This window comes from Alteromonas lipotrueae, assembly GCF_019249215.1.
In the GTDB taxonomy this organism is placed as follows: Bacteria; Pseudomonadota; Gammaproteobacteria; order Enterobacterales; family Alteromonadaceae; genus Alteromonas; species Alteromonas lipotrueae.
Genome location: NZ_JAESDI010000013.1, coordinates 1 through 57,671, shown reverse-complemented (window position 1 = coordinate 57,671; position 57,671 = coordinate 1). Strand labels below are relative to the sequence as shown.

48 protein-coding genes (1 of these 48 running past the window's edge) are annotated in these 57,671 nt (G+C 43.2%); 25 read left to right on the top strand and 23 right to left on the bottom strand.

Going from position 1 to position 57,671, the window contains the following annotated elements:
• Positions 1 to 1,449 carry the 3' portion of an ATP-binding protein gene (locus tag JKP82_RS15725; protein ID WP_258544411.1) on the top strand. The gene continues 1,095 nt to the left of window position 1, outside the view, so only the last 1,449 of its 2,544 coding nucleotides appear in the window; its start codon lies off the left edge, out of view; its stop codon occupies positions 1,447 to 1,449.
• A 58-nt stretch (positions 1,450 to 1,507) separates the two neighbouring features.
• Here the strand turns inward: JKP82_RS15725 and JKP82_RS15720 are convergent, their stop codons facing one another.
• The 15 genes from JKP82_RS15720 to JKP82_RS15650 all read right to left on the bottom strand — a co-directional run bounded on the left by JKP82_RS15720 (position 1,508) and on the right by JKP82_RS15650 (position 17,993).
• A complete protein-coding gene (locus tag JKP82_RS15720) occupies positions 1,508 to 2,167 on the bottom strand; it encodes a response regulator (protein ID WP_159533113.1) in 660 nt (219 codons plus the stop codon).
• 152 nt (positions 2,168 to 2,319) lie between these two features.
• Positions 2,320 to 3,150, bottom strand: coding sequence for an SHOCT domain-containing protein (locus JKP82_RS15715; RefSeq protein ID WP_218397759.1), 831 nt, complete (start codon positions 3,148 to 3,150; stop codon positions 2,320 to 2,322).
• 114 nt (positions 3,151 to 3,264) lie between these two features.
• On the bottom strand, positions 3,265 to 4,494 hold the full coding sequence (locus tag JKP82_RS15710) for a porin family protein (RefSeq protein ID WP_159533107.1): 1,230 nt from the start codon (positions 4,492 to 4,494) through the stop codon (positions 3,265 to 3,267).
• Between the two features lie 213 nt (positions 4,495 to 4,707).
• On the bottom strand, positions 4,708 to 7,149 hold the full coding sequence (locus JKP82_RS15705) for a TonB-dependent receptor (protein WP_218397756.1): 2,442 nt from the start codon (positions 7,147 to 7,149) through the stop codon (positions 4,708 to 4,710).
• Positions 7,150 to 7,278: 129 nt separating this feature from the next.
• Positions 7,279 to 9,039: an insulinase family protein gene (locus JKP82_RS15700; protein WP_258544414.1), complete on the bottom strand. Its 1,761-nt coding sequence runs from the start codon at positions 9,037 to 9,039 to the stop codon at positions 7,279 to 7,281.
• Between the two features lie 10 nt (positions 9,040 to 9,049).
• On the bottom strand, positions 9,050 to 10,213 hold the full coding sequence (gene pqqE / locus JKP82_RS15695; RefSeq protein ID WP_159533101.1) for a pyrroloquinoline quinone biosynthesis protein PqqE: 1,164 nt from the start codon (positions 10,211 to 10,213) through the stop codon (positions 9,050 to 9,052).
• Complete coding sequence (pqqD, locus tag JKP82_RS15690; RefSeq protein WP_159533099.1) at positions 10,206 to 10,481, bottom strand: pyrroloquinoline quinone biosynthesis peptide chaperone PqqD; 276 nt, start codon at positions 10,479 to 10,481, stop codon at positions 10,206 to 10,208. The genes pqqE and pqqD overlap by 8 nt, the downstream gene beginning before the upstream one ends.
• The gene (pqqC, locus tag JKP82_RS15685; RefSeq protein ID WP_218397752.1) at positions 10,481 to 11,236 is read right to left on the bottom strand and encodes a pyrroloquinoline-quinone synthase PqqC; all 756 of its coding nucleotides are present in this window, start codon (positions 11,234 to 11,236) and stop codon (positions 10,481 to 10,483) included. Before pqqC ends, pqqD begins: the two co-directional genes overlap by 1 nt.
• 1 nt (position 11,237) lies before the next feature.
• The gene (pqqB, locus tag JKP82_RS15680) at positions 11,238 to 12,158 is read right to left on the bottom strand and encodes a pyrroloquinoline quinone biosynthesis protein PqqB (protein ID WP_218397750.1); all 921 of its coding nucleotides are present in this window, start codon (positions 12,156 to 12,158) and stop codon (positions 11,238 to 11,240) included.
• 70 nt (positions 12,159 to 12,228) lie between these two features.
• A complete protein-coding gene (gene pqqA, locus JKP82_RS15675) occupies positions 12,229 to 12,300 on the bottom strand; it encodes a pyrroloquinoline quinone precursor peptide PqqA (RefSeq protein WP_073324441.1) in 72 nt (23 codons plus the stop codon).
• A gap of 95 nt (positions 12,301 to 12,395) precedes the next feature.
• A complete protein-coding gene (locus tag JKP82_RS15670; protein ID WP_159533093.1) occupies positions 12,396 to 14,084 on the bottom strand; it encodes a leucyl aminopeptidase in 1,689 nt (562 codons plus the stop codon).
• Entirely contained in the window at positions 14,081 to 14,974 is an 894-nt protein-coding gene (gene pedC / locus JKP82_RS15665; protein WP_218397807.1) for a lanthanide ABC transporter permease protein PedC, read from the bottom strand. Before pedC ends, JKP82_RS15670 begins: the two co-directional genes overlap by 4 nt.
• Before the next feature lie 54 nt (positions 14,975 to 15,028).
• The gene (locus JKP82_RS15660; protein WP_218397748.1) at positions 15,029 to 15,748 is read right to left on the bottom strand and encodes an ATP-binding cassette domain-containing protein; all 720 of its coding nucleotides are present in this window, start codon (positions 15,746 to 15,748) and stop codon (positions 15,029 to 15,031) included.
• Positions 15,739 to 16,719, bottom strand: coding sequence for a PQQ-dependent catabolism-associated beta-propeller protein (locus tag JKP82_RS15655; RefSeq protein WP_218397746.1), 981 nt, complete (start codon positions 16,717 to 16,719; stop codon positions 15,739 to 15,741). The genes JKP82_RS15660 and JKP82_RS15655 overlap by 10 nt, the downstream gene beginning before the upstream one ends.
• Positions 16,716 to 17,993 carry a type 1 periplasmic-binding domain-containing protein gene (locus JKP82_RS15650; protein WP_309475342.1) on the bottom strand — a complete coding sequence of 426 codons (1,278 nt, stop codon included), beginning with the start codon at positions 17,991 to 17,993 and terminating at the stop codon, positions 16,716 to 16,718. Before JKP82_RS15650 ends, JKP82_RS15655 begins: the two co-directional genes overlap by 4 nt.
• A 173-nt stretch (positions 17,994 to 18,166) precedes the next feature.
• Here JKP82_RS15650 and JKP82_RS15645 point away from each other — a divergent pair, with 173 nt between their 5' ends.
• The 3 genes from JKP82_RS15645 to pedF all read left to right on the top strand — a co-directional run bounded on the left by JKP82_RS15645 (position 18,167) and on the right by pedF (position 21,688).
• Entirely contained in the window at positions 18,167 to 19,060 is an 894-nt protein-coding gene (locus JKP82_RS15645; protein ID WP_159533087.1) for a substrate-binding periplasmic protein, read from the top strand.
• Positions 19,061 to 19,235: 175 nt separating this feature from the next.
• Positions 19,236 to 21,023 (top strand): PQQ-dependent methanol/ethanol family dehydrogenase, encoded by a 1,788-nt coding sequence (locus JKP82_RS15640; RefSeq protein WP_218397744.1) that lies wholly within the window; start codon positions 19,236 to 19,238, stop codon positions 21,021 to 21,023.
• A 164-nt stretch (positions 21,024 to 21,187) separates the two neighbouring features.
• Entirely contained in the window at positions 21,188 to 21,688 is a 501-nt protein-coding gene (pedF, locus tag JKP82_RS15635) for a cytochrome c-550 PedF (protein WP_232370683.1), read from the top strand.
• A 168-nt stretch (positions 21,689 to 21,856) separates the two neighbouring features.
• On the opposite strand, the gene JKP82_RS15630 is transcribed toward pedF, so the two are convergent.
• Entirely contained in the window at positions 21,857 to 22,081 is a 225-nt protein-coding gene (locus tag JKP82_RS15630; protein WP_218397742.1) for a type 1 periplasmic-binding domain-containing protein, read from the bottom strand.
• 518 nt (positions 22,082 to 22,599) lie between these two features.
• Between JKP82_RS15630 and JKP82_RS15625 the strand changes: the two genes are divergently transcribed.
• The 7 genes from JKP82_RS15625 to JKP82_RS15595 all read left to right on the top strand — a co-directional run bounded on the left by JKP82_RS15625 (position 22,600) and on the right by JKP82_RS15595 (position 31,422).
• Entirely contained in the window at positions 22,600 to 24,345 is a 1,746-nt protein-coding gene (locus JKP82_RS15625) for a diguanylate cyclase (RefSeq protein ID WP_159533081.1), read from the top strand.
• Between the two features lie 676 nt (positions 24,346 to 25,021).
• Positions 25,022 to 26,353: a hypothetical protein gene (locus JKP82_RS15620; protein ID WP_218397804.1), complete on the top strand. Its 1,332-nt coding sequence runs from the start codon at positions 25,022 to 25,024 to the stop codon at positions 26,351 to 26,353.
• Between the two features lie 160 nt (positions 26,354 to 26,513).
• On the top strand, positions 26,514 to 27,821 hold the full coding sequence (locus JKP82_RS15615; RefSeq protein ID WP_218397740.1) for an ABC transporter substrate-binding protein: 1,308 nt from the start codon (positions 26,514 to 26,516) through the stop codon (positions 27,819 to 27,821).
• Positions 27,822 to 27,889: 68 nt separating this feature from the next.
• Positions 27,890 to 28,762, top strand: coding sequence for a carbohydrate ABC transporter permease (locus JKP82_RS15610; protein WP_218397738.1), 873 nt, complete (start codon positions 27,890 to 27,892; stop codon positions 28,760 to 28,762).
• Between the two features lie 3 nt (positions 28,763 to 28,765).
• Entirely contained in the window at positions 28,766 to 29,590 is an 825-nt protein-coding gene (locus JKP82_RS15605) for a carbohydrate ABC transporter permease (protein ID WP_159533075.1), read from the top strand.
• A gap of 10 nt (positions 29,591 to 29,600) precedes the next feature.
• A complete protein-coding gene (locus tag JKP82_RS15600) occupies positions 29,601 to 30,632 on the top strand; it encodes an ABC transporter ATP-binding protein (protein ID WP_159533073.1) in 1,032 nt (343 codons plus the stop codon).
• Between the two features lie 82 nt (positions 30,633 to 30,714).
• A complete protein-coding gene (locus tag JKP82_RS15595) occupies positions 30,715 to 31,422 on the top strand; it encodes an HAD family hydrolase (RefSeq protein WP_159533071.1) in 708 nt (235 codons plus the stop codon).
• 104 nt (positions 31,423 to 31,526) lie between these two features.
• Here JKP82_RS15595 and JKP82_RS15590 read toward each other — a convergent pair whose 3' ends face one another.
• Complete coding sequence (locus tag JKP82_RS15590) at positions 31,527 to 31,946, bottom strand: BLUF domain-containing protein (RefSeq protein WP_159533069.1); 420 nt, start codon at positions 31,944 to 31,946, stop codon at positions 31,527 to 31,529.
• Between the two features lie 84 nt (positions 31,947 to 32,030).
• On the opposite strand from JKP82_RS15590, the gene JKP82_RS15585 reads away from it, so the two are divergent.
• The 9 genes from JKP82_RS15585 (at position 32,031) to JKP82_RS15545 (ending at position 44,928) form a co-directional block, all read left to right on the top strand.
• Entirely contained in the window at positions 32,031 to 33,830 is a 1,800-nt protein-coding gene (locus tag JKP82_RS15585) for a sensor histidine kinase (protein WP_218397736.1), read from the top strand.
• A 134-nt stretch (positions 33,831 to 33,964) separates the two neighbouring features.
• The gene (locus tag JKP82_RS15580; RefSeq protein WP_218397734.1) at positions 33,965 to 35,173 is read left to right on the top strand and encodes a M24 family metallopeptidase; all 1,209 of its coding nucleotides are present in this window, start codon (positions 33,965 to 33,967) and stop codon (positions 35,171 to 35,173) included.
• Positions 35,174 to 35,412: 239 nt separating this feature from the next.
• The gene (locus JKP82_RS15575) at positions 35,413 to 38,673 is read left to right on the top strand and encodes a CHAT domain-containing protein (protein ID WP_218397732.1); all 3,261 of its coding nucleotides are present in this window, start codon (positions 35,413 to 35,415) and stop codon (positions 38,671 to 38,673) included.
• Positions 38,670 to 39,254, top strand: a complete 585-nt coding sequence (locus JKP82_RS15570) for an RNA polymerase sigma factor (RefSeq protein ID WP_159533061.1) — start codon at positions 38,670 to 38,672, stop codon at positions 39,252 to 39,254. The genes JKP82_RS15575 and JKP82_RS15570 overlap by 4 nt, the downstream gene beginning before the upstream one ends.
• A gap of 113 nt (positions 39,255 to 39,367) precedes the next feature.
• Entirely contained in the window at positions 39,368 to 39,994 is a 627-nt protein-coding gene (locus JKP82_RS15565) for a hypothetical protein (RefSeq protein WP_218397731.1), read from the top strand.
• A gap of 23 nt (positions 39,995 to 40,017) precedes the next feature.
• Positions 40,018 to 40,692: a hypothetical protein gene (locus tag JKP82_RS15560; RefSeq protein ID WP_218397729.1), complete on the top strand. Its 675-nt coding sequence runs from the start codon at positions 40,018 to 40,020 to the stop codon at positions 40,690 to 40,692.
• 209 nt (positions 40,693 to 40,901) lie between these two features.
• Complete coding sequence (locus JKP82_RS15555) at positions 40,902 to 43,094, top strand: hypothetical protein (RefSeq protein ID WP_218397727.1); 2,193 nt, start codon at positions 40,902 to 40,904, stop codon at positions 43,092 to 43,094.
• Positions 43,091 to 43,807 (top strand): hypothetical protein, encoded by a 717-nt coding sequence (locus JKP82_RS15550; protein WP_159533055.1) that lies wholly within the window; start codon positions 43,091 to 43,093, stop codon positions 43,805 to 43,807. Before JKP82_RS15555 ends, JKP82_RS15550 begins: the two co-directional genes overlap by 4 nt.
• An 8-nt stretch (positions 43,808 to 43,815) precedes the next feature.
• Positions 43,816 to 44,928, top strand: a complete 1,113-nt coding sequence (locus tag JKP82_RS15545) for a hypothetical protein (RefSeq protein ID WP_218397725.1) — start codon at positions 43,816 to 43,818, stop codon at positions 44,926 to 44,928.
• 76 nt (positions 44,929 to 45,004) lie between these two features.
• On the opposite strand, the gene JKP82_RS15540 is transcribed toward JKP82_RS15545, so the two are convergent.
• Entirely contained in the window at positions 45,005 to 45,361 is a 357-nt protein-coding gene (locus JKP82_RS15540) for a RidA family protein (RefSeq protein WP_159533051.1), read from the bottom strand.
• 66 nt (positions 45,362 to 45,427) lie between these two features.
• Entirely contained in the window at positions 45,428 to 46,516 is a 1,089-nt protein-coding gene (locus JKP82_RS15535; protein ID WP_218397723.1) for an ADP-ribosylglycohydrolase family protein, read from the bottom strand.
• Between the two features lie 205 nt (positions 46,517 to 46,721).
• Here JKP82_RS15535 and JKP82_RS15530 point away from each other — a divergent pair, with 205 nt between their 5' ends.
• From JKP82_RS15530 to JKP82_RS15515, 4 genes are all read left to right on the top strand, one after another.
• Complete coding sequence (locus JKP82_RS15530; RefSeq protein WP_218397721.1) at positions 46,722 to 47,765, top strand: UDP-N-acetylglucosamine 2-epimerase; 1,044 nt, start codon at positions 46,722 to 46,724, stop codon at positions 47,763 to 47,765.
• Positions 47,766 to 47,961: 196 nt separating this feature from the next.
• Entirely contained in the window at positions 47,962 to 49,080 is a 1,119-nt protein-coding gene (locus JKP82_RS15525; RefSeq protein ID WP_159533046.1) for an adenosylhomocysteinase, read from the top strand.
• Positions 49,081 to 49,353: 273 nt separating this feature from the next.
• Positions 49,354 to 50,619, top strand: a complete 1,266-nt coding sequence (locus JKP82_RS15520; protein ID WP_218397720.1) for a GGDEF domain-containing protein — start codon at positions 49,354 to 49,356, stop codon at positions 50,617 to 50,619.
• Positions 50,620 to 50,780: 161 nt separating this feature from the next.
• On the top strand, positions 50,781 to 53,921 hold the full coding sequence (locus tag JKP82_RS15515) for a WD40/YVTN/BNR-like repeat-containing protein (RefSeq protein WP_218397719.1): 3,141 nt from the start codon (positions 50,781 to 50,783) through the stop codon (positions 53,919 to 53,921).
• A gap of 151 nt (positions 53,922 to 54,072) precedes the next feature.
• Here JKP82_RS15515 and JKP82_RS15510 read toward each other — a convergent pair whose 3' ends face one another.
• From JKP82_RS15510 to JKP82_RS15495, 4 genes are all read right to left on the bottom strand, one after another.
• A complete protein-coding gene (locus JKP82_RS15510; protein ID WP_159533040.1) occupies positions 54,073 to 54,861 on the bottom strand; it encodes a lipase family protein in 789 nt (262 codons plus the stop codon).
• A 246-nt stretch (positions 54,862 to 55,107) separates the two neighbouring features.
• The gene (locus JKP82_RS15505) at positions 55,108 to 55,470 is read right to left on the bottom strand and encodes a DoxX family protein (RefSeq protein WP_218397718.1); all 363 of its coding nucleotides are present in this window, start codon (positions 55,468 to 55,470) and stop codon (positions 55,108 to 55,110) included.
• 147 nt (positions 55,471 to 55,617) lie between these two features.
• Positions 55,618 to 56,406 (bottom strand): SDR family NAD(P)-dependent oxidoreductase, encoded by a 789-nt coding sequence (locus tag JKP82_RS15500; protein WP_218397717.1) that lies wholly within the window; start codon positions 56,404 to 56,406, stop codon positions 55,618 to 55,620.
• Between the two features lie 22 nt (positions 56,407 to 56,428).
• The gene (locus tag JKP82_RS15495; protein WP_218397716.1) at positions 56,429 to 56,896 is read right to left on the bottom strand and encodes a DUF2798 domain-containing protein; all 468 of its coding nucleotides are present in this window, start codon (positions 56,894 to 56,896) and stop codon (positions 56,429 to 56,431) included.
• A gap of 140 nt (positions 56,897 to 57,036) precedes the next feature.
• Between JKP82_RS15495 and JKP82_RS15490 the strand changes: the two genes are divergently transcribed.
• Positions 57,037 to 57,486, top strand: coding sequence for a MarR family winged helix-turn-helix transcriptional regulator (locus JKP82_RS15490; protein WP_159533032.1), 450 nt, complete (start codon positions 57,037 to 57,039; stop codon positions 57,484 to 57,486).
• Positions 57,487 to 57,671 lie beyond the last annotated feature (185 nt).

Here is a 57,671-nt window from a genome sequence, read left to right as displayed (position 1 = left end):
GATTGGTATGGGCTAGGAGAAGAACCCTTGTACGGCGTAGCGATGGAACAAAGCCACCTCAAACACGTCTATCCTCGACTTATCCATTATGTAGAACGGGTTAATCGAGGCGAGATTGTCAGTTTCCAAAGTGAGGAGACTAATGCTCACGGCGAAACGGGTTTCTTGCAAAAAGTCTATCTGCCTCATTTTAACAACAAGCAAGAAATAGAAGGGCATTTTGTATTAGCTACTGATGTGTCGGAACAAGTAAGAAGTAAACAACAACTGCAAGCAGCGAAAGATCAGCTTGAGTCAAATGTCGAAAAGCGTACCCGAGAACTCAATCGCGCCAATATCGCGCTACAAGAAGCGATGAATTCTAAGAGTAAGTTTTTAGCGGCCATCAGTCATGATTTAATGCAGCCCTTAAGTGCGGCTATTTTGTTCAATGAGTCTTTACGAGATCAAGTACAAGCTTCGGCGGGCCCAATCGTTAGTGCCTTAGATAATTCACTGTCTGATTTGAACAGCCTAATACGCACACTCATTGAGACCTCGAAGTTAGATGCGGGTTTAGTGCAGCCTGATAAACAGCGTGAGAATGCACTCCCTTTGCTAACACAGTTAGCCGAGGAGTTCAGTCACATCAGCCAAGACTATCAGGTGAATTTTCGCTACAAATTTCAAGACGCTATTGTCCATACAGATGTAAGTTTACTATCTCGAATTTTGCGTAACTTACTGAGTAATGCAATGAAATACGGTGCAAAAGGAAAAGTACTTTTTACTGCAAGGACGATGAGCAACCATCTTCGCATCAGTATATACGACCAAGGCGTGGGAATAAGCCAAGCAGATCAAACTGTAATCTTCAAAGAATTTAGTCGATTGGAAAATGACTTTAACTATTCTTATAGTTTGGGGCTTGGTCTTTATATCGTAGATAAGATGAGTCGGCTACTAGAGCATGATATCAGTGTTTTATCTACGCAAGGGGTAGGATCTTGTTTTACTTTATCGGTGCCCCTTGCATCTGTTCAAGAAGTTGAGCACGAGGCTACGGTTGATGCCATGCCTCACGATAGCTTGCCTGATAATCTTTTAGATAAGCAAATTTGGCATATCGACAACGACACCAATATGCGAATAGCCATGCAAACACTATTCGAAAATTGGGGAATGGAGGTGGTTACATTTGCTGGTTTTACGCAATGCATGGCGGTGATGCACAACTGCTTTGACGACTGTGATTTGCTTATCGTCGATTATCATTTAGATGACGGAGAGAACGGACTGGAAATTGCGAAGCATATTAAGCAAATACTGCCCGCTATGCCAATCTTGCTGTGTACCGCCAATCACTCAAAAGCGCTAGTAAATGAGTTAGAAGGGACGAATATACAGTTGTTGCACAAGCCGATTAATTCAATACGTTTAAAACAAGCACTTAAATCGGCGGTTTCTTAAGTGCAGCTCACTAAGGTCAATGGATGACAGGCATTAGTTAGTACGTGTTGAGTACGTACTAGTTAAATACGTACTGATTAAAATCGATATTGGCAGCACTGGCGACCACTTTTACTCGATTGCTTGCCCCTAATTTTTTCAAAATAGATGAAACGTGTGATTTCACGGTTGTTTCTGAAATATTGAGCTCATAAGCAATAACTTTATTCGCTAGCCCTTGTGTTAAATATTTTAAAACAGCTAATTCCTTTCTGGTTAATGAACGAATTTGGTCAAGAGAGATAGCATCTTCTTTTTTCACGCGGTTTCTTACCGACGATGTGCGCAAAATTTCAGAAGGTAGGCATACGTTGCCCTCGAAGATAGATTCGACCGACGTGGCAATCTCTTCTATTTTACTGCTCTTTGATATGAACCCTACTGCACCATAAGAAATGGTTTGCAGAATGTTGTGCTTTTCCGTTTCCGCCGAGATGATAACAACAGGAAGATTAGGGTGTTGGTTCCTAATTTCAAGTAAACCATTGAGCCCACAGGTTTCAGGCATGTTCAAATCTAGCATCACAAGATCGAAAGCAGGATCGGCTTCGAGTAACTCAAGCGCTTCAGACAGTGAATTAGCTTCAAGGGTTTGAGAGTCGGGAAATTTTTTTCCTAATATCGTCACCATGGCGTGACGAAAAATAGGGTGATCGTCAATGATAAGAATTCTTTGCATACTATTACTACCTTCGGCTTAGTAAGTACCCAAATGCACTCACACAATACGTAATCTACCACTATGTTTGTTAAATTCATTTTAACAAAATAGTTACAACGTGGGCAAGCAAATACGACCGAAGTCTTATAACAAAAAAGCCTTAAAATTCATCATAAATTTCTTAAAAGTACTTTACGCTTTTGTTGATATTCTTCTTCTGTAATTAGCTCCTCTTTTCTAAGCTTTTCAAGGATTTTGAATCTTTGTATTAGCGTATCTTTATTCGATTTTGATCCTTTCTTAACGATATCATTCGACAGTGTCGTTTTGTGTAACTCTTCTACATTTACGGTTACCCAATCAGTTCTCCCCGACTTCATGGTTACACTTGATAAAGTGAACACTATTTTTTCATTAAAAGGGAATTTTGGTGCGACTCTCTCACCGTAATTAAAGTTGTATTCGACAAGACCTTGGTTAGTGGGATCATAGGCCATTTCGTAAGCGCTGTTAGCTAACCTATTGTATTCACCAATGATGAGATTAAGTAAGCCATCGTTGAAAAACGCTCTACCTGCAATAAAGTAAGTTTGTTTCTTTAGTCCCCCTAGGGCTATTTTTTCTTTCGCCAAGGAAAATAAAATATCTTGATGAGGCTTTGCTTTTTTTAGACCTATGCTTAAATGCTTCGCGAGGTTGTTTTGTTGTTTCTCTGTAAATAGTGACTCAGTTGTACTTTTATTTTTTATTATTTTTATACTGGATAAAAATGTAAATATGTCTTGTTCATTTATCTCGACTGGTTGAGACTTCTTTTGTTCGATTAATTCACTCTCTGTGATATTTCCTTTTTTTAAATATATCCCTTCAAAATTATTGTTTTGTATTTTGATAACTGAATTTTCATCCTCGCTCCATAAAATAGTATCTGATGAAAATGATGATGTGGCGAAAAATATAGAGATAATAGCCACTTGAATTTTTAACGTTAATTTCATCATAATATAGTACCAATTAAATCTGAGCATCATTTAAATACACTTGCCCTTAAAGCTGCTTGCTCTTAAAAAACTATCTAAATAGGGAGCAATATTGCTCCCTATTTAGGCTGAAAATTAAAAGAAAATGGTTCCGCCTAGCTGAATAAGCGTAAGATCCTTTGCAGCGTTATATATTGACTGAGCGCTTTCAGAGCCAGTGACATCCAAACTCAAATTTTCATACTTAGCGTAAATGAGAAAACGAGAGCCAAAGTACTGTTCCGCAGCTATGCCCCATTGAGTAAGCTCAGATCCAACTACGCCGTCCAAGTGCGCCATACCATATTGGTCGTTATAGCTTGCGTATTCTGCGTAAAAAGCGGAATCACCAAACCCGTTGTATTGTTTTCGAATACCCGCTTTAAAGTAGTAAGCATCTGTGTCATCACCAGAACCGACAATCGCATCATCAGTTTCTTCCATTTGATAAGTAGCCACACCGAAAATACCAGACTCAAGGTGCATTACGCCGGTTTGAAATTGCAAAGTTGAAGAGCCGTCGCCGCCCACATTAGTGCCGCCGTCTTTATTTACTGAATAGCCACCATGTAGGTTTGTTTTAAACCCGCCATGTTCGGCTGAGTACTTAACTGCGATGTCGTATATTTCATCGTTGGCATAGCCTACCGCCACACTGAAATTACCCATTTTAGGCAAGTCATAACGTACGCCGTTGCGGTAAATGCCATTACAGTCAAGGCCTATTCCCAGTCCTGGTGTGGCTAAGCACTGTGCAAACTGTCCCCATGCCACATTGGTTGAACCTTCATCTATACCTCGTATGAAGAATCCATTGGCGCGGAATAGTGGCGAAATGCCAGACCAAATAGTGCCAGACGGATCGGCAAGTACAGCAATATTATCTGTGGGTAAGCTTTGTAATCCGATAGTGACTTTCCCCCAATTTCCACCGATATGCAGGCTACTACCTAGAAGCCCAATATCGCCGCCATTGAAGGTATCTAAGTTATCTTGATTGGCAAATAACAATGGTGTTTGGTGGCCGCCACCACCATAGTTTGGTGTACCTGAAAGTGGTTCAATAATAACTTCAAAACCTACGTCTAAGCCATGTTCTTCAAGTTTGTAATCTCCCGCTAGGGTAATACGACTGCCAAGTGTGGTGCCATTATCTGAAAGCTGGGCAACATCACTGCCCATGCCATCATCGTAAAAAGTTAATCCTTCATTGATCCAACCTGAAATATTCCAAGAGTATTTTTCTTCTTCTGCGTAGCTGTTCAAACTTAACGTACTTAAAATAGCGATAGATAAATATGATTTAACAAGTAATTTATTTTTCATTTTACTGTCCCAGTGTGAGTGGTGTTTTTTAATAATGAGAATTTATTTTTCCCATATGCCCTAATGTAAATTTCGGGTGTCAGTAAAATTGATAATAGATTTATATAGCTTTTGAACCATTGGACGTAAGGCTTGTTAGCCTCGTTCTTTAGGACTAAGAAAAATTAGGCACAAAGTGCCTAATTTTTCTTTTTATTTTATATTTCTTCTTAATTAAAATTTAGCCTTCACATTTAAACTCACCATGCGAGGTTGAGCTGGACCTACAAATAAGGGGCTTTCTACATCGGGGTAAATGTCTTCTAATACTTCATTAGCTTCGCCATAAGTGCCGAAAGTTTCATAGTCTTTATCAAATACATTGTTCACCCGCAATTGGGCACTGAAGGTCTGATTGAACTGATGATTCAAATAAAGGTTAGCGATTATATAGCTATCTAAGGTGTCATTTTCATTGGCTTCATCACCACGAAAGTATTGGTTCGAGGCTGAAATGACTTCTGCGCCCACTGTGGTTTGTTGGCTAAACCCGTAGTCTAGGTAAAATTTGATATTGTGTTTAGGTTGTCCAGGAATGGTATCACCTGCCTCAACTTGTCTATTTGCTCCTAACGGATTGAAGGGGCTGAAAGACGTAAAGGAAGACTCAAACGTCGCGTCTAAATAATTATAATTAAATCGATAATTCAGCTTTTTCCAAAATGAGTTAATGCTGAACTCAACGCCCTGTCTACGGGTGGCATCAATGTTAATAAAGTAGCCTCTGGATGCCACCGAGCCTGCTTGCTGAAAAATGATGTCATCTTCACTTTCGCTACGATATACGTTTAGCATCATGTCGATGTTGTTAAAGGTCGCGGCATAGTTTGCTTCAATGGTTTGTGTGACTACTTGATCTAACGGTGGATCTGCAACAAAGCCATTGGGCAAGCGGCATGGGTCATCTTCATCTGCACAGCTTAACTCTGCAGGGCTTGGTGTTCTAGACGACTGGCTAAACGCAAGATTTAACTTCGAGGTTTCGCTCAGCGCAATATCTAGCCCTATGGCAGGGTTGAACTGCGTAAATCTATGGTCGCCGTCAAGGGAATCATCACCATCTTCGCTTAAATCTTCCATCAGTACATGGTCGCGATTGAACCGGCCACCTATGTTGAGCGAAACCTTGTCTGTAAGCTGGGTCGTATTAACAAAGAGTAAGGACCACGCAGTCGTGTTTACATCAAGTCTTACTCTCGCTTCAGCCGATTGAAGTCCCTGTAAAGGAATGACCGTGCGGGAATCACTTGCGGTGTCATTTTCTAATATCCCAAAGGTGGTATCGGCAGAGTAGTTGATATCACCTCTGTTGTAGGTAGCGCCTATGACTAACACAGATGGTTTGCTTAATAATTCATAGTTGCTGGCAAGCTGGGTAGAAACTCCGAAGGCTTCTGAACTTGATAACCCAGTATTGTATGTGCCGTCTATCTCGTCGGGAGATACATCTGAAATGTCAGATAGCGCAGTATCTTCATCGTATCCAATGAAAGCAACGGCTTCTACATCATCGCCAACCGTGGCTAGCTCGTCATCATCATCGTCATCATCGTCATCATCGTCATCATCGTCATCATCGTCATCATCTTCCAGTTCACACAAGGTGATGCGGCCATCTGTAAATTGACAGGCGCCAAAGTCGCTGTCATCTCCGTTTATGGTGGTGGTTTCATTGTCGCGATAAAAAGCATTGAACGAGAGTAGGTGATTGTCACTTAGCTGCAAATCGCCTGAAAGGCTAAAGTGATGTAGCTCATTATTGGTTTGATCCGGGTGGGTATAAACCGCTTCACGACCTTCAATTTCTAACAGCTCAATCGGTGAAGCCCCATTGCCCAATAGCTCACTATCGGCATACAAGTAGTTAAAATCTATTAGTCGTTTACTGTCTTGATAAGACACTGCACTGAATACTTGGTTTACCTCTGAAGGCGAGTAATCACGCCATCCATCTTCTTCATAATGATTGGCATTAATGTAATAGCCCCAGTTACCATTGTTCCCACCTGATTCTATCGACAGCGCAGACTGGCCATATTGCCCTACGGTGGCATCTACCTCGTTGGCATCGAAGGAAAAGCCTGTTTTCGTATTTAATGCCAGTGCGCCCCCAAGTGTATTTTGACCGAATAGCGGGTTCGAGCCGGAATAAAGTGACACTGTATCGATAGCATCAAGGGGCATTAGATCCCAATTTACGGTATCGCCAAACGCCTCGTTAATTCTGCCGCCATTTAGGTATACCGAAATGCCCTGAGGCAAGCCTAGCAATGGAGACGCGGTGAAACCTCGGTATTGTAAATCGGGTTGAAACGGGTTGTTTTGTGCATCATTCAAATTCACGCTGGCAAGTTGTGATTTCAAGAGTTCTGGCAAAGAGCGACTTACACTTGCTTCTATTTCCTCTTGAGACAACGATTGAACGGTACCAAAAATTGGCGCTGCATCACTCCCGGTTTGTAGTGCGGTTGCTCCATGGACTTCTATTACTTCTACATCGTTGTCTGCTAGTTGACTGTCTGTTTTAGTATTGGCGTATGCGTTACTGCAAAGCGCTAGAGAAACGCTTGAAGCGATGAATGCGTAAGTTAAAGGCGTTGTGTTTTTTATTAGCATGTTCCTAATTCTTCTATGAACGAGTATGCAATCAGTATCGTGTAGGTGGGTCCCGAAAAATATCCTCCTAAAGAGGGAGGAAAGCTCGTAAATTGGTACTACATGAAAATCCCGAGTAACGGATTTTTATTAAGCAGGGCTTTTACTTACACCAGTATTAAGGTCATTTTGAGTGAGCGTGTTTTTACACCAGAAATTACGGAGCGATGCCTGCCTATCTTGCGCCCCATAAATAAAGATATGCTCATGAAAACGCGCTACACCCAGCGCATAACATTCTCCACTAGTACGAGGCTGCCAAAACGAGGCACCCGTCATAATATCTATAAGTAGGTGATGGAATTGGGTATCTACCCTATATACCCAGTGATTGTCAGCAGACTGAAACCTTTCCGCAGGATTTTGAGCCGACTGTGCAGTCAGCGCGGCAAGCTTATGCAGTAATTTAGGTAATGCTGGTAAGTGATCTAATGATAGTAAAGCGGTAAAGTTGGCCGCGAGTTGCACGCTTTTATTGCCTTTTAACTCTACAGCACCCTCCGTTGTACGAACCCAATTATTGTTTATCGGCGAGTCTGCGTTCTTACTTTTGACATTCGCATCATGCTTACCTGTTCGGCAAACATGCACATTATTAAGGTAGTCGCCAAATGGTGATATTTTTAAAGGCGAGTGTGGTTCGCTATACCGAGAATTCGCTTGCTGTTGATAATCTCGAATAAGTTGCTGTACTGCTAGGGGTAATTTAGCGTCTGTAAATAAACGAGGTTTGGCTTCTACGTTGAACTCAGTTAATACCGACACCACTTTTTTATGAGTATCTGTAAGAGCTTGAGTACTGGTCTTGGTATTATGCACAAATCGAAGAGCAATCATGCCTGCATGGTTTACTTCATCATCGATAAAGAAGTGGCCTAAAGCGATAAACCTGCTTTTAATCTGGCGTTCGACATCAAGTAAGTCGTAAGTAAATTCCTGTGGCACCCACCAGGTAGACACATCGTTTTCGATAGGCTTCACTTGGTGATTATTCGTAAGGTAACGGCTCATTAGGCAAACAGGAACTGAGGTATTTCGTTTTAAAGTAAATGCGGGCGCTTCAGCGGCTTTATTAAAAGGCATAGCATCACATGACTTTGTATTACAGCCTCTGGCACTAATTTCTGCTATAGCCTGTCTACTTAATGAGATGATTTCATCGCCGTCAGTATCTGCACCACTGACTAAAAGGGTGATGTGTTCACCGTCATACCATCTCTTCTTATAATCAATGAGGTCGTCAAAACCAATTTTTAATACCGAATCAGAAAACCCTCCGGCATGTTTGTAAGCCATAGTACTGGTATCACTTCGGCGTATGGCCATGTTATTCAAATAATCGATATTGCGTTCAAGCAGCGTGAGTTCATTAACGAGAACGCCACTTCGCTCTGCTTCAAATTTACTCTTTTCGTAATGGGTATTCACTAGGCCGCTATACAGGTATTGAATCGCACTGATAAAAAGCGCTTTATTATAAGATTGCACATAAAAATACGTACAGCCTGAGTAGGTCGTCGCGTTTATCGACAAGGGTAGCAGGGCATTTGCGACAAAAAGCTCATGGTCGGCAGGGTAGTACAGCGACCCACGAAAACACATGTGTTCAGCAAGGTGAGATACGCCAGAATGATCATGTGCTGGCGTATTAACAACAAATACACCCGTAAAAAGTGATTTTCTGCGTTCTAGGTTGCCTGTCTTGTTTGTATTCGTCGCAATATCTGTATCAGTGCCATTGCCAGAACTGTTATGAAAGCGAGTACTGCCAGCACTGCTTATGTGACTTGAACAGCTTGAGCCATCTTCAGGCCTTTGAGCATTGTGCGTTACATACCGGATGTTAATCATCACAAAGCGCTTAAGCGGTCACGTCTTGTATCATCTTTACAGGGATAGCATTTTTCACTGTGCGAAATTTTAAAGTAGAGCTTGCCGGTTGCCCGGCATTATCGGTAATAGTTTTCATCAAATGGTGATCGGGTGACTTATCGCAAACCGGATCGGTTTTGTGCATATCCCCGGTCAGCAAAAAGGCTTGGCAACGACAACCGCCAAAATCCTTGTCTTTTTCATCACAGGTCTTGCATGGCGAAGGCATCCAGTCATCGCCTCTAAAGTGATTAAAACTAAAATCATGTTCCCAGATATGCTGTACCGATGAGCCTTTCACGTTAGGAAAGGTGAGAGGAAGGATTTTGGCACTGTGACAAGGAAGCGCACTGCCATCTGGGGTTACCGTTAAAAAAGTAGTTCCCCATCCATTCATACACGCCTTTGGCCTATTCTCGTAGTAATCGGGTGTGACAAACATAAATTTAGGGCCGCCACATTGCTGGTCTCTATACCGGTTAATGGCCTGCTCAGCTTCTTCTAGCTGGCTTTGTGTAGGTAGTAAGTGCTCACGGTTTTCATACGCCCAACCATAATATTGAACCGTCGCGAGTTCTACAAAATCGGCCTTAAGTTCAGTGCTAAGAGCCATGACTTCTTCAATTTCATGAATGTTTTGGGCGGTAATACAGAAATTCAGCACCATAGGGTAGTTGTAGGCTTTAACTAACTTGGCAATATTCAGTTTTTGTTTGAACGAGTGGCGCTTATTGCCAATAAGGTCGTTAACTTCAGCATTGGCTGATTGAAAGCTAAGCTGAATATGATCAAGCCCCGCATCTTTTAATCTGGCAATGCGCTTTTCCGTCATGCCAATGCCGGAGGTGATCAAGTTGGTGTAAAAGCCAAGCTCGCGGGCATAGGCGACTAACTCTTCTAAATCTTTGCGCAACAAGGGTTCTCCACCGGAAAAACCTAACTGAACTGCACCCATTTCTCTGGCTTCCTTAAACACCCTCTTCCACTGAGACGTAGTGAGCTCGTTAAAGGTTTCTTCCATATTCACGGGGTTAGAACAATAGGGGCAGTGAAGTGGACATTGATAGGTTAGCTCAGCGAGTAGCCATAAAGGTGGAGTAGTGGCTTTGGTAGGTTGTGAAGCCTTGGTAGCGTGCGATGCGTGGTTAGTCATACACCACCCACTTTTTTTCTTCAGCGTGTTGCAAAAATACGGTTACGTCTTCTTCTAAATCCTCAGGTGCATCGGGGAAGGCCTTTCTAAGCGCTACTGCAATGTCTTCTGTAGAGCGCACACCATCAACAAGGGTTAAAATTTCAGACGCCGAAGGGTTTAGTTTAATCATACCTTCAGGAAATAGAAGCACATATCCATCTTGTACTTTTTCATATTGTAAGCGAAACAAAGGGTTCATAGACGGCGTGTTAGATTTGTTTGTCATTAGAATCTCCCCGTATGGCAAATCTGTTGATCTGCAATGCCATCAAAAGGCTTTCTACCATATTCATAAGCGAAACAAATAGCATCGGCAATGCTCCACAGAATATCTATTTTAAATTGAAGAATGTTCAAAGCACGCTCTTGTTGATTGCGGGTAACAAAGTGGTCGAGCGTTATTTGAAGGCCGTGTTCTACATCGCGCCTTGCTTGCCCTAAACGCATTTGAAAATAGGTAAACCCTTCTTGGTTTATCCACGTGTAGTGAGTGGGCCAGGTATCAAGACGGCTTTGGTGTATTTCAGGCGCAAACATTTCGGTAAGTGATGAACAAGCGGCTTCTTGCCACGATGCGCGGCGTGCAAAATTCACATAGGCATTTACCGCGAATTTTACGCCGGGCAATATGTGAGATTCATTAAGTAATTCATCGCGGTTAAGCCCTACCGCTTCCCCTAGACGAAGCCATGCTTCAATACCGCCTAAACTGGTATCACCTTCCCGGCCATCATGGTCGATAAGCCTCTGAATCCAGGTGCGTCTTATTTCTTGGTCTTCACAGTTTGCTAATATGGCGGCATCTTTAACTGGAATAGCCATTTGATAATACAGCCTGTTTGCCACCCAGCCTTGTATTTCTTCTTTACTGCAATGGCCTGCATTCATACGTTTATGGAAGGGATGATGGATATGGTAATACGCACCTTTTGCGCGTAATTGCTGTTCGAATTCTTCTTTTGTCCATGCAGGTTTCAACATGTTACACCTCTATTTGCATGCCATCGTAAGCCAGCTCAATGTTCTGCTCTTGTAATGCATGGAAAGCTGATGAATCTTCATTAAGCACGGGGTTAGTGTTGTTAATATGGATCAGCACCTTGCGCTTAACGTCAAAGCGATTGAGCAGTGCGATAGCACCATTTTCACCGTTCACTGGCATATGCCCCATTTGGGTACCTAACTTTTGACTAAAGCCATGATCAATCATTTCTTCGTTCACCCATAAGGTGCCATCGAAAAGCACGCACTCTGCGTCGGCCATAACCTGCTTCACGGTGTCGTTGGCTTGCATACACCCTGGCGCATAAAAAAGAACGTGCCCTGTTTGAGTATCGGTAATTTTAAGGCCAATATTATTGCCCGGAACAATGTTGTCGCGATAAGTAGAATAGGGGGGCGCGTTTGACTCTAGCACTACAGGTTGGAATATAAGCCCCTCTGCGCCTTCAGGCACAAAGGTATCGGTAAAGTCGGTGCTAATTGAGCGTTGCTGAAGGCCGCCGTGCCAGTGTTTCAGTACAGTAAACAAAGGAAAGCTGGTGGTTAAATCTTCGTTTACCACATCGGTACAGTACACAGGAAGCGGTAACCCTTCTCTTAGCGTAAGCAAGCCGGTGGTATGGTCTATTTGGCTGTCGGTAAGCACTATAGATGAAATACGTGTGCCTCGGGCAACGTGCTCTTCAGGCCAAAGCTGAGGATGGCTATTTATTTGTTCCCGTAAATCGGGAGAGGCATTGATTAATACCCATTTACTCCCGTCGACACTTACCGCAATGCTCGATTGGGTGCGGGGGGTTGTTTTAATGGTGTGCTGACGTGCGCCTTTGCAATTTTCGCAATGACAATTCCATTGAGGGAACCCGCCGCCTGCGCCTGCGCCAAGAATCAATACCTGCATAACTACTCCTTGGGTATTTGAAAAAGGCTGCAATAGCAGCCTTTTGATTACTTATCACGATGGCTTAGGTCTAACGGTTGCTGATATATAGCGTTACTTCAAAACCTAGGCGCATTTCAGTGTATTGAGGTTTAGTCCACATCGTCATTTCCTCTGTCTTTTTGGGTGAGTTCAATATGAGTATATGTTGATTATCTGTTAACAGATATCCTTCTAAAGGAGGAGAATTACCATGAATCATGATGATGTTTGGGCAGTGGCTAGCCGTTGCAAATAGGCCAGCAGCAAAGGAATAGGGCGGCCGGTAGCCGAATTAGCAGTACCATATTTAAATGCGGTACCAGCCACGTCCATATGAGCCCAAGGAAAACGCTTAGCGAAGCGAGACAAAAAGCAGCCTGCGGTAATCATACCTGGCGAGTTTTTCCCTGCGTTTGTCATATCGGCATGAGAAGAGGCTATAGCGTCTTGATATTCAGGCCATAATGGGAATGGCCAAATTGGATCTTGGGCGTGTTCACCAGCCTTAATCAGCGCTTGTTCTAGCGAGCGGGAATTACTCATTACGCCGCTGCACTTGTGGCCTAACGCCGTTATAGCAGCACCGGTTAGGGTTGCTATATCTATGACAGAGTGGGGGGCGAAACGCTCACTGTAACTTAACGCATCACACATTAGCATTCGCCCCTCTGCATCAGTGCTTATAACTTCAACGGTTTGTTTGGAATGAGTAGTGATGATATCGCCGGGCCGGTATGCATTACCGCCAATACTGTTTTCAGCGGTAGCCAATATTCCAATAATATTAATATTCAAGTCTAGTTCGGCTGCGGTTTTAATCACACCGAGTACGCAAGCTGCCCCCGCCATGTCGTAAATCATGTGGTGCATATCATTACCTCGTTTTAGGGTAATGCCACCGGAATCAAATGTAACTCCTTTACCTATTAAGACTATAGGCTTGGCGTTTTTCCCATTGTCGTTGCCACCATCGCCACCTTCATTTGTGAGAACATTACCTGAATAATGAATTACCGGCATAGAAGCAGGGAATGCTGATGCGCGATTAACCGCTAAATACGCATTCATGCCTAGTGCTTCCAATGTATCTTGGTCGATAATCTCGGTAGTAATTGTAGGATACGTATCCGCGAGTATTGTCGCTTGGTCGGCCAAATAAGCGGGGGTACATAAATTCGCTGGCATGTGAGATAAATCTCGCGCTAACCTCATACCTTTTGCCAGCGCTGTCTCATAATTAATGCAGGCTAGTAGTGCGTTTGAGGGAGCACCGGAAGCTAGCTCAGAACCGACATATGATGCCTCATCTAGAGCCACTTTAGATGCCACGTCTGTTGATGGTACTTGTATGCTTAAGCTAGGCATCTCGTTAGATGACAAGTGAGGGGAGGATTTATATCCTGTAAACTGGTAGCAACAAAAATGAAATGCCCGCAATAATTGGCTAACAAGTGTTATATCTAGCTTTCTCTGCCTACTTGCGCTTTGCATAGTGTGGGAAGTAGTGTGGTTGATAGTACTGTAAGTCGTTTTACAAGGCAGTACCAAAGTGATCGTTGCCGCCTTTAACGAAAGGGCGTACTTAAACATATCAACAAATAGCTTACGTGTGCCGTGACAAGCCGAAGGATGATCAAAGCTGAGGTTGATATTCTCTTCTAAATTACCCACTCCCCATATAAGCCATTGTTTTGCCGCCGTCTCTATAGGCCGGTGAAGTAACACCTTTTGGCCTTGCGAGCCTACAAATTCTTCATCGTTGAATATCTGCTGAATGAATGCTTGAGTACTATGTGGCATTTTTTGAATTGTGGGGTGTATATCAGTGGGTGAGCAAAGCCATATTACGCAATCGGCGACTACTTCGTGTAAGTTGCTGTGAGGTGCTAATGTTACGTTTGTCATGGGCGCCCTTGTTGGTTTGCTTTTAGGCGCTGTTTTTTCCCATAGCTCTTATTTCCAATCCCTTTAATTCCAGTCTCCTTATTTCCAGCTCCCTTGTTTCCAGCGCTGTTAATTGAAAAGCTAGCAGCAGGTTTTGGCCTAAAGCTTCTTACGGCGAAGGTAAAGGTAATAAGAGTGAGCACAAGTACAATCATTAGCTCATTTGCTGCAAGCTTTTCATACAACCCAAAGCGCAGTAGCTCAACGCCACTGGTAAACGGATTAAAGGCGCACACTTGATACAGCCATTCGCTTGCTTCTTGCATTTTCCACAATGGATAAAGCGCACTTGAAAGGAAAAACATTGGAAAGATAACGAAGTTCATCACACCAGCAAAGTTCTCTAATTGCTTAATGGAATTCGCCAGCAATAAGCCCAGCGAGCCAAGAAAAATAGACAGTAATGCAATGATTGGAAGCGCGTAGACATAACCTATTAAGGGTAATTTCACGTCAACAAGTAACGCAAAGCAAAAGAATAAATAAACCTGTATTGCTGATACCAGCGTGTTAGCCACCAATTTACTACATAGCAAAAATGAACGGGGTACTGGGCTCATTAGTAGTACCTTCATGCTACCCATTTCTCGGTCGTAAACCATAGACAGCGAACTTTGCATACTGTTAAACAATACAATCATGGCGGCTAACCCCGGCACAATGTATTCCTCATACAGAATGTAAGTCTCGTATGGCGGGATCATAGAAAGCCCTAGCGCCGAACGAAACCCCGCTGCAAATACGAACAGCCACAATAGCGGGCGAACTAAAGCACTCAACAATCGCGAGCGCTGTTGCCAAAATTTCAACATTTCTCGGGTTAATACACCCATAAAACAGCGCCAGTACATCATGCCTGAACCTTAGTCTGTGTAATTTGCTTGCACTTATAGAGGGTATGGGTATTAGTTTGCATGAGTAAGTGCCTCCCATAGCTGATGAATATCTAAGACCTGATGTTTATCAAGCAATGCCGAACAAATATCTCTTTCTACTAGTCGTCCATTTAGTAATATGGCGAGGGGATCAGTGGGCGATACCTCTTCAAATAGGTGAGTAGCCCACAGCACAGTCACTCCCTGTTTTAGCGCTAAGTCATGAACCACCGAATGAATTAACTGCCGAGAGGCAATATCTAACCCTACAGTGGGTTCATCAAGTAATAAGGCGCTAGGTTGGTGAATAAGGCATCTTGCTAACTCAACACGGCGTCTATGGCCACCATTTAAATGGCGTATCTTGGTATCTAGGCGGTCACTCAGGTCAAGTTCAGTTAATAAGTTATTAATGCGTGAAATTGACTTGTCTGGGGCGAGGCCGTGAAGCGAGGCAAAATAGGCTAAGTTTTGCTTTACGGTAAGGTCGATATCTAGCGTGCTTTGCTGAAACACCACGCCGAGATTTTTCATAATCGAAGCGCGGTTTTTTGTTATCGGCTTGCCATTAAATAAAATATTTCCTTGGCCAATTCGTTGTAACCCTGTGAGCAACCCAAATAGGCTACTTTTACCTGCACCATTAGGACCAAGTAAAATATTAAAGCCCGGTTTAAGGGTCAGTGAAATTTCATCAAGGGCTGTTACTTTGCCGTAAGCGTGAGTAATCCCTTGGATATCTATTTCCATTTAACGGCAATTCCCCATGGGTAACGACCGACCTTAATCGTTTTTTCAACATCGAGAGTTTCAGTATTAATAACCGACACGTCGCCGCTTACCCCGTTTGTTGTGAGTAGTAATGACTGGTCTTGGTTAAACGCTAATTGCCACACGCGCCTACCTACGACTATGTATTTCTCTACTTCAAACGTATTAGTGTTTACCACAGCAACACGATTTGCGGGGCCTAGGGCGACAAACGCGTAAGGGGAGTTTTTCATCAGCAATATACCAACGGGTTGTATTTTGTCGCGGTACACGCCTTTAACTGCAAAAGACAAGGTATGTACTTTTTGTTTAGTTTGAGTATCAAATAGAGTGACTGTGCCGCCAATTTCAGAACTTACCCAAAGGTACTTATCGTCAGCAGTAAAGTGTGCGTCTCGCGGGCGGGCGTCTACTAAGCTATTGGCAATGTTCTCGTGGGTGTTGGTGTCTATCCAGTGCACCATGTTTGTTGTTTCTGAAGTAACAACCATCATGCGGCCGTCATGGCTTACCGCTAACCCTTCAGGTTCAACCCCAACATCTATTTGTGCAATTACTTGGCTGGTGGGAATATCAATAACGGTGAGCAGGGCATCATCTTCATTGGCGGTGTAAATGGTAGTGCCATTGGGGTGAAGGGCTATGGTTTCAGGATCCTCACCTGACGGCAAGTCGCCAACAATAGTATGGGTGTCTAAATCGATAATTTGAATGCGATCAGAGTCTGATGCGCAAATGTAAGCATGGGCTTGGTCAGCGCTTAATATAAAGCCCCTTGGACGCTCACCAATGTCTAGCGTATCGGTGACTTCAAATGTATTCATATCAATAATTGAAAGCGTATTGTCTTTTTCATTCGTCACATATGCCTGTGGCATAGCACTTACACTCAGACTAGTGGCCCATAAACCGAGTAACCAAATACTAGTAACTACAAATTGCGTTCTCATAGGGCGTCCTTACAAGTAGTGGTGGCATCACCTAGGGTGTCTAGTTCATCGCGTTGGTGTAAAAAGCCAGGCAGGGGGGCGTGGATCACTAGCGCTTCTTCGTGTGCTAACGCGATGGGCTGGCGAAGTTGGCGGGTGCCTATTCTAAAGGTGAGTTGCCTACCCTTGTACGCTGCAATACTGAGTTGGTCATCTACTAATGCGTTAAATAATTTTGTACCTGTAACAGGCTCAAGGGTATCAGAATCATTGTTTTCACTTCGCTGCAATGCGGTCGATATGGCGATAATGGCTGCATAAGCAGCAAAGTCTACGTCATTCATATTGCGCGAAAACTTTTCCTTAAAACGATTTTGCAGCTGCCTTGCGCCCCATTGCTCATGAGTAAAATGCCACCCTAATGGTTTCAAACCTGCCGACCCCATAATGGGCACAATAAGGTGGGTATTAAAGGGTAAGCTGTAGGCATACTGACCTTGGGTGTCGGCAGAAAAAATAGCGTCGTAAGGTTTCTTAGTTCGAGTAAAAAGGGGAATTTCAGAAAATGCAGAGCGTCGTAAGTCAAAACTTGCCTGCCATATTTTCTCTTCAACAATATTTAACTTAAACTTCTTCGCGGTACGTAAAAACGCGTTTAAGTAAGCCTGATCACTTTCATGGGTGCCGCGCAAGGTTAATACCGAGCTCAAACGCTTAGTTCTAAGCCATTGACCCAGCGCATCGGTTTTCATTTGGTAGCTAGGGTAGGTGTGTAGTACGTTAAGTTCGCAGTGCTGTTGGCGAAATGCATCCTTGCCACTGGCTACATTCACCACTAATGCGCTGGGGTTAATAGACACCACCGAACGAACGGCTTGTTCATATTGAGCGTCTGGGCTATCGATAAGCACCACAGAGGTATTGGCAATCACATCGGTAGCCGCTGAGTCAAAAGCGCCTTGGTGGGCAAGCGATAGCGAATAGCCCAAAAATTTTCCCGTAATATTGGCATCTTCAATGCCAATTTCGGCACCCGCAATTCCTTCGTCATTAGGGCGGATTAAATACGAAGGCGTCCCTGCGGGGGTAGGGCGTTCCACCTTAATATAAACAATGTTCGTAGCGCTAGGTTGGGTTTCAGCTTGCCCTCCATATTTACTTTCAGACTGACTCCCAGATTGGGCATGAACATTGGCATGCAAGGCCGATACGCTTATCAATAGGATTGATACTCCTATCCATACTTTTACTTTTTCCATGAACCAGCGAAGGGCTTTTCTCACACTTCTATTCACACTTCTTTTTTGAAAGTGTGCCTTTTGTCAGTCGCGATACAAAAAGGGTATATGGCATTATTCCCGAATAACATCCTCCTAAAGGAGGAATGCTATGGCGCTAAAGTAGCATTAGTGAATGCCTGTCTGCGCATTAGTATTGAAAGTACTTAGCGTCAAGAGAGTTTCTCGTAGTGACTTGTTTGCGGACCTTTTATTTTATTCCCTTCATACTTTTAAGCTTGAGTGTATTAAGTGCCAGTGTTTTTGCTCGGTCTTTTGATGACATTATCGAAAGTAAGAAGATTAATATCGCGGTTTATATTGATTATCCACCTTACTCGTACATGGAAGCGGGTTCAGCGAAAGGAATAGATGTTGATATAGCTAAAGAAATTGCTGCTAAATTCAATGTTGAACTAGTGTTAACTTGGATGACCCCGGGAGAAACGACGGAAGATGATTTTCGTAATTTTTTATGGAAAGGGCACATTATTCACAAAGTAAAAGCTGACTTAATGATGCGTGCTCCCTACGACCGTTCTTTTTCCCAAAAACGGGACGATATTGGCCTGCTAGCGAATGAGTTAGTTCACATGTTCGCACCGTATCAACAAGAAAGTTGGCAGATAATTCACAACACAGAACAATTGCCAGAGGTAGAGACCATGGCGGTGTTTCAATACCATAAGATTGGCGCTGAAATTGACAGTATTCCTCATTTTTACCTCACCTCGGCCTTTGGCGGAAGGTTACGAGATAACACAACGCAATATGTCAGTAATGAGCTCGCCATTGATGCCATGAAAAAAGGTGATGTTGATGCGGTAATGGGGCTTCGAACACAAATCAGTTATTTGTCTCAATTTGTTGATAACGCGAAATTTAAGCTTGCTAGTAATGCGTTCCCCTTGATAGGGAAGCAGAAGTGGGATTTAGGTATTGCGGTACATAACGACTACCGAACCCTCGCGTATGAAGTTGGTGATGTAATTACCGAGATGGTACAGACCGAAAAAATGGCGCAGATTTTCAGTCAGTATCATGCCACCTATGAAATGCCTGCTTACTATGCAATCGAGCTCTAGTTCCTCAAATTGCTCAAGTGCTTTGGGCATGCTTCCTATTAATTCCTCCTCCTAAAGGAGGGGACAATTCACTCAGCCGTTCCATAGGCACGCCCATCGGGCACCGCTATTCTAATTCTATCGAATAGTCTGCAAGTCAGATCCATTCATGGCCAATACGCAATTAGGAAACGTTATGAATAAACCACTACCATTAAAAAGAATTGCCTTAGCTTTATTGGTTTGTGCGGGGGCAATCTCCCCCGTTCAAGCTAACGTGACCGACAAAGATATACAAAACGACCAAGCCACTACTGACGATATCGTATCGTATGGCATGGGGTTGCGCGCCCAGCGATACAGCCCACTATCTGCAATTAACAAAGACACTATCGAAGAAATTCGCCCAGTTTGGGCATTTTCACTTGGCGGCGAAAAGCAGCGGGGCCAAGAGTCTCAGCCTATGGTGAAAGATGGCGTTATGTATGTCACGGGCTCTTACTCTCGAGTTTGGGCCATTAATGCTATGACTGGTGAAGAGTTGTGGCAGTACGAAGCCCGTTTGCCCGATGGCATTATGCCTTGTTGTGATGTAATTAATCGTGGCGTTGCCCTTTACGACAACCTGGTTATATTCGGTACTTTGGATGCCAAATTAGTCGCACTTGATAAAGACACGGGCAAAACCGTGTGGAAGAAAAAGGTAGAAGATTACAAGGCCGGATATTCTATTACTGCCGCGCCTATTATTATTGATGGCATGGTGATCACAGGGAATTCGGGCGGCGAGTTTGGTGTTGTGGGCAAGGTATATGCCTTTGACGCCAAAACTGGCAAGCAAGTGTGGGTTAGACCTACCGTTGAAGGCCACATGGGGTATATGTGGAAAGACGGCAAAAAAACCGAGAATGGTATTTCTGGCGGCGAGGCGGGTAAAACTTGGCCTGCAGATTTATGGAAAACTGGCGGCGCTGCAACTTGGCTAGGCGGCACTTATGATGCTGATACAGGACTGTTATTTTTTGGTACAGGTAACCCATCACCGTGGAACTCACACCTTCGCCCCGGCGATAACTACTTCTCTTCATCTCGTTTAGCAATTGACCCTAAAACCGGCAAAATTGTATGGCACTTTCAAACCACGCCTCACGATGGATGGGACTTTGATGGTGTAAACGAGCTTATATCCTTTGACTATGAAGAGTCTGGCAAAACAGTGAAAGCCGCTGCAACAGCCGATAGAAATGGTTTCTTTTATGTATTGAACCGTGAGGATGGAGATTTCATCCGAGGCTTTCCATTTGTAGATAAATTAACGTGGGCCAATGGCTTAGATGAAAATGGACGACCGCTATATATTGAAGATGTTCGCCCAGGTAACCCATCATTGTCGGACGACGGTAAGAAAGGTGCACAGGTTGTAGCTCGTCCTGCTTTCTTAGGTGGAAAAAACTGGATGCCAATGGCGTATTCACCTGATACAGGTTTGTTTTACGTACCTTCCAATGAATGGGAAATGGATATTTGGAACGAAACCACCTCGTATAAAAAGGGCGCAGCTTACCTAGGTGCTGGGTTTACCATCAAATCCGTCAATGAAGACTATATTGGTGTACTTCGCGCCATAGACCCTAAAACTGGTGAAGAAGTGTGGCGTTATAATAACTTTGCGCCGCTGTGGGGTGGGGTGATGACCACTGGCGGCGGGTTGGTCTGGACAGGGAATCCAGAGGGCTACTTAATGGCCTTTGACGATAAAACCGGAGAGATGGTTTATAAGTTCCAAACAGGCTCAGGCATTGTAGGTTCACCTGTAACTTGGGAGATGGAAGGCGAGCAATATGTGTCTGTGCTATCTGGCTGGGGCGGCGCAGTACCTTTATGGGGCGGTGAAGTAGCTAAGCGGGTTAAACACCTTAACCAAGGTGGCACGGTATGGACATTTAAGTTACCTAAACGCTACGAGCAAGTAGCTAAAAACTAACCACCTATAAGTACAATTGAAGCCGATACTGTTAAAGGTATCGGCTTTTTTATGTTTGATTTCCTCTTTATCCTCCCAAAGGAGGAGCCTTTCAAAACCAAAGTAGAGTTACCGCAATTATCACATTAAGTATAATTTTTTCATCAGCTTCCGAGGATGTATGAATGATGAAAGTTAAAGTATCCCTTTTAATTACAACGCTTTTTCTGGCCCTAACGGCCCACAAGTTAGCTGCACATGGCAACGTGACGCCACAAGGCGCTGACAGCTCTGAAATGCAAAAAATTACCGATGGTGATGAGTCTGAAGATGGCTGGGTGTTTGAAAACCCTTATCGTAATTTAGACCAAGAGACACACAAAAAAGTGTATGAATTTGGTGAGTCAGCCTATTCTAATAACTGCGCCGTATGTCATGGCTTGCATGCGCAGTCAGGTGGCATAAACCCCGATTTGCGTTTGCTCGATCCAGAAAGTATGGAAGACGATGAATGGTACGTTGAGCGACTTCGTTTTGGTTCATCAAAAGGCATGCCTGCATTAGGGGGTATACCCGAGGGACAATCAGAGCCTATTTTAGATCAAGAGACATTATGGGCTATTAAAACCTATGTAGAAGCACGAAGAATAGTAGCAATTGAAGAAGGCGAGATTGAAGTAGATTAAATACATTCCCGTTTTGTCGGCCGGGTCGAGAAATCGCCCGGCTTTTTTGTGCGGTTAAATTACAGCAATGGACCACATGAACTTCGGATAATAAGCTCACAATCTAAAGTGTATTGTTGTGGTTCATGGCGTTTAAGTACTTGCTCTTCAATAAGTTTTTTTGCGGCTCTAAAACCCAGTTCGCGAATGGGTTGCCTCACAATAGCCCTGATAACGCCATTCACCAGCAGCATGGCCAACTAAGTCGTTCACAATACCTATCTTGGTATGCCCCAGAGAAACGAGGTGGTTCACTGCAGTGCGACTAGCTGATACTTCATCACAGTTAAGCGAAGTATCTACGTGGACATTTATAGGGGCAATTTGAACAACCGGCTTATTATGTTTACACACAGCTAGGTTATTCCTATTACAATTTGTCCGACTACCCATTGGCCTTAAATGACTACCTTCGTGGAGAGCGTATTTTCTATGCTTTAAATGATAAGAAAAGCTTGAGTATTGTAACGAGCTATATTGGGCTAGCATTGGGTGCTCAGGTGACTACGAAGGTGCAATAACGGCATATCAAGCGGCTTTAAAAAATGCGACTTCTTTAGGAAGTGAGGCCGAAACATCTCAGGTGTTATATAGCCTAGGTGGTTTGAAAGCAAAGCTGGGAGATCACCGAAGCGCATAAAAGTATTTCTACAGTTCACTAGAAGTAGACACCAAACTAGGTGTAAAACATTGTGGCCACGCATTTTGATATGTGAAATCAGCGTTTGAAAGCAAACCTTTAGTGATATACTTTTAATGTTGCAGAAATAGGTTTATTTCATGACGGACGTGATGATTATTGATGTACCTGAGGTATTAAACACACCTATATTATTATTTTAAAGTGTGTGTTGTTTGTATAAGGATCTTACATGGTTAGGCTTATGCCTATGCTTTTCGCACTGTTTTTTATCATGCAAAGTACAGCTTGCTATAGCACTGCTTTATTTGAAGATAAGGCGTTAGAGTACGATTTAGCTGGGCAGATAGAATTTGCAGTTGCTGATGGTGATACCCTAGTAGGAAACGAATTATGGGTAGATGACGAGAGTAAAATAAGCCGCGAACCCCATCAATATTTGCACTTTCGGGTGACCATTGAAAATGCACTTAATCAGCCCGTTCCCCTTTGGTTTTCTATCACTTTTCCTTCGATTGAGCATCTGTACGTGTCAGATGGCACCAACACATGGATAACCGGCGACGCGTTGCGATTTTCAAGCCGAGAAGTGCTGGTACCTAACTACCATTTCCCGTTCATTCTTCCCGCCCAAGATAAAATGCAAATCTATGGTTATATGGAAGGTAAAATACTGCGCTATAACTTTTTTGTTGCCACCCCCGAAAAGGTGAACAAAATGTATGTCGACACGCTGCAGCGTGATATGACATTTTTCGGGGCTATGTCGATACTAACCATTCTTAGTTTGGTTGTTTTTACTATTACTAGAAAGGTGGCATTTTTGAGTTTCGCCGCTTTTATCTTTGCCACATCATTTTGGTTTTTTAGGGTATTTGGTTACGCGTTTGAAATTTTATGGCCAAACACGCCCCAGTTAAATGATATCACTTATGCAGGGAGTATTTACGCCGTGGTATTAACGGCAGGATGGACCGTTTTTTCTAGTTTGAAGCGCCCGAATAGGACTGTGTATGGCTTGAGGTTTGCTAACGTTTGCGGGTTAATCTTGCCTATTCTCGGCTTGCTGGTATGGCACTACATAGGGTTAGATGAAGCGTTACGTTTACCCGTTATTTTACTGTTTCCCTTTGTTATTTTCGCAAGCTTTGTTATTTACAAAGAACACAAAAATGGTTCCGACAGGGCCAAGTGGCTGGCGGTGACAGTTTTTCCTGTAGTATTAAGTGCCTTTTCACTCGTGCTTATAGCCCTTTTCGGTATTGACCTTCAATTAGAACCCATCACCACGTTCATGGTTGGTGTATTGATCACGTGCATGTTCATGGTGATATTAGCGTCTCGGCTGTTCGTGAAGATTGTTCAAAAAGAGCGAGATACCGAGAAGGCCAACGCATTATTAAAAAGCGAGCAGGCGTCGAAACTTGAAGCATTAATTCAAGAGCGGACAAAAGCATTACGCGCATCAAATGAGATGCTAAAAAAGCTGGCTGCTAACGATGGGTTAACGAACTTACCAAACCGAAGAAGCATCGACTTATTCGTAGACGCCAGCTTTTCATCCGAGGCGGATAATCATCATATTGCTGTGGCACTGATAGACCTAGATCATTTTAAAAATATAAACGACACCTTTGGGCATGATGCAGGTGATACGGTATTGATTGAAATAGCGAATATACTGCGACCTTTGAATAGTGAGCAATGTATCGCTGGTAGATTTGGTGGTGAAGAGTTTGCCATCATTCAACAAAACGTAAGTGAACAGCGTTTTAGCGATACGCTAGCCGATATTCACACGCAAATTAATGCATTGAGCCTTCAGCAGCTTAGCGGTTTAAAAATTGGCGCTTGTATAGGTTGGACAATATGTAAAAACGCTACCGATATCGTTCACGCATTCAGACGTGCAGATAACGCCTTATACAAAGCAAAAGATGCGGGGCGCAATAGAGTTATTGCGGCTGTTCTACGTTGATTCGAGTAGTTGTCACCTAGGCAGAAGCCAAACAGAACGCCTGCCGGAAAGCCCGTTACAAAACCTAGTTCAATTTCAAAATAGCATGGTGTCGTTCATGGTCTAAATCATGATGTCGTTCTTCACCCTCGTCCTACCATAATATTATGCACCTAAAAAAAACCTTTCGAAAATATCCTCTATTACGGTCAAAAGTTTAAGAACTAATTTGGTTTATTGCTATCATTGTTATCTTTTGCTCTTTGTTTTCCTTTCTAAATATGCACTTTCAATAACAAAATTCAGTCGTTTTTCATTTTAGCTTAATTGGTAGTGTTTACATTAAGTGTAAATGTAATCTGGATTTTATTTTGTTATCTAGTTGAATTTAAATGGTTTGTTTTTATTTGAAATATAAATGAAAACTATTTGTTAAAAAAGTTGTTGACGTTAAATTTTAAAAATGGTCATATGCCCCAATGTTGAGCGTATGACCTATTTGATTTGTCCCAACGGTTTTTGCTCATAGCGAACAGAGAATATGCGCAGACACGAGTCTGATGAAAATTCCAATCACTTTATAAAACCGAACATAGAAACTTGAGGGTTCACCATGTTAGAAAATAACCAGCTTCAACAAGCGACTTCTCGATCTAATTTTAAAATTGCAGGGTTAAGCGTACTGGCATCAGCGATTATGGCTGCCATGGCGCCGTCACTTGTAGTGGCTCAGGAATTAAGCGAAGCAAAACCTATGTATGTGCCGCCGAGTGAACCTAATGAGTTTCTAGATGGTCGTGTTCAAGTTAATTTTCTCGCTATGCAGAACTATCAGGCTATTCAAGCAAAAGACGGCGCGTTTCGCCCAGAGGATGAGACTCAGTCAGATGGTTTTGGCCGTTTGCGCGTTAACTTGATGTTCAAGTTTAAAATTACCGACAACATCACTGCTGATATTGATATTGCTGAAGAACCTAATGACTTTGGTAATAATGGCGACAGAGACTTCTCGTTCCACCAAGATTTCGCTGGCATCGAGTTTGATATGTTTGGCCTTACGGGTTATCAAAAAGAGAATTCAAGCCTTATTTTGCGTGTAGGTAACATTGGCGCATCTCCTTTTCAGTTCAAAGGATTCCAAGATGGCGCTGACAACCAAGGTAACGCGTTAATTGGAAATGGAATTAACGACTACGCCACAGCTGAAAACGGTATTCAGTTGAGCTACACCGAAACCTTTGACAGCGGCATTCTTCGTTCATACAACGTGGCGGGTCACATGACTACGTCTAGCTTCGGCGAAGCGTTCCAAGAAGACCGAGGCTACAACTATCGGTTGCAAGGTACCCTTGAGTTTAAAGGGGGGTTCAAAGCCGGCTTAAACGTTTTTCAAGCTAATCAGGGCGACCAGCTTGTATTCGCTGATGGTGTAGCAAGCCTTGATGGCGTTACGACCACTAACTATCGTTTCGGCGATGGCGAAAACTATAACTTTTCAGCCTCTGCATCTAGTGAGCGTGACACCCATGTCGGTGCACTGCCAGGCTTGAACCAGTCAATTATGCAATTGAACTTAGCTTACCAACCGTCTGATCAAACGAGTGTTATTGTGATGTTGGGTAAAGCGTCTGACGACTACACCTTTGCCGATTCCGATGGTAACGCGGTGGCGGGTATTACTTACTTTGGTACCGGTGGCGTGTTAGACCCAACCGGTACAACCTTTGATTCAAACCAAGTGATTGAAGGCGATTCATCGGTGCAGTACTGGGCGCTAGAAGCCCAGCAATATATTCTTCCTGAGAAGCTTTACGTAGCTGCACGTTACGCAGAGTCAGAAAATACCTCTGACCTTATTGAACAAACTGATAACGATGTAACCCGCTTACAGGTATCAGCAGGTTACTGGATTAACGACAGAACGTTGTGGAAAGTAGAATACGTTAATCAAGATGAAGGCGTTAACTCAGGCGGTCAAATTGGCACTGGCTTCGACGGCATCACGTCTGAAATTTCAGTGAAGTTCTAATTTAATAAACGTTCAACAGCGTCAGCGGTTTTATCTAAAACGTTGACGCTTTCAAACCAACCAAAACATTAAGTAATGAAACGAGTATGACTTTTATCCCCATCGAAAATGAAGGGGAGGAGGAAGTCATACCCTTCAAAACCTAAAGGGGAACTACCCGATGTTGAAAAAATTATCTTTAGTGATTGCCAGTGCATTGGTGATAACCACGGCGGCGCAAGCTGAAACTATTACCATCGCAACGGTAAATAATGGCGACATGATTGCCATGAAAGAACTGAGTAGCGACTTTGAAAAGAAAAACCCAGGTATTGATTTAAAGTGGGTAACGCTGGAAGAAAACATTCTACGCCAACGTGTCACTACCGACGTAGCCACTGGCGGCGGCCAATACGATGTCATGACAATAGGTACTTATGAAGTACCTATCTGGGGTAACCAAGGTTGGCTGGAAGAGCTTGATGGCCTTGGTGCTGATTATGACGTAGAAGATTTACTGCCTGCTATTCGTAGTGGTCTGTCAGTAGATAACAAACTCTATGCAGCACCGTTTTACGGCGAAAGCTCAATGGTGATGTACCGCACTGACTTAATGGCCCAAGCCGGTCTTGAAATGCCAAAAGCACCTACATGGAAATTTATCCGTGAAGCAGCCGAAGCAATGACCGACAAAGACGCAGGTGTTTATGGCATTTGTCTTCGTGGTAAAGCGGGCTGGGGCGAAAATATTGCATTGCTAACGTCTATGTCTAACTCGTTTGGCGCCCGCTGGTTCGATGAAAACTGGAAGCCTCAGTTTGACTCCAAAGCATGGAAAGACACCTTAGAATACTATGTTGATGTAATGGAGAAATACGGCCCTCCAGGTTCATCAGCGAACGGCTTTAATGAAAACCTAGCGCTGTTCCAAACCGGTAAATGCGGTATTTGGATTGATGCAACGGTTGCAGGCGGTTTTGTGACAAACGAGAAAGATTCTGAAGTTGCCGATAAAGTTGGCTTCGCACTAGCACCGGATAACGGCCTAGGTAAACGCGGAAATTGGTTGTGGGCATGGACATTAGCTATTCCTTCTAGCAGTAAGAAGAGCGATGCAGCGATGAAGTTCATCAGCTGGGCTACCTCAAAAGAATACTCTGCATTAGTGGGTGAAAAGAAAGGCTGGGCGAATGTACCTCCAGGTACGCGAGCGTCGCTTTACGAAAACCCTGAGTACATGAATTCGGCACCTTTTGCGCAAATTACCCTTGATTCTATCAACTCTGCAGATCCAAAAAATCCAACGGTGGAGCCAGTGCCCTATGTGGGTGTCCAGTTTGTTGCTATTCCTGAGTTTCAAGGCATAGGAACAGCAGTTGGTCAGCAGTTTAGTGCAGCACTAACGGGCCGCATGACGGTAGACCAAGCACTTCAAAGCTCTCAGCGACTAGTTGAAAGAGCCATGCGCAAAGCGCGTTACCCAAAATAATAAAACGTTAACTACGGGTAGGTGCAAGGTGCACTTACCCACTTTTCTCACTTGTAAGGGGCTTAGCAATGGCGACTACCCAATCTCGTACCCTAGCCAAAATGATGCTGTTTCCTTCGGTCACCTTGCTGTTAGCTTGGATGATTGTTCCGCTTTGCATGACGTTATATTTCTCGTTTTTAGATTATAACTTGCTCATGCCTGGCGATAATGAATACATAGGCTTTTTGAACTACGAGTTTTTTCTTACCGATCCTGCTTTTATAGAGTCATTTTTCAATACCTTATTGCTAGTCGGCGGTGTGCTGTTTATTACCATCTGCGGCGGTATTGGTTTAGCCATATTGCTCGACCAAGCCATATGGGGCAGAAACTATGTCCGCATAATGGTATTGGCACCGTTTTTTGTTATGCCAACGGTTTCCGCATTGGTGTGGAAAAACATGTTTATGAACCCGGTAAACGGGCTGTTTGCTCACCTTGCCGAGTTTTTTGGTGCAACCCCTATCGATTTCTTTGCACAAATCCCGTTGCTTTCAATCATCATTATTGTGTCGTGGCAGTGGCTGCCGTTTGCAGCGCTAATTTTACTTACCGCTATTCAATCGTTAGATAGAGAGCAATTGGAAGCGGCGGATTTAGATGGTGCCGGCCCGTTCAGTAAATTTATTTACATTGTGCTGCCGCATTTATCACGGGCAGTTACCGCAGTCATTCTTATTGAAACCATTTTCTTGCTGTCTATTTTTGCAGAAATTCTGGTTACTACGAGTGGTGGCCCAGGTTATTCCTCTACCAATATTACGTACTTAATTTACACCCAATCGCTACTTCAGTTTGATGTGGGCGGCGGTTCAGCAGGTGGAATTGTGGCAGTCATTATTGCCAATATTGTTGCCATCTTCTTAATGCGCCTTATCGGCAAGAATTTGGAGGGCTAGGTAATGAACAGCACGAATAAATCAAAAGTTATTTACACCATTTTAGCGTGGACCATCAGTGGGATGATTTTCTTTCCTATTCTTTGGACCATGATCACCAGCTTTAAAACGGAATCTGAAGCGATTTCAGCCACGCCAAGCTTATTTATGTTTGAGTGGACGCTAGAGAACTACAAAGATGTGTTAGCTCGCTCACCTTATTTCGATCACTTTATGAACTCTGTGATCATCTCATTAGGGTCAAGTTTGCTGGGACTGCTGATTGCTATTCCGGCTGCATGGTCGATGGCCTTTGTGCAAACTAAGCGAACTAAAAACCTATTGATGTGGATGTTATCAACCAAAATGCTTCCACCGGTTGGGGTGCTAATTCCTATCTATCTGTTGTTCCGTGATTTCGGTCTGCTAGATACACGCTTAGGTTTGGTAATTGTAATGACCCTCATTAACTTACCTATCATGGTGTGGATGCTTTACACCTATTTCAGAGAAATTCCTCATGAAATTCTTGAAGCGGCACGAATGGACGGCGCGGGCATTAAAGAAGAGATTTTTCACGTGTTACTACCAATCGCCTTACCCGGCATTGCGTCAACCTTGCTGCTCAACGTTATTTTGGCGTGGAATGAAGCATTTTGGACACTCATTCTTACCGCCGCGAATGCAGCCCCGCTAACTGCCTTTATTGCCAGTTACTCAAGCCCAGAAGGCTTATTTTACGCGAAATTATCAGCAGCCTCTGTGATGGCTGTGGTGCCAATCCTCATTCTTGGTTGGTTCAGTCAAAAACAATTAGTGCGCGGATTAAGTTTCGGCGCGGTTAAGTAGGAGTATTCCAATGGGAAGCATTACTTTAAAACAAGTGACAAAAAGCTTTGGCGACGTAAATGTTATTAAGCCGCTAGATTTACATATCCGCGACGGTGAGTTCATTGTATTTGTTGGGCCATCGGGCTGCGGTAAATCTACCTTACTTCGTATGATTGCAGGGCTTGAAGATACGACTAGCGGCAACATAGATATTGATGGTGAAGATGCCACGAATATGCCGCCAGCGAAACGTGGCTTGGCTATGGTATTTCAGTCTTACGCGTTGTACCCGCATATGTCTGTGCGCAGCAATATTGCGTTTCCGCTTAAGCGCGCAAAAGTTGCCCCTGCAGTGATTGACGAAAAAATTGAAAAAGCCGCAAAAATGCTGAACCTAACCGATTATCTTGATCGCAAGCCTGGTCAGCTATCGGGTGGGCAGCGTCAGCGTGTGGCGATTGGCCGTGCTATTGTGCGCCAACCTTCGGCATTTTTGTTCGATGAGCCCTTATCTAACCTCGATGCTTCGCTTCGGGTTAACATGCGTTTGGAAATTTCAGAGCTTCACAAAAGTTTAGATACCACCATGATTTACGTTACGCACGATCAGGTTGAAGCCATGACTATGGCTGATCGTATTGCGGTATTTAATGGCGGTATTATCGAGCAGGTAGGCACGCCGCTAGAGCTATATCAAAAGCCAGTTAACCGCTTTGTAGCTGGGTTTATTGGCTCGCCAAAAATGAATTTCATTGATGTGATGCCTAAAGCTGGCGACGACACACATGCCATTGGCGTGCGACCAGAACACTTAAAAATTACCCAAGAGCGAGGGTTGTGGTCAGGCAAGGTAGGCGTAGTAGAGCACCTTGGCTCTGAAACCTTTTTACATGTGCATGTAGAAGGCGCTGGTACGCTCACGGTTAAAGCTGACGGTGATTGTCCGGTGAGCTATGGCGATAGGATTAACTTAACTGCTGCAGAAAGTAAAATTATGCATTTTGACAAAGGTGGCGTAACTATTCCCTCACTTTCTTGGGGCGAAGAGCGTGTAGCATAATTCGTTTTTAGTTGATGTGCGGGTTATTGCATTCAAGAGTAGCCTGCACGTTTTTAAGGACGAAATATACAAGGATTATCAAATGGGTAGCAGTAAAATCTCCCTTGACAGTACAGGCATTCAGCTCGTTATTTTCGACTGTGATGGGGTGTTAGTAGATAGCGAAGTGCTATGCAAGCGGGTAATCATTGCCATGTTGGCCGACTTAGGTGTAGTGGTTTCAAGTGCTTACTTTGACGAGCATTTTTTAGGTAAAAGTTATGAATCTGCACAAAAGCAGATTTTAACCGACTTCACCATTTCACTTCCAGCTGAGTTCAGAGATAATTATTTAACGGCGTTGTTACAGGTGTTTGCTGAAGAGTTACAAACTACTCCCAAGCTTAACCGTGTGCTCGCGCACTTGAATGTCAGAAGCTGCATTGCGACTAGCAGTAGCCCAGAGCGGGTTGCGTTTGCGCTAGAAAAAACAGGGCTTCGTTCTTTTTTTAAAGGGCGTATTACCACAAGTACCGAAGTGTTACATGGGAAGCCAGCCCCCGATATATTCTTACTTGCCGCATCGAAGATGGGCGTCAAGCCTAAGCACTGTTTGGTTATTGAAGACTCAGAAGCGGGTATACAAGGAGCATTGGCCGCTGACATGCAGGTCGTTAAGTACACCGGAGCAAGCCACTTAAAAGGCTTACCGCCAACTAACGTAGATAAGAATGACAACACCATGTCGATTTCTCATTGGTGTGAGTTTTTCAATCTTTACCCCAGTTTAAAAACAACCGTTGAGGTATAAAGTGTTCTTCAATGGATGGAGTCAGAGGCAAGACGTAAACCTTAACGTAAATCCATAAACCTTGTTATCGAACAGCCGCTCAAAAATGCGAAATGTCGTTAAAACTAAACCGTTTGCTGATGGGCTGAAAGGTGTCTTAACAAAGCGTATATCTGCTTTGGTGGAAGTTTGGTTGGTTCAAACTCGGTTTGCGATAATCGAGCGAGTAACTCAGTAAAAATTGGCGTACTGCCAGCATAACCCATATTCCACTCTGTAAAGGTGGGTTTATCGATATATTCGTAGCTGGAGATAATGACATCAGAGTGTCGAGCATCGTCTGAAATATGGAAAAATAATTCATTAACCGCTTCGCGCTCACCTTCTAAAGCTTGCACAAAATAGCGGTTGTCATAGCAAAGCATTCCGCAAATCCCAAGCGATTGATTGTTTTTACGGGCAACAGTTAAGATATCTTTCATATCTGAGAGCGACATATCTCTGGTTGCCGAACTTAAATAGATTAAGCGCACGATATTTTTCATAGAATTATTAATACTCCTTTTGGTAAAAACAAACTATAAGTCTATTAAGAATAGATAGAGCAAAAGGATGAAATCTTCAACTGTATGGTGAATTCTAATCTGCCTAAAATGGCAATGATATACACTAACGCGCCATCTGAGTTGGCTGATTTTTTACCCGCAGGCCTTGTCACTCATTGTTATTCATCAGTCAAAAAACTAAAAAAAGCACTGCGTTCCAATACGCCAGACAAAATCTTCTTCCATATTAATGATGCACAAAGTGAGTCAGACAGCATAGAAATAGTAGACTATGTGCGAACGTCATTAGCATCGCATAGTAGCACCTTGGTTATCTGCGCGAGTGATGCCGTTTCTACCACACCGAGCCAAATAATGAATAGGGCCGATGTGGACGATGTTATCCGCTTAAATAAGGAGGACGCTGCGTTTGTACAGCGTAAAATTGCTCGCATTATTAAGCGTATTAGCATTGCTAATAAGCATCTAATAGAGAAAGATGCGCAAGTGAATATGCTCACCTCGGTGAATCGATTTTCCCATCAACGACAGAATATTCAGGCATTAATCGCATCCTATGCGGAAACGTTGCTGCATTTTTGTGGTGGGCACAGTGGTTTAGTGGTTACTCCCGCTAAAGTTACCTGTGTACCCACATCACAGCCCTCAATTAGCCAGAGCCAACTTGATGAAGTAGACCATGATACAAAGCAATACATCATCAACCTAGCCCTGCAATGTAAAGCCCCCGTGGTTAACTTATCACCAGAGCTTGCGCCTATGCGGTCATTAATTGACATGTTGCCAAACCCAGTAGTGAGCTATTTGGTATTTCCGCTAATTGTTTACAACAATAACTTGGCTTCCATTCTCTGTTTCATAAGCGAGGAAGCGCTAGATAGCGTATCTACCACGAAGCTAAACGTTATGCGTGATGCTTCTTTACAGCTTAAAATAATATTAGAAAGGCGATTTGCAGAATCGCGAATGGCCACGCATTATCAGCGTTTAAAAGAAACTTTGGCCGAGCTAAAAACGACCCAAGATCATTTAATTCATGTAGAAAAGATGGCGTCTGTTGGGCACATGGCAGCAGGGATTGCCCATGAAATAAACAACCCGTTAGCGTTTGTTATTAGCAACTTCGACCCCCTCGACCATTATGTGGAAACGTTAATCCACATGGTGGATTTGCATGAACAGCTCATTCAATCCATTAACGAGATTGAGCAGCCAGTAAACCAGAAGATCACCCAGTCAATACAAAGCTTTAAACAAACCAGTGATATTGATTTTGTGACCGAAGACATTAAAGCACTTGTTCATGATTCGAAAGAAGGCTTACTGAGGGTAAGGGATATCATTAGTGATTTGGGGAGCTATTCTCGAAAAGAGTCACTTGAGAATCAGTTGCTAAACATCAGTGAGGTAACCAGAGAAACCGTTCGAATGCTCAAATATGAATTGAAAGAAGACGTTGAGGTTCAACTAGTGATTGATAGTGATATTCAGATAACTTCTCATAAAGGCTTCATACAACAGATAATTGCAAATTTGATTAAAAATGCGATTCAGGCTCACGCTACATCAGATAAGCAAACTCAGCAGAAAATTATAAAGGTCGCAGTCGCGGAAAAACCAGAGTTTGTGCTAATAAATGTTTCGGATAACGCGGGGGGAATAGCAGAAAAAAGTCGAAAACATATTTTTGACCCTTTCTTCACGACTAAAGATGTTGGCAAAGGAACTGGAATGGGGTTGTCTGTCTGCTCTAATTTAGCGAAGAAAATGCAAGGGACGTTAGCACTTGCTCCTATGGAAGAATCGAGCGACCTAGATACCACGTTTACGCTTAAGTTACCCAAGCAGGTGGGAGATAAATAACTTAACGCCTTCCTAGGTTTAACATGCCTATTCGTTGATCAGCGAATAAGCTTTTATTTGGCTTTCTCGACTTTTTGCTTCAGTGTTGTACAGTGCAACTGCTTTATCGACGTATAAAATTATAAGGGCAGGTTATGACAACACTTATTGGCGGGAAAACAAAGGAAGAAGCACTGGGCAGTCTTTCAAATATGACTAGCGATGTAGCGCCTATTCAAAAAAGTGAATACTTAACTCGCATAGATAAAGCACAGCAATATATGCAGCAAAATAGTATTGGTGCGCTGTACCTTAATGCCGGCACTAACTTATCTTACTTTACGGGCATGCAATGGTATGCCAGCGAGCGTTTAGTGGGCGCTATTCTTCCTGCCTCTGGCGATATCATCTATGTAGCGCCTTACTTTGAAATTGACTCCCTTGAAGAGCGTAAAGTGATTAACGGCGACATTATTGGGTGGCAAGAGCATGAAAGCCCTTATGCACTGATTGCTCATTTACTGGGTGAAATTGATACTGCTGGTGGCAAGAAAATCGCGGTAGATGAATCGACCCAATTCTTCGTTGTGGATGGGTTTAATAAAGCACTCCCTGAAGGCGCCAGTATTATTAATGGCGCAGAGGTTACTGCCCACTGCCGAATGCACAAATCGGTCAACGAACTTGCGCTTATACAGCGTGCTATGGATATGACCCTTGCAGTGCATAAAGCTACAGCCAGTATGCTCTATGCAGGGATTACTACCACAGAAGTAGAAGCCTTTATCAATGATGCCCACAAAAAAGTGGGTGCCAGTGGCAATTACTTTTGTATTGTACTTTTTGGTACAGCAACGTCATTTCCACATGGGGTAAAAGACCCACAAATATTAGAAGAAAACGACTTGGTGCTTATTGATACCGGCTGCAAAGTTCATGGGTATCTATCTGATATTACGCGAACCTACTGCTTTGGTAAGCCAACGGTGAAGCAAAAGGCGATGTGGGAAAGTGAAAAACGCGCGCAGTACGCCGCATTTGATGCAGTAAAACCAGGCGTACCCTGTGGCGATGTTGATAAGGCCGCCCGAGACAGTTTAGCGTCCGATGGCTTAGGCCCAGATTATAATCTCCCTGGTTTGCCCCATAGAACAGGGCATGGTATTGGTATGGATATTCACGAGTGGCCATACTTGGTGAAGGATAATCCACACCTTATGGCACCAGGTATGTGCTTTAGCAATGAGCCCATGATAGTGGTTCCCAACGAGTTTGGTATTCGTTTGGAAGATCACTTTTATGTATCTGACACTGGCGCAGTGTGGTTCACTGAACCAAGCAAAGCTATCGATGAGCCTTTTTAAAAGCCATGTTTGCAGTGATTCGCTATGACAAGAATATTAGGTTCTGAATGTATTTGATATTGCAGGCTTATACGAGAATGATCTCCACTAGTACTCGTTTAGAGGCGTATTGCAGTTCGTTAGAGGAAAAAAGAAAAATCCAAGGCTAGGTAAATAAGGCCTGCTAGTATGAGGCGACTTGAGTGTTCAAATAAATTAGTGTATTTTTTGAACGATACTTTGGTGGCGTAAAAGCATGTATGGAAACTCCAAGCGTCTCTTTCATCAAAAGATCACTAGCTTTGCTATGTGGTTTTCCTTTCTTTATTTCTATGCTTTATATGTTTTCTTTTTCTGGATGGGCGGAAGAAAATACATTGCTTCCCACCGTGACAGTATCGGACGCTACCACGGCGAATTTCCAAGTAAGCCTTAATGAAAAAACAACGTTTAGAGTTATCCCTACGTCGGGTGTGACAGTGCTTATTAAAGCAACGCAATCAGCAGCAAATGTTCGCTTAGCGCTTTATGGCGATGAATATGAAACTAGCAAGCCCTTACTCACTCTTGATATTCCAGCCGCCTATAGACAACCTGAATACCTACTCTTCGATGCGAACGACTGTGTCATTTGTTACGTTGAAATAGATACTTCGGCATCATCGCCAACGCAAGGTCGCAGCGATATCTTATTTAGTGCAATTGGTACCGGATTGGATGCTCATAGGAATTTCTACAATGCCATTCAATTCGCTTCCTTAACGTGGTCTGCGGCAGAAAATCAGCTTGTAGAGATGGAGTATAAAGAAGCCTTACATGATGTGCGTTCGCACTATGAAAAAGCAGAGAATATTGCAACATCGTTAGAAGATCACTCTCTCATTGTTTTCAGTGCCTATATGCAATCCATAGTGAGCCACTACCTTGGAGAATACGACAATCAAGCTGATTTACTAAAACGTATTTTACAGCAGACATCTATTCCCCAATCCTACCTTATTAAAATTCATAATGACTTAGCGAGTCACTATATTTATGAAAAAGGTGAATTTGATACCGCGGTGGCGTACTTAAGCATTGTGTTCGGCCATCTAAATTCTGGGCACTATCCCTTGTTGTATGCAGAGGCGAAAGAGTTAGAAGCGTCAATAGAAATTGAAAATGGAAGCTATTTGAATGCTGTAACGGCCTTTGAAGAAACCAGCAAAATTTTCTTGGAACAAGGTGATGTGTCAAATGCTATTAAAAGCATGACCTCTTTAGGATGGCTGTTTTATCACACGGGCGATTTTAACAACGCCATGCAGCAATACGTTCTCGCCAAGAAATTAGCAACCCAAGTTTCAGATAACTACGCAATCACGAACTTGCATATCAAACTCTCGGGTGTGTATCGACAACTAGGCAATATCGAGCAAGCCAATCATCATGTTACACAGGCGCTAAAGCTAAGCGGTAGGTTTAAGCATGCATACTTAGATGCGTGGGCTAATGTAGAAAAAGCGAAGCTTCTGCAGGCAACGGGGCAGTATATTTATTCGAAGGATACGTTTGATATAGCAAAGCGCAGATTTTTTAAATTGAATGCTTCAAAGGGGGCGAGTGAAATCGACTTTTTTGTTGGTTTACTCAACATGCAACTTGGAGAGCATCAACAGGCGAAAGAGCGGATAGAGAGTTACTTGTTTAACACTGATGGAATTGCCACGGATTACGAGCATGCTATTGCTGCTTCAAATCTAGCGCATGCCCTTACGTTACTTGGTAGCAAAGATGAGGCAATGAAATATCAGCAAAATGCGTTAAATGTTCTGATGCAAACGCAAGATATTCGGTCAATCGGCTTAGCACAAATACAAATGGCCACGCTGCATGCATCCATGGGTAACATTAAAAGTGCTGAGACCTATTTTAACAAAGGAACGAGCAAACTTATTCAAACGCGCTCCACGTTGTCACAGTTAGAAAGTACATATGCCTATGCCAATGAAGTAGCCCATCTCGACCCAGTACTTGCACTACAAATAGGCCGTGATATTAGCAAGCAGATCAACGACATTTTTTCAAAAATAAAGCGAACCGATTTACGTAGGGGGTATTTCTCTACCTACCAGAAGGTGGTCAGTTTGCTGGTTCGTGTTGATAACTCACTTTCGGCAGAGCAGAGCTTATTACTTGCTGAGGGGGCGCGATCACGAACCATAGGGTACGGGCTTTACCGCGATAACAATACTAATAACGACATTCAACGTGAACAAAAAAAGCTCAATCAAAAACAGCAGGTGAAATTGATTGAGCTTAGTACACAAATTGAAACACAGCAGCGAAAACAGACCATCAGAGAAATACGGGTATTGTCAGAAGCGTTATATCAGCTTGAGAGTGACAATTATGTTGTTCCGCAGTCTACCGCTAAATTTTCGGCCAAATCATTGGCCCAACTTCAGCAGTCTTTAACAGAGCATGACGTGGTGTTATTTATTGATACCGCAGAAGTGGAGTCTAGGTTGTGGTTTATTGATCAGCAGCAGATTGTAAGCTTTAAGAGTGAACATGAGCGTTTTTTTAGTGAACGTGTGGGCGCTGTACTGAATGTGATATCGCAAAAACTGCCTTTGCGTAAAATGCGTAAAGAGGTGGCAGAGCTACGCAATACACTTTTTCCTAGCAATGCAGAGTATCTATTCAAAGGCAAAACGAACTTAATTGTAATACCGGATGGCGCGTTAACCCGTTTACCATTTTCATTACTGTCAACATCTTCCCCCGCGCAGAGCGGGTGGTCAGTAAGCTATCAACATTCTTTACAAAACATAGTAGATTCGAGAAGAGATAATTACGCTACGGCTGTGGATGAAGGCAGTATTCTTGTTGTGTCAGACCCTTTAATGAAGACTATGCCAAAAGACCAAAGCAGCCCGCTAGTCTATGGTTTTCAGTCTTCCTCATTGCCTTATACAGCAAAAGAGGCAAGTTACATAAACGAGTTCTCTGCTCAACCGATAACCCTTCTAAATAAAGGTAAAGCCAGTAAACAAGCGTTAGCAGAATTAGATTTATCTACCTTTAATATCTTACATATGGCGACACATGGGCTAGCAAATAATCAAGTGCCTGAATTGGGTGGACTCGTTTTATCAAACGCTTCAAGTGCCGACAATTTGCTGTTTGCCTCGGAAATCAGGCGGCTTAGGCTAAAGGCCCAACTTGTTGTGTTAAGTGGTTGCGAAACTACCCAAGGACACTTGATAGAGGGCGAAGGCATGCTTGGCTTAACCCGCGCCTTCATCGAAGCTGGAGCACATAGTGTTATAGGCAGTTTGTGGCAAGTACAAGATGATGCAACAGCGAAGCTGATGAAGGAGTTTTATCGTTATTTACTACAACACGAATTACCCATCTCTGAAGCATTAGAAAAAGCGAAAGTGGCGGTGAAAAATCACAAAAGAAAAAATGGAACTCGCCCGTGGCGATCGCCCTATTACTGGGCGGGATTTGTTCTGCATGGTAACGCGGCATGACTGAGTCTGAGAGCGATATTGCAGCCACTATCGTGAAAGGGATTTTAGCGGGAGATACTGCCGCAGAATTACAAATGATAGAGCGTTATAAAAGGGGGTTACGCTTTGTGCTTAGGCGAAAATGTCACGACCCTGATTTGGCTGAAGATATTAGCCAAGAAACGTGGCGCATCGTCATTGAACGTATTAGGAATAATGAACTACGAGATGCCACAAAGTTGTCAGCGTTTATTCTTCAGACGGCGAAAAATCAGCTACTGATGCATTTTAGAAAAAGTGACGTTAAGCGCCAACAAACGGGTATAGGGGAAGCGTTGGAGTCTGAGTATTCTGGCCCGTTAACACAATCGCCCGAGGATGTATTAGAACGACATAACTTGGGCTTGCTTGTTCAAACGGTTATTAAAGAGTTGAATACACCGAGAGATAGAGAATTACTCCATCGTTACTATATACATGAACAAGATAAAAGTCTGATTTGTAACGAACTAAATGTTAACGCTAAAAACTTCGACAATGTGCTTTATCGCTGCAAACAGCGGTTTAAAACGCTGTGGTTAGCGGTAATGGAAGATAACTGATATGAATTTCACTGAGAGGTTTGGCCTAGTTAGTGCACAAGACGTTAGTACGCAAGAGCATAGGCATTTCACAAACAATAGACCCAGAGTATTCATGGTTAGGAGTTTGCGTAGTGAAGCAAGATGAAAGAATAGAACGGTATGTGCTAGGTAGAATGACACCGAGTGAAGAAGCGGAGTTTGAAGCTTATTTTTTGTCTAACCAAGCGTGTTTAGATCAACTAGAGCTTACAGAGCGTTTGTACAAGGGAATGCAAGCAAACAGCGTAGATAAGGTAACGCCTATTCAAAGCAAACCTCGCGTGTGGAAGCAGCCAATTCCGCTTTGGGCAGCCGCCGCTGCATTGATTCTCGTTTTATTAATGCCAACGCCGTTCAATACCTCTCAGCGCTTAGAACCAAATTCCGATTTAAATGTTTATCGCTTGGAAATGGCGAATGTTCGAGCTTCAGAATTTGATGCGGTTAAGGTGACTCAATCGGTCAGCCAGCTCGTGTTTGCAATTTACGTTGATACTGAAATACCTGAATTTGATTATCCCAAATATGGGTTCACGTTAACCAATCAAAAAGGAGAGCAAGTGTTCACGACAAGCGCTTTACATTTAACTTCTACAAGCGAAATTTTCATAAACATGGGATTACAGCACTTTGAATCAGGAGTATACGATTTTGAAGTGTCAGGCTACAACAATACAACAAAAACACCACTGCACAGTGGGTTAATACAATTTAATTAGTCAATAACTAGGAGCGGACCCTAATGACTTTATTCAAAAAAATGATATCAACCGTAGGACTGACATTATTACTTTTAACCTTACTTGGTTGTTCACATGAAAATAAAGAGTGCAACGATGACGATGCAGAGTGCATGCTATCGAAAATTACTGCTAGTTATGACGTCGAATTTTTAGGTAATGATATAGATACTCGCGGGGCGGATGACGCCCTTCAATCACAACGAATAAACGGGTTTGGAGCGCTAATTTTAGATAAAAGTGGCAGTGCTTTAGCGCTTGAAAGTACTTGTAGGTTCGAATCAAAAAGCCAAAACACGCCAAAACCTAATATAAGTGTTGGATTTACAGGCGCTAGTGGAATTGACAAAGATAATATTGACGACATCAGCTATAGCGGAAATTGCTATCAGGTTTATGAAACGGGAAATTTTACGGTTCTTTATATACCGACTTTAGATAACCCTAAACACGGAACAGAAGGTGCTCAACCCGTGACAGATCATCCCCATTCCATGCAAATATACGTTTATCGGGGTAATCAAAATGGGATGACGTATCGTGTTTTTCATAGAGATAAGCAATTTAGTAACAATGGAGCTCATGATCACGATGGTGATGGCTCTCATTCGCATGATAAAGATTTATTCGAAGTTTTAAAACACAATACTACCCACGGTGGTGGTATAGGTACATAGGTACCGCAACCGTGAACTAGCTAGCTGTATTCTTACTTTGTAGTTGCGCTGGGCTAGAGGTTAAGCCTGGCTCAGCTAAATCCTGTCTTTATCGTCTCGTCATTGGTATTGCTCCTACCCAAAAAAATAAAAATGCTATTTAGGTGAGAGAATTATAAAGGTTCGTGCACTGCTCATATATACCAATAAAAATGGATTATGAGGGCAACATGAACGTGATTAATTCCGACTGCTATGCCAATTTTGGCAAGTCGCTATTCGGTAAGTTATTGAACCGAGAAAAAACCACTAGTCGATTATCGACAATGTGTATTTTGGTAAGCTCCCTACTTGGTTGTACTACTTTTCCTTATGTTGAGGACCCTCGCCCCGTTAACACAAAAAATTGCACCTCGTGTGAGTCAAGCGAAGTAGAGCTTCAGCGGGCAATGGCTTACGTCGATTACACTTACGACGGCTACCGCAGAAAGCTTTTAGAAGATGCAAAGCAGAGCCAAGATTTAAGCCAAGGCCTGATTGCCCTTGGCACAGTAACATTGGGTTTAGCAGCTTTCGAGGCCAATATTGATACGTTCAAAGCGGCGGGGTTGCTCGGAGGGGGCGCCTATCATTTAGGAACGGCAAATGAAAATGTTGGCAGGCGTGCGCAGTATATTGCTGGTATGCGAGCAATGGTGTGCATAAAAGATATTGTTAGCCCTATGGTGGGAATTACTAGCAATTATCAGCATATTCAAAACAATGCCGAACGGCTTCGTAGCGCAATGGATGAGTACGCCATAGCGGCTGGAGACTTGACCAACGCCGTGAACCAACTCTTCCTTTATGATGATTCCACCAAGAGCTTAAAAGCGGCAGCGCAGGCCCAGTTAAAGGTGATAGACAGCGACAGAGAGCGAGCCGCACAGTTACTTCAAAGCACCAACATCTTGCTTGCAAAGTCTTCCACGATTGGGCCTAGAGTATTTGCGCAAGTGGATAGCATTCGTGTGGCCGTCGATGAAGCCTTAACGTCAACATTGGCGAGTACAGATAGTATCGGTTCGCAAATAGCTGCATTGAGTGATTACGCACAATATTTTACGCCCGGGTTAGACTTCGCTGAAATACTACAAACCACACTCGCTAGTGCGGACGGTTCCGATGTTAATAAAGTTCTCGATGGCATGTTAGCGCAGGCGAAGGGGGACTTCGATAAAAAAAACAAAGAGAACGCCGAGAATGCTAAGAACGTTAAAAATGCGATTATAAGCGTTTACGAAAAAGTCATTTCTAACATCAGTGTTGCCATGGGAGAGATGCAAGCGAAGCGTCAAATTATGTTGGCAAGAGCCAGCGAATTAAATGGTTTATTGGCGATGCCCCTCAACTTAAATGAAGCTACGTTTAAATCTTGTGGTGCCCTTACTGATAATATTACTACCCAGCTAAAACTCGATCATTCCTCTTTAGCATTTACACAGGGCGTAATTCAAACGGCAATCGTTGAAGTATCTGGTGGAACTAAGCCTTATTCCGCACAGTTAACTAGAACGCCTAACTCATCGGTAAACGTCTCGACGGTGGCAGGTGGCTCAGGCATTATTGTTACACTCACTAGCGAAGCAAAAGCCGACGAATCCTTCACAATTAAAGTGAAAGATAGCAGCACTCAGCACGCCATTATTAATGTGTCGATTAAAGAGCCAGTTAAAAAAACTGAAAGTGATGCTGCGAAAGAGAACGTTATAGAGGTACCACAAGCAGCGTTGAAAAACTGCGAAAATAGCAAAACCAATACATGGAATGAAACCTTCGGTGTTATTGGCTACCCGGTAATGGGAACACATGCGAATGGTATTGTTTTGGAAAACCCAGCGTTATTAGGAAGCACTATATCAGGAGAAATAGCGCTTGCCGGTCAGTTTTCTCTCCCCCCTGAAGCGAAGAATATAGACGCGGTGAAAAGCGCATTGCTCGCGAAGCTCGCCACCGACCCTCTACTAAAAAGTCTACATTGTAAAAACATTACCAGTAACGAGAAGCTAACGCCTCATGCAAGCTTAGCAAATGCCTTGAGCTCAACACCTGATGTTTGCGAAGCCGATGATGATGTAGGAAGGCTAAAGTGTGCATTGCGCGCTCCTATGGAAGCTGGAGATTGTGGTGATGATTTTACGTTTGCCTACTCGAATTTTAGCAAGGGTGTATTAACCGTGACACTGTGTGCTCTAGATTCAATTTGCCCCGCACTTTATGTAGATAAAGTAGAGGATTTGGCCGCTCAAGCAAAAGTGACGATTAACAAGTCGCTTGAGCGCTATCCATGGGGGAAAACACTAAGATACATCGATTTAAAGTTCAGTAATTATGAGGAAATAAAAGCCAAGATTGAAAGTTTACAAGAGGGGAAAGTGCAATGAGCTATATCGATGTCATCAATACTCAAACAAAAGAAACGGATTCCGGTAGTGCTGTAGCGTTAGTGCGATGCACGGGTAATATAGGTGATACAGAGCATTACCTTGTAAGCTGTTTTCACCTATTTGGATTATTAGCTAACAACATCGAGCAGCCTTGTCAGCAGGCCACCATTAAACATGCGGGAAAGGTTATTGCGAGCTATACCGGTATTTGCGGAAATATCGCCCCGCTTGGTACTGATACATGGAGCTTCGATGTCGCGTTTGCAAAAGTAGAACCACAGAACCTCGAGCTTGCACGCAATGCTATTCCAGGGCCCGTGCCGACAAAAATTTTGTATTACATGGATGAATTACCAAAGACAGCCATCATGCACAGTCCGCGCGGCAAAGTCACTGCCCCTAAAAACACTGCAAGTGCCATCAGTCTATCCAATGTATGCGCTAAAAGAGGCAACCAACAAATTGTATCCTATGGGCCTGAGCTTAACCGTATTCAAGCGGTACATCGCCTTATTGCGAGTTACGATGGAGAGACGAAGCGTGGGGATAGTGGTTCACCAGTCCTTAGTAGTGATGGGAAAACGCTGCTGGGTATGCATATCGCTGGCGATGGGAATAAGGGGTACATGCTACCCGCCGTTGATTTTATTCAAAATGCCAACCGGTTTATTCCTAAATTTAAAAACGATACTTTATCTTTAGACTTGTGAGGTAAATTATGGATTATCTTGATACGGCCATAGTGCTTACATTGGTGATTATTACTGTGGCTGAGTTTTCTGCCTTAGTAACAGATAGGCTTATATTAATGGCTGGCTCCCGAACGCGAGGCTTTGAGGAATGGTGTCAATGTGTAGTTGAAGAAGTGAGGTTGTCGTTAAGGGATGATGTTGAGCTTAATGTCACGCAAAGTGCGAGCGTACTTGAGCAGCTTAATATGTTAATGGCATCTGAACGCGACAAACCACAGCCTTATTTAAATCGGTCGGTACTGATGAACAATATTTTGTCTACGGCACTTAAAGTGTCAACGCCCAAAGTGGTTACTACATTAGAGCAGGTGTTGCCCGACAGAGTAGGGAAGTGCGACCATCGAGCCACCAGTCAATTTCGTTTGAGGACCGGTATCAAAGTGGCATGTGTAGCCACCGTAATTTCCCTAGCGCTAAACATTAATAGTGTGTCATTGATAAGTGAGCTAGAAAGTAACGATGCAAACAAGGTGGCGCGTCTTCAAACGCAGGTCGAAAGTTTAAACGATAAGTTACAGGCGGAGAGTGATCCGACTAACGCCGGTAGTATAATGATTGAATTGAGAAACAGATTGAATCAACTTTCTACCGAAGAAACGAAAACATTTTCAGTTGGCCCGCTAGCACAAGGCGTCAATCGCATGTCTATCGACTGGATATTTGGGTGTGTATTAACGGGTTTACTGGCTGGGTTAGGTGCACCATTCTGGCGCCGGCAGCTGTCTAGGCTAATGGTACTTAAGGATACAAAAGAGGCGGTATCAGTCACTACGCCGGCGAATCAAAATCGGTACGACGAGAAGGAAGAGATCCAAACCGACCCCGCAGTGACGGTTTCTTCTGGGGTGACCGGGCAATTTGCCCCAACTAATATTAGTTGGGACCCACTAACGAAACAAATCGATTTAGATGTTATTGCACTAGGCAAACCAGAGAGCACATACACACCTGATGAATTAGCTCACACGTTACGAGAAAAGCTTGCGCCCTTATATAGTAAAAAGTTGGCGGCGGTAAATATTCGGCCAGACTCTTTGAATAAAATGGCAGGCTATTTCTTTACCAGTAATGGGGTATAGCAATTATTACAACATCGCTTTATCTGACAACTGCTAATTAAGTGAGATATGCCACGCTAACGTCAATTTGTGGTTGTTACGAATGCTTCTCGGCAGCGATAACGGTTATTTCAACTAACAGCGCTTCACGAGCCATATCTGCGGTAACGCAAGCGCGAGCAGGGGCTTGGCCTTCTGGCACCCAGTTGTCCCATACGGCGTTCATCTCGGCGAAGTATTCCATGCTTTTGATGTAAATAGTGGCTGATAAAATATGTTCTTTATCGCTACCCGCTTGTGCTAGCAAGGTATCCACTTTATCTAACATAGTTTGGGTTTGTTCGGTAATACCTTGGGTTGCATCGGCGCACACTTGGCCGCATAAATAGATGGTGCCGTTATGTTTTACTATGCGGCTCATACGCTGCTTTGTTTCTATTCGCTCTATGGTCATAGGTGGTTTATCCATGGATTTATGTGATTAGATTTATAGTTTGCTTATTAATTGGCTTATCCAACCCTAGCGTTTCTGCTCATTCGAACAAGCGCCTATTATTTCATGCTCTAACTCTTCTGTATCAGCAAGTTGTCCAAACATGTCGCGAATTGGCGCGCCTTCAATCAAACCCATGATTGTACCCAATACAAAACCGCGGTGCACGTTATCCCCTCCTACATTGGCGTTGGCTGTGAGTGCTTTTTTTTCATCGTCTACGTAGCGGTAGGCAAAATACAGCACACTGGGCCATGCATCAGAAATGTAGCATGCAGGAGAGAATTGACGACCCACTATTTCGATATCACTTTTATTATTGGCAACCAGCTTTGCCAAAGATATATGATTCCCCCGTAGGGCAATATCTTCAAGTATGTCTTGAGGCGATTCGTCCGTGCGGTAGAGCAATCGATACAGCAGTTCGACATAATCATCACAAACCGCACCAAGGTCTACACTGGGGTGAGTTAAATACAAGTGATTTCTGCAGAGACGTTGAATGTCATTCAGTGCATCCCCCTTAAGGGCACAGCTAAGCGCTACAGGCCCAATGGTAACAAGGCCACCTATAGATGCCGTATCGTGAGTCACTGCGCCGCAATCATTGGCAGGCTTTCCGGCAGCTAGGTTAGCAAAAAAGCCTCTATGATACGATTCCGCGTAGGTGTCTGGGTGAGCTGGCTTATCTGCGCACAGCAGTTTAATGTACCCATCTAAAAAAGCAGCTTGTTGATAAATACCGGTTGAAGCCCGCAGTGCCACTCTAGCGCAATGAGCGTTTAAGGTGTTTTCTCCGGCTTTCATGCCTTGATGGTAATGCTGATTAGCGCCAGTCCAATATTGTCGCTTACCCTTTAAAATTACGTCGCCCACAATGTCTTTCTTTTCCTGCTTAGATACTTTGGACCGGCCCCCTTGGCTGGTGGAATGCAAAGACATAATAGAGGAGGGGTGAAATGATGGTGCGTCTTCAAATTGCTGAATGCCGCCGGGGAAATCTTTTAAAATGTCCGCTGGGTTATAATACCAATGTACTGGCATTGCCAAAGCGTCAGCAATAAACCCGTTTTTAAGCGCCGCAATTGCCCGTGATTTATGTAATTCAGATGGCACTGAGCCTTCCCCTTAATAGCTAATATACCCATCGGTTTCAGTATAAAATCGATGAGCAAAAAACATTGAATGATCTAAGTGTTTTGTACGTATTCTGCGTAAATATTGATCGCAGCGTAACGATTGCAAAAGCCATTTGCTAAAAAGTTGCAGCCTCATTACTATTCGTTGTTTTGGTTTAAGTTTGAAATTGAAGGGTAAGAATATGCATGCATCGCCATCTAGTACTGTGGGGAAACCCTTAAATTTTCTTTTATATGTAGAACAAAATTACTCCTTCGACATACTTCGCCCCATACAAAATGAAGCGATAAAGCAAGGTCATCAGGTTAAATGGTTGGTGGTGGGAAATGATGCGTCCAAACACTTTTTACACGAAAGCGAGCAGGCATTAGCTTCCATTGAGCAAGCGATAAGCTTTAAACCTGATGCTGTGTTCGTCCCCGGCGATAGAGTGCCAAATTTCATTCCCGGCATTAAAGTGCAGGTCTTTCATGGTCTTAATGAAAGTAAACGAGGCAATGTTTATCCCGAACGTGGGCTGTTCGACTTATATTGCACAGAAGGGCCTGAACGCACGGGTACATTAGCACGCAGTAATAAAGGCCATTACAATGTGGTTGAAACCGGGTGGGTAAAATTAGACTCATTATTTCAATATCAATCGACAGAACACTACGATAAACCGCAGGTGCTATTTGGTTCTACTTTCTCTGCATCCTTGTCCTGCGCCGAGTTCGTCTATGATGAGGTTAAACGGTTAAGTCAAAGCGGGAACTGGCAGTGGTTAGTGACACTGCACCCGAAAATGGCCGCCTCTACGGTTGAAAAATACAAAGCGTTAGAAAGTGAAAACCTAATGTTTTTTGAAAATAATCAAGTCATCGAAGCGTTGCACAGAGCGGATGTGATGATTTGTGACAACTCCTCTATTTTTCAAGAATTCTTACTTTTAAATAAACCTGTCGTGACGGTAAATAACCGCGACCCGCTCGATTGTTTTATTAACATTACAGAAAGCGATGCGCTAGAAGGTGCAATAAAACAAGCGTTGTCACCTTCGCCCGAACTTATCGATAGCATTCAAAAATACGGGCCATCAATTACCCCCTATCTAGATGGAAAGTCGTCACATCGGGTGGTGAAAGCGGTTGAAGTAATGGTGGGCAGTAATTGGGTTGATAAAAAACCTAGAAACCTATTAAGAAACTTCAAAATTAGAAAGAAACTCAACTACTGGAAGTTTTGATAATGGCACTGAGTTAAAGCGCTGCGCTTGTTGTGCTGAATAAGCGTCGTTAACTCAGCGCGCAGCATAACTATATAAAACTATCTTTATATATCAATACCTTGATTAGCTAGTTTTGTTCTGCATTGATAGTTGTAGGGCGAAGATATTGTGGCGTACTATAGTGCCTTCTCCTTTTCGACACTAAGACTTTTCTATGTACCAAGATTTTCAAGCTGAGCTTTCATGGGCCAGTTTACATATGCCGCGCACTCGTGAAGCTATTTCCTCTCTTCCAAGCTTAGACGGCATTAGGCTAGCCTGTAATATGCACTTAGATTTAAAGATGGCTCCATTGGTTGAAGGGTTATTATCTCGTGGGTGTGAGGTTTTTCTAACAACCTGTAACCCCACTACCGTTCAAGATGATGTGGTAAAGTATCTGGTAGATAAAGGGGCTGCGGCTCATGCATGGCGAGACATGAGTAACGCCGATTGGTCAGACTCTTTTGACAAAGCCTTGGCTTGGAAACCCACTCATTTGTGTGAAATGGGGGCCGATTTAACCACGCGCTTACATGAAAAAGTGCAAGCAAACGCGAAGGTCCCGAACATTGTGGCTGGTTTAGAGGCCACAGGTTCAGGTATTACGCGGTTAAACGGTATGCAGCCTGAATATCCTATTTTTAACTGGGATGATTTGCCCGTTAAAGAAGGCTTACACAATCGTCATATGGTGGGTTTAAGTGCTTGGCAAACGTTTTTCCAAACCACACATCTTACCCTGCATGAAAAAGTAGTAGTCGTCATAGGTTATGGTTTAGTGGGGCAGGGCGTGGCGGCATCTGCAAAGGCTTTTGGTGCACAAGTGCAAGTAGCAGAACTCGATCCTGCTCGCGCGCTGCAAGCTAAATATGATGGTTGGCCGGTAGTTGATTTGGGCTGCGCGGTAAAAGATGCCGATGTTATTGCCACTGCCACTGGCGGTTACGGTGTGGTAAGTGCAAAGCATTTGGATGCGATGAAAGAAGGCACCTTTATATTGAATGTTGGGCATGTGGCGCAAGAAATCGATGTGCCATATCTTAAAGCACATGCCAACCACTGCGAACCCATGCCTTACGTGAATGCTTATACCTTAAATGGTAAAACCCTATTCTTACTGGCTGATGGCTCTATGTTTAACCTTACTGCGGGCTATGGTGATAGCTTGAATGCTTTTGACGTTACCTTGGCTGTAATGGCTGCAGGTGTTGGGCATATTGTCGGGGAAGGTAGCACTCACCAAAGTGGGTTATATTTACTTCCTGAAAAGGCATGGAAGGCGGCGCTTTAGGGCGCTACCCTTATTATTATTGTTGATGATAGGTTTATCCAAAATGTAAGGGTTTCTACCCACCGGGGCAGCGTAAAATAAACCCTCCATCGTTACAAGATTGACAAAGTTCGTTATACTAAGAGCAAGCGAGCAGAGTGCTTTTGCGCTAACATACACTTAACATATGAGCGTAAAAGCTGAATTAGTGTTGCCTTCTGTTTGAGCTTTTCTACGCTAAGACGCTTACAGAAGGCACATAACTAAAGGGAGTTGGGGAGATGGGCAAGTAGTATGGTTCAAGCATCTTCTATCCCTTTGTTTATTACTGCCAGTATCTGCTTGCTCTTAAGCTTTTTCTTTTTGCTTCTATACTATCGCTTGATTTCCCGCCATGAAGAGTCCGTGAAGTATTACCTGATTTTCGCGCTTTCAGCGTTAACCAGTGGCATTTTTTTTGGTGCCTTTGCGGTACTCGTTAACTCAAGCGATAACCTTACTTATCTCAGTATTTCTAACCGAATAACCGTTATCGCGGCTATGTTTACCATAGTGTTGAGTCTGCATTTTTACATTGCTTTTTTTCAATACAAAGTGCCAACCTTTCTAAAGTGGTGCTACGTAATTTGTGGTGTCTTTTCGTTGTTGACCATGGTGCCTAACCAGTACTTTCTTAGTAATGCTTTCTACTCAACATCTCAGTACTACACAGGCTTAGAATATGGGGCTTTATTCCAGTTGTGGGGGGCATGGATATTAGTACTCGCCGCCTATTGTATTTTTATACTCGTGAGAGTGTTTAATCGACAACGCATTAGGCAAGAAAATAGCAATACGAACACGGTTTTATTGTTGTTGGTGGCAAATGTCGTGTGGGTGATTACAGGCCTTTGTGATACGTTCACCGGCATTCAGGTCGTTGATTTACCGCCGTTGAGTTGGATAGGCTCATTTTCGGTTACTTCATGTATTGCGTGGGTTTTGGTTTTACATATAGATGATCTTTATGAAGAAAGGCGGTTGCTCAGTAACCGCCTTATGTATGACCATTTAACCCAAGCATTCTCACGTAGCTATTTGGAGATACGTTTAACTGAAGCTGTGAACCTAATGCGACGTGGAGAGTTGAGCTGGTTATCGGTATGCGTATTTGATGTAGATGACTTTAAAAACATCAACGATCAATACGGGCATGCTAATGGTGATGCATTGCTCTCCCAAATCACTACTATTATAAAAGAAAATATTCGCCAGTCTGATTGCATCGCGCGGTTGGGAGGGGATGAGTTCGTTATTTTGTTTGCCAGCAAACAAGGTGAGAATTATGCGCCTACTACGGTCGAGCGAATTCGTGAGCGCATTGCAAAAACAGATTTCGGGAAGGACGACTATTCATTTAGTGCATCTTGTTCATTTGGCATAGTCAGTGTTACCCCAGACCGGCTAACGATGACCGATTTGTCGAACCAAATGCTATCGAGCGCAGATGAAGCATTGTATAGCGCCAAGCATAAAGGAAAGAATGCTGTCGGCATTGCAACCTTGTGTGACTTATCATAACAGTTCTCTTCTTTACCGCTTTATTCTGTACGTAAGAAAGTGGTATAAAATAGATATACATTAAACATTTACGTCTTCACCTGAAGGCTAAATACGTTGCACTATATAAACATTAAGCACCAAACCTTCCTAAAAAACTAAATACAATAAGGCTTTTAACAATGATATTACGGCGAACATTAGCGGCTTTAGTTGTGTCTATTAGCGCGCTGGTTAGTCTCTCGTTTCCGGCATTTGCGTTAAAAGATACCGTTAATCCCAAGCTTTTCGACAAAATGGAATATCGTAATATTGGCCCTTTTCGTGGCGGTCGCTCTGTTGCCGTTTCAGGCGTTGATGGTAACCCCAACCTTTATTACATGGGGGCCGCAGGTGGTGGCGTGTGGAAAACAGATAACGCCGGTTTGTCTTGGAAGCCGTTGTCTGACAAGCACTTTGAAGTAGGTAGTATTGGAGCAATTGCTGTAGCCCCCTCAGATCACAACGTTATTTATGTGGGCACCGGAGAAGGTCCTATTCGCGGTGTAACTACCAGCCATGGTAAAGGTGTATATAAGTCTACCGATGCGGGTGAAACATGGGAGCTAGTCGGTTTAAAAAACCGTGGTCAAATTCCTAAAATTCGCATTCACCCCACCAATCCAGATATCGCGTGGGCGGCTGTTCAAGGTAATATTTGGGCGCCAAATGAAGCGCGCGGTGTGTTTAAAACTACCGATGGTGGTAAAAACTGGAAGCACGTACTTAACGTTAATGCCGACACGGGAGCAGCAGATTTAGCACTAGACCCGTCGAACCCAAGAGTGTTGTACGCCAGCATGTGGCACCACGGAAGAACACCATGGTTCGTAAAATCAGGCGGCGACGGCGGCGGTATTTATAAGTCCACCGACGGTGGTGAGACTTGGGATAAACTAGAAACAGACTTGCCTAAGCTTATGGGTAAGGTGGGAATAGATATTTCTGCCTCTAACCCGAAGCGCGTTTACGCGATTATTGAAGCTGACAAAGGTGGCTTGTACCGCAGCGATGATGCTGGCGCGTCTTGGCAGCTAATGAATGGCGATAATATTCTTAAAGCCAGAGCCTGGTATTACAATCATATTAAGGTTGACCCTAACGACGAAAACACCCTGTATGTGATGAATGTACAGCTGCATAAATCTATCGATGGCGGCAAAACCTTTGAGATTAAATCATTGCCACACGGTGATACCCACGATATGTGGATAAACCCTGAAAACAGCCTGAATATGATAAATGCCAACGACGGTGGCGCAACCGTAACGTTTGATGGTGGAAAGTCGTGGTCGAGTATTTATAACCAACCCACTGCGCAGTTTTATCGCGTAGTTACCGATAACCTTGAACCCTACCATGTCTATGGCGGCCAGCAAGATAACACCACAATGGCGACCCCTTCTTCTACCTATGATGGGGGCATTGGAATCGCGGAGCAATTCGCCGTAGGCGGTGGTGAAAGCGCACATATCGCCTTTGATGCCGACAATCCTACGCTGATTTACGCCACCACTATTAATGGCACATTAACTGAATTCAACAAAGACACAGGGCTTACTCGCCCTATCATGCCTTATCCTGAATACGTATTTGGGCGAAATGCGCGAGATCAGAAATACCGTACTAATTGGAATGCACCGGTATTGGTGTCGCTGCACGACCCGAAAACAGTGTACTACGGTACGCAGATGATATTAAAAACCACCGACAGAGGTGTTAACTGGCAAGAGATAAGCCCAGATTTAACCCGTAACGAGGTAGAAAAGCAGGGCTTAAACGGCGGACCTATCACCAACGAGCAAGCCGGTGCTGAATATTACAATACGGTTTTCTATATTGCTGAATCGCCAGCAAATGCAGGTGAACTATGGGTAGGTGCAGATGATGGCAAGTTACATTTAACCAAAGATGAAGGCAAAAACTGGAAAGACATTACGCCTCATAAAAAAGAAGCACAGGTTAATGCTATTGAGCTAAGCGTTCACGCTGAGGGTAAAGCCTATGTAGCGGTAACTGGCTATAAACTGAATGACTATCAGCCCTATATTTATAAAACAGAAAACTACGGAAAACGCTGGACTCGCATAGATAAAGGCTTGCCTGAAGATGCGTTTGTTCGCGTGGTACGTGAAGATAAAAAGCACGAAGGTATGCTGTTCGCGGGTACTGAAAGCGGTATGTTTGTTAGTTTTGACGATGGTAAAAACTGGCAAGAAATGGCACTTAATTTGCCGCCTGTTGCAATAACTGATATGCAGGTAAAAGGTGATGACTTAGTTGTGGCAACTCAAGGTCGTGGCTTTTGGATTTTGGACAACATAAACCCGCTGCGTGAAGTCAGTGGTTCATTACACAATGAAGCTCTGTTTCAATTTAGCCCTGTCGACGGTGTGCGCTTGTTGTCTGGCGGCAATATGAGCGGCCAACCAGAAGCGAAAAACCCTCCTCGCGGAGCAAGGTTCCGTTACTACCTAAAAGATGAGCTTGAAGAGAGTGAAAGTCTTCGTATCGATATTTTTGATTCGAAAAATCAACTCGTGCGTACGTTATCGTCAACCGCAGATGCGTTTGAAAAGTGCGCCAAGGGTAACGAAGACGCACGTAGCCCGCTGAAGTTTAAACACCCTTCAACAAAAGAAGGTTATAACGAGTTTGTATGGGATTTACGACGCTCACCTTTGAACTGTATTGATAATGTGAAGTTATTTGGCGGTTGGAATGGCGCCAGAGTAATGCCTGGCGACTATAAAGCAACTATCACTGTAGGCGAGCAGTCTCAGACCCGACCGTTTAAAGTACTGCCAGACCCAAGGGAAGAAGCTGATGCCGCCCAATTACAAATTGTTGAGCAAAGCATTCAGGCCAGTGAAAACTTATTAAATGAGCTATTTGAACATTTGCAAAAAGCCCGTAACGTGCGTGAAACGCTAAATGGGGTAACTGAGTCGAATGTGGTACTAGCCAGCGAAGTGTCAGCTTCAATTGACCGTATTGTCAGTGCTATTGATGATTGGGAGGCATTGGTGATCCAACCTAAACACCAAACCTTTGAAGATGACATAAACTGGCCAAATATGCTCGACCGACAAGTTCGCTTTTTAATGGATAACTTCGATAGAACCGGCGCGCCAGCGCAAGCTGGGGCAGTGCAACGTTTAGACGATTTAGAGGCTAGGTGGCAGCAGTACAAACTGCAGCTAGAAATTCTATTTCGAGAAAATGTTAAGCCAGTCAATGAAGCGCTTGCTGAAAAGGGCGTTTTCGATTTAGACAGTTTGTAGGCAGTTTGTATGTGTTGAGTTTTACTTTGTACCATGACGGTGTTCGATAGTAATGTCGGCACACTTTAAATAAAAAACCGACGTTAAGTCGGTTTTTTATTTTTTTAAATTCGGCCTTCACATTTAAAAAAACCTTTAGCATGAGCACACACTAATGTTCATCGAACAACGATTTATTTCTAATGTATTTTCTCATGTAATGGTAGGTAATAGGTCTTAATAGCCAGCTACTTAAAGATTTAAAAAAACGCTTATGCGTAGGCGTGTTTTCATAGATTTGATCGTCATGCAGCCATAGCATTTTACCCACATGCCAAAAGTAAAAAGGGAAGGGAGGCATAAACGTTACTACGTCTAAGTCACAGCAAATGCGGTATGTTTTGTGGTGTAATAGATAGTTTTTGTACCATGAACGACTGCCCACTGCGGGTTGGCCAAAAGTCACTACTCGTTTAACGGCTTTAGCATTTTTTCTTTCAAAATAATCGGCCATCAGTACGGCTACTGCGCCTCCTGAAGAGTGGCCTATAAACGTAAAACGCTTACCTTGATTTTGCAGAGGTTCTAGTACTTTAACCAAAAGTTCTTGCAATGGCAGCGCCTCTTCAATCGTCTTCGTGCTTGAATACATGGGTTGATGAAGTAGTCGACTAAAGCCCCAGTGTACATAGAACTTTTTATCGACTTGTTGGATTTTAGTTGGCAGGAATACCAAATTTGCGAGCCAGTCTTTTAGTCCTAGTGAACCCCTAAATACCACAATGGCTTCTTTTTTGTTATCTACCCATAAGATCCTGACGCTCATCCGGCCATATTTATCGACTAAGTGACGTTCGTGAAAGGGTTTTAATACTTGGCGGTAGTGCGCTTCAGCGTCGGGGTAGGAGAGTTGGCAAAGAATGGCGTATCGCTCGTATTGATAGCGTTTCAGTTTTTTCATAGAAAACTATATCAACTCGCTTTGCTCTGTTTTGTGAATAGAATAGATTCACACACAATGACTCGAATTCTATAAAGCTATACTGTTTATGTTTCAGTTGGATTACGGCGAGAATTAAGGGGTGAGAGTACATTGTCATCAGAGGGCTAACCACCAGACGCAAAAAACCAACTAAAAAGTTGGTTTAAATATTTGGTACCAGTTGGCGGGCTTACTATCGCTCCGTTAGTGATTCAAAAATTACCATCAAATTGGATACCAAATGGCGTCTTTTCTGCGTAACACAATCGCGTAAATACATAGTGCGATAAAGACTATGGCTGGAGCCGGCGAGGGTACCGCATAGAAAAGATGAAAATAGGCTGCTCCAATCATGATCGGGATCAGGCCTGTCGCTGCTAGGGCTGTGAACCTAGGAATAAACATAGCAATACCAGCTGCTAGTTCACAGGCGCCGATAAAATAACCAAACCAACCAGGCAATCCCATTTGAGAAAAACTGGCGTGAAGGTCTGGTACACCAGCAAGTTTGGCGCCGCCAGCGGCTATCATTGGCAAACCTAACAGAACCAATGGTACCCAGGAAAGTACGGTTTTTACTTTTGACATAATTAACTCCTATAAAATGATAAATAATTAATGGGTTTGGGCTGATTCAAGTCATTGCGTATACGCTCTTTGCTATGGTCCGCTTTGGATCAGAAAGCCCACAGATTGTCTGTGAGCTCGGACTGTTGTGTATTGGCTTTGGAACCTCTATTTCATTGCTGCGAGCAACTTATCCTTCCATTCATTGGTTAATTCGACTTTCATCCGCTTCACCTTATTGCCTGTTATATAAACACCACTTTTATCTTTAAACTGTTCATTAAAAGCTGCATTCAATAACTTCTTAGCACCGTCGGCAGGAGGTTTAAAAAAGAGTTTTACAATTGGTTTCATGAACAAAGGCATTGATTCCTTATTGCCTGACATTTTGGTTTTCAATAAACCAGGATCAACGTTCAAAATCAGAGTGTTTGAATGTGATTTTGCGAAATCATTTATTAACAGAGTGAGCGCAAGTTTCGACTGGTAATACGCACCCATTAGTTTTACGAACTTGGTTGGAGCCAACAAGGTATCAACCTTGAGGATTGACTGATTGTGTAGACCACCTGTTGCAGTATTAACAATAAATCCACCCTCTAGCTTTTCGGCTAATAAGGTTGCCAATTTATAAGGTGCCAATACATTCACCTCATAGTGCATTTCATTGTTACTGTCTGAAAAATATGTATCGTCAAGCATCACACCTGCGTTATTAAACAAACCATCAATAGTCTGCCATTGGGTAGTAACTTGTTCAGCCACTGAAACGACATCTTGATGCTTACTTAAATCAGCATAAAAAAAATCGATATCTGTTGTATCTATTTCTTTTTCTAGTGCATCGGCTCTATTCTGATTTCTTACGACCAGTCCAAGTTTGTGACCTTGCTCAAGCAGTATCGTGGTTAATTCCAGTCCAATGCCAGAGTGGCCACCCGTAATTAAAATGTTCATCGTCTTTTAAGCTTCTGTTTGGCTAACTAGCCATAAATTGTTCAAGTTTGGGTTTTATGGTCAGGGTCATCACTAAGCTAAGTACAAGACCTACGGGAAGAGCGGTAATAAAACCATCAAAAACGGCTTGAAAAAATACATTTAAATCAGTAAATCCAATGGTATTGGCCGCTGTGCTTACCGCCATAATTGACTCCATAACAATAGCCATAAACACCCCGGCTAATATGTTCTTTTTAAGGGGGGGAAGTGCAGAGAAAAGGCGTTCCACCAGCAAGTTCACGATAGACATTACCAAGTAGCCAGCAGGTACTAAAATGCATACCGCTAAGGCAAAAGAACTTAACCAGTTTTTTATAAAATGGGGTCCATAACCTAAGTTAACCAATGTCATGATGCAGGTTAATGTTCCCGCCATTACGCTAATAATCGAAAGGATTGCGGCCACCTTAAAAATAACAGGTGTTTCGCCATTAAAGTTGGGTTTCACTTATTAGCTCCTTTAACATTGTTGCTGTATTGGATAAATTGACATATTGTTGACAAAATCAACTATATTTCAAATAAGTTGACATTGTCAACTAGTATTTACTATGATTGGCAATGTCAGCCACTTAGGTAGGAGTTCTTTTGTCAGAACTAAATCCCGTTGAAATGATTTTTAAACTTGTCATGGCATTGAAAAAAAGTGCAAAACCCAAGGTCGAAGATACCAAGAAAGTTGAGTGTTTAAGCCCCATGCATGTGCAAGTTTTGAAACTAATAGGGGCAAAGAACGAGATAACGGCCAATCAAATTTCTGTGGATTTGATGCGTGATAAAGCCCAGGTCACTCGGTTGTTAAACACGTTAACGGATGAAGGATTAGTAACTAAAAAGCCTAATCCCAATGACAAACGCAGCCAATTAATAATTTGCACTGACACAGGATGGGCCCTTTACCAGCGTGTTACAGAAATTGATCGCTATATTTTAGAACAGTTGAGTGAAGGCTTAACTCAAGAAGAGTTGTGGGAATTTCAGCGATTGGCCGAGAAAATGTTAGTTAACTTGGAATTTCTGTCAGAAAAATCGGGGTGAAATGCATTAGTCACTGTAGACAAAAAACCGACTTTACGTCGGATTATTGTTATCTCTTTCATTGGTAATGAAAAGAGATGGCCCCAGTGGGCGGACTTTGGCTGGGCTGACACTCGGACGCCACGCCTTCGTGGCGGCTTTATCAATCACCAGACACAAAAAAACCGACTTTCGTCGGTTTATTG

Bases quoted from the DNA above. Each gene is read 5' to 3' on its own strand.
- JKP82_RS15720 (WP_159533113.1), bottom strand. From the start codon at position 2,167: ATGCAAAGAATTCTTATCATTGACGATCACCCTATTTTTCGTCACGCC.
- JKP82_RS15715 (WP_218397759.1), bottom strand. From the start codon at position 3,150: ATGATGAAATTAACGTTAAAAATTCAAGTGGCTATTATCTCTATATTT.
- JKP82_RS15710 (WP_159533107.1), bottom strand. From the start codon at position 4,494: ATGAAAAATAAATTACTTGTTAAATCATATTTATCTATCGCTATTTTA.
- JKP82_RS15705 (WP_218397756.1), bottom strand. From the start codon at position 7,149: ATGCTAATAAAAAACACAACGCCTTTAACTTACGCATTCATCGCTTCA.
- JKP82_RS15700 (WP_258544414.1), bottom strand. From the start codon at position 9,039: ATGATTAACATCCGGTATGTAACGCACAATGCTCAAAGGCCTGAAGAT.
- pqqE (WP_159533101.1), bottom strand. From the start codon at position 10,213: ATGACTAACCACGCATCGCACGCTACCAAGGCTTCACAACCTACCAAA.
- pqqD (WP_159533099.1), bottom strand. From the start codon at position 10,481: ATGACAAACAAATCTAACACGCCGTCTATGAACCCTTTGTTTCGCTTA.
- pqqC (WP_218397752.1), bottom strand. From the start codon at position 11,236: ATGTTGAAACCTGCATGGACAAAAGAAGAATTCGAACAGCAATTACGC.
- pqqB (WP_218397750.1), bottom strand. From the start codon at position 12,158: ATGCAGGTATTGATTCTTGGCGCAGGCGCAGGCGGCGGGTTCCCTCAA.
- JKP82_RS15670 (WP_159533093.1), bottom strand. From the start codon at position 14,084: ATGACAAACGTAACATTAGCACCTCACAGCAACTTACACGAAGTAGTC.
- pedC (WP_218397807.1), bottom strand. From the start codon at position 14,974: ATGTACTGGCGCTGTTTTATGGGTGTATTAACCCGAGAAATGTTGAAA.
- JKP82_RS15660 (WP_218397748.1), bottom strand. From the start codon at position 15,748: ATGGAAATAGATATCCAAGGGATTACTCACGCTTACGGCAAAGTAACA.
- JKP82_RS15655 (WP_218397746.1), bottom strand. From the start codon at position 16,719: ATGAGAACGCAATTTGTAGTTACTAGTATTTGGTTACTCGGTTTATGG.
- JKP82_RS15640 (WP_218397744.1), top strand. From the start codon at position 19,236: ATGAATAAACCACTACCATTAAAAAGAATTGCCTTAGCTTTATTGGTT.
- pedF (WP_232370683.1), top strand. From the start codon at position 21,188: ATGATGAAAGTTAAAGTATCCCTTTTAATTACAACGCTTTTTCTGGCC.
- JKP82_RS15625 (WP_159533081.1), top strand. From the start codon at position 22,600: ATGGTTAGGCTTATGCCTATGCTTTTCGCACTGTTTTTTATCATGCAA.
- JKP82_RS15620 (WP_218397804.1), top strand. From the start codon at position 25,022: ATGGCTGCCATGGCGCCGTCACTTGTAGTGGCTCAGGAATTAAGCGAA.
- JKP82_RS15615 (WP_218397740.1), top strand. From the start codon at position 26,514: ATGTTGAAAAAATTATCTTTAGTGATTGCCAGTGCATTGGTGATAACC.
- JKP82_RS15610 (WP_218397738.1), top strand. From the start codon at position 27,890: ATGGCGACTACCCAATCTCGTACCCTAGCCAAAATGATGCTGTTTCCT.
- JKP82_RS15605 (WP_159533075.1), top strand. From the start codon at position 28,766: ATGAACAGCACGAATAAATCAAAAGTTATTTACACCATTTTAGCGTGG.
- JKP82_RS15600 (WP_159533073.1), top strand. From the start codon at position 29,601: ATGGGAAGCATTACTTTAAAACAAGTGACAAAAAGCTTTGGCGACGTA.
- JKP82_RS15595 (WP_159533071.1), top strand. From the start codon at position 30,715: ATGGGTAGCAGTAAAATCTCCCTTGACAGTACAGGCATTCAGCTCGTT.
- JKP82_RS15590 (WP_159533069.1), bottom strand. From the start codon at position 31,946: ATGAAAAATATCGTGCGCTTAATCTATTTAAGTTCGGCAACCAGAGAT.
- JKP82_RS15585 (WP_218397736.1), top strand. From the start codon at position 32,031: ATGGTGAATTCTAATCTGCCTAAAATGGCAATGATATACACTAACGCG.
- JKP82_RS15580 (WP_218397734.1), top strand. From the start codon at position 33,965: ATGACAACACTTATTGGCGGGAAAACAAAGGAAGAAGCACTGGGCAGT.
- JKP82_RS15575 (WP_218397732.1), top strand. From the start codon at position 35,413: ATGGAAACTCCAAGCGTCTCTTTCATCAAAAGATCACTAGCTTTGCTA.
- JKP82_RS15570 (WP_159533061.1), top strand. From the start codon at position 38,670: ATGACTGAGTCTGAGAGCGATATTGCAGCCACTATCGTGAAAGGGATT.
- JKP82_RS15560 (WP_218397729.1), top strand. From the start codon at position 40,018: ATGACTTTATTCAAAAAAATGATATCAACCGTAGGACTGACATTATTA.
- JKP82_RS15555 (WP_218397727.1), top strand. From the start codon at position 40,902: ATGAACGTGATTAATTCCGACTGCTATGCCAATTTTGGCAAGTCGCTA.
- JKP82_RS15550 (WP_159533055.1), top strand. From the start codon at position 43,091: ATGAGCTATATCGATGTCATCAATACTCAAACAAAAGAAACGGATTCC.
- JKP82_RS15545 (WP_218397725.1), top strand. From the start codon at position 43,816: ATGGATTATCTTGATACGGCCATAGTGCTTACATTGGTGATTATTACT.
- JKP82_RS15540 (WP_159533051.1), bottom strand. From the start codon at position 45,361: ATGACCATAGAGCGAATAGAAACAAAGCAGCGTATGAGCCGCATAGTA.
- JKP82_RS15530 (WP_218397721.1), top strand. From the start codon at position 46,722: ATGCATGCATCGCCATCTAGTACTGTGGGGAAACCCTTAAATTTTCTT.
- JKP82_RS15525 (WP_159533046.1), top strand. From the start codon at position 47,962: ATGTACCAAGATTTTCAAGCTGAGCTTTCATGGGCCAGTTTACATATG.
- JKP82_RS15520 (WP_218397720.1), top strand. From the start codon at position 49,354: ATGGTTCAAGCATCTTCTATCCCTTTGTTTATTACTGCCAGTATCTGC.
- JKP82_RS15515 (WP_218397719.1), top strand. From the start codon at position 50,781: ATGATATTACGGCGAACATTAGCGGCTTTAGTTGTGTCTATTAGCGCG.
- JKP82_RS15510 (WP_159533040.1), bottom strand. From the start codon at position 54,861: ATGAAAAAACTGAAACGCTATCAATACGAGCGATACGCCATTCTTTGC.
- JKP82_RS15505 (WP_218397718.1), bottom strand. From the start codon at position 55,470: ATGTCAAAAGTAAAAACCGTACTTTCCTGGGTACCATTGGTTCTGTTA.
- JKP82_RS15500 (WP_218397717.1), bottom strand. From the start codon at position 56,406: ATGAACATTTTAATTACGGGTGGCCACTCTGGCATTGGACTGGAATTA.